General features: G+C 35.2%; 58 protein-coding genes and 1 tRNA gene (2 of these 59 only partly in view). 56 read left to right on the top strand and 3 right to left on the bottom strand.

Annotated features, from left to right (window positions below; all coding sequences use genetic code 11):
* From HHT355_RS06645 to HHT355_RS06535, 23 genes are all read left to right on the top strand, one after another.
* Window positions 1–66, top strand: partial view of a chemotaxis protein CheC gene (locus tag HHT355_RS06645; RefSeq protein ID WP_242967569.1) — the end only. Its footprint begins 564 nt before the window's first position; the window shows 66 of its 630 coding nt (coding positions 565–630); the start codon falls outside the window, past its left edge; the stop codon is at window positions 64–66.
* Window positions 67–75: 9 nt separating this feature from the next.
* The gene (locus HHT355_RS06640) at window positions 76–561 is read left to right on the top strand and encodes a chemotaxis protein CheD (RefSeq protein WP_103202639.1); all 486 of its coding nucleotides are present in this window, start codon (window positions 76–78) and stop codon (window positions 559–561) included.
* Window positions 562–601: 40 nt separating this feature from the next.
* Window positions 602–889: a hypothetical protein gene (locus tag HHT355_RS06635; RefSeq protein WP_103202638.1), complete on the top strand. Its 288-nt coding sequence runs from the start codon at window positions 602–604 to the stop codon at window positions 887–889.
* Window positions 890–1,016: 127 nt separating this feature from the next.
* Window positions 1,017–1,784, top strand: coding sequence for a FliA/WhiG family RNA polymerase sigma factor (locus HHT355_RS06630; protein ID WP_103202637.1), 768 nt, complete (start codon window positions 1,017–1,019; stop codon window positions 1,782–1,784).
* Between the two features lie 81 nt (window positions 1,785–1,865).
* Complete coding sequence (locus HHT355_RS06625; protein WP_103202636.1) at window positions 1,866–3,470, top strand: DUF342 domain-containing protein; 1,605 nt, start codon at window positions 1,866–1,868, stop codon at window positions 3,468–3,470.
* Window positions 3,471–3,536: 66 nt separating this feature from the next.
* Window positions 3,537–3,842 (top strand): hypothetical protein, encoded by a 306-nt coding sequence (locus HHT355_RS06620; protein WP_103202635.1) that lies wholly within the window; start codon window positions 3,537–3,539, stop codon window positions 3,840–3,842.
* Between the two features lie 35 nt (window positions 3,843–3,877).
* Entirely contained in the window at window positions 3,878–4,480 is a 603-nt protein-coding gene (locus tag HHT355_RS06615) for a DUF6115 domain-containing protein (RefSeq protein WP_103202634.1), read from the top strand.
* Window positions 4,481–4,500: 20 nt separating this feature from the next.
* Window positions 4,501–5,193, top strand: coding sequence for an endolytic transglycosylase MltG (locus HHT355_RS06610; RefSeq protein ID WP_103202633.1), 693 nt, complete (start codon window positions 4,501–4,503; stop codon window positions 5,191–5,193).
* 120 nt (window positions 5,194–5,313) lie between these two features.
* A complete protein-coding gene (gene rpsB / locus HHT355_RS06605) occupies window positions 5,314–6,096 on the top strand; it encodes a 30S ribosomal protein S2 (RefSeq protein WP_103202632.1) in 783 nt (260 codons plus the stop codon).
* A gap of 80 nt (window positions 6,097–6,176) precedes the next feature.
* Window positions 6,177–7,109 carry a translation elongation factor Ts gene (tsf, locus tag HHT355_RS06600; RefSeq protein WP_103202631.1) on the top strand — a complete coding sequence of 311 codons (933 nt, stop codon included), beginning with the start codon at window positions 6,177–6,179 and terminating at the stop codon, window positions 7,107–7,109.
* Between the two features lie 178 nt (window positions 7,110–7,287).
* On the top strand, window positions 7,288–7,773 hold the full coding sequence (locus HHT355_RS06595) for a DUF2726 domain-containing protein (protein ID WP_103202630.1): 486 nt from the start codon (window positions 7,288–7,290) through the stop codon (window positions 7,771–7,773).
* Between the two features lie 271 nt (window positions 7,774–8,044).
* Window positions 8,045–8,365: a divalent-cation tolerance protein CutA gene (gene cutA, locus HHT355_RS06590; protein WP_103202629.1), complete on the top strand. Its 321-nt coding sequence runs from the start codon at window positions 8,045–8,047 to the stop codon at window positions 8,363–8,365.
* Window positions 8,366–8,633: 268 nt separating this feature from the next.
* Window positions 8,634–10,034 carry a polysaccharide deacetylase family protein gene (locus HHT355_RS06585; protein ID WP_103202628.1) on the top strand — a complete coding sequence of 467 codons (1,401 nt, stop codon included), beginning with the start codon at window positions 8,634–8,636 and terminating at the stop codon, window positions 10,032–10,034.
* A gap of 22 nt (window positions 10,035–10,056) precedes the next feature.
* Window positions 10,057–10,929: a bactofilin family protein gene (locus HHT355_RS06580; protein ID WP_103202627.1), complete on the top strand. Its 873-nt coding sequence runs from the start codon at window positions 10,057–10,059 to the stop codon at window positions 10,927–10,929.
* 92 nt (window positions 10,930–11,021) lie between these two features.
* Entirely contained in the window at window positions 11,022–11,726 is a 705-nt protein-coding gene (gene pyrH, locus HHT355_RS06575) for a UMP kinase (protein ID WP_103202626.1), read from the top strand.
* 54 nt (window positions 11,727–11,780) lie between these two features.
* Window positions 11,781–12,335: a ribosome recycling factor gene (gene frr / locus HHT355_RS06570; RefSeq protein ID WP_103202625.1), complete on the top strand. Its 555-nt coding sequence runs from the start codon at window positions 11,781–11,783 to the stop codon at window positions 12,333–12,335.
* 369 nt (window positions 12,336–12,704) lie between these two features.
* Complete coding sequence (locus tag HHT355_RS06565) at window positions 12,705–13,409, top strand: isoprenyl transferase (RefSeq protein WP_103202750.1); 705 nt, start codon at window positions 12,705–12,707, stop codon at window positions 13,407–13,409.
* A gap of 14 nt (window positions 13,410–13,423) precedes the next feature.
* Window positions 13,424–14,236 carry a phosphatidate cytidylyltransferase gene (locus tag HHT355_RS06560; RefSeq protein ID WP_103202624.1) on the top strand — a complete coding sequence of 271 codons (813 nt, stop codon included), beginning with the start codon at window positions 13,424–13,426 and terminating at the stop codon, window positions 14,234–14,236.
* A 75-nt stretch (window positions 14,237–14,311) separates the two neighbouring features.
* Entirely contained in the window at window positions 14,312–15,478 is a 1,167-nt protein-coding gene (locus HHT355_RS06555) for a 1-deoxy-D-xylulose-5-phosphate reductoisomerase (protein ID WP_103202623.1), read from the top strand.
* A 29-nt stretch (window positions 15,479–15,507) separates the two neighbouring features.
* Window positions 15,508–16,803: an RIP metalloprotease RseP gene (gene rseP / locus HHT355_RS06550; protein WP_158245909.1), complete on the top strand. Its 1,296-nt coding sequence runs from the start codon at window positions 15,508–15,510 to the stop codon at window positions 16,801–16,803.
* Between the two features lie 42 nt (window positions 16,804–16,845).
* Window positions 16,846–17,904 (top strand): flavodoxin-dependent (E)-4-hydroxy-3-methylbut-2-enyl-diphosphate synthase, encoded by a 1,059-nt coding sequence (gene ispG / locus HHT355_RS06545; RefSeq protein WP_103202621.1) that lies wholly within the window; start codon window positions 16,846–16,848, stop codon window positions 17,902–17,904.
* Window positions 17,905–17,998: 94 nt separating this feature from the next.
* Window positions 17,999–22,702: a PolC-type DNA polymerase III gene (locus HHT355_RS06540; RefSeq protein ID WP_103202620.1), complete on the top strand. Its 4,704-nt coding sequence runs from the start codon at window positions 17,999–18,001 to the stop codon at window positions 22,700–22,702.
* A 280-nt stretch (window positions 22,703–22,982) separates the two neighbouring features.
* Window positions 22,983–23,054, top strand: a tRNA-Glu gene (locus tag HHT355_RS06535).
* A gap of 150 nt (window positions 23,055–23,204) precedes the next feature.
* On the opposite strand, the gene HHT355_RS06530 is transcribed toward HHT355_RS06535, so the two are convergent.
* The gene (locus tag HHT355_RS06530; protein ID WP_103202619.1) at window positions 23,205–23,828 is read right to left on the bottom strand and encodes a glycerol-3-phosphate acyltransferase; all 624 of its coding nucleotides are present in this window, start codon (window positions 23,826–23,828) and stop codon (window positions 23,205–23,207) included.
* On the bottom strand, window positions 23,825–24,970 hold the full coding sequence (locus tag HHT355_RS06525) for an MGDG synthase family glycosyltransferase (RefSeq protein ID WP_103202618.1): 1,146 nt from the start codon (window positions 24,968–24,970) through the stop codon (window positions 23,825–23,827). The genes HHT355_RS06530 and HHT355_RS06525 overlap by 4 nt, the downstream gene beginning before the upstream one ends.
* 238 nt (window positions 24,971–25,208) lie before the next feature.
* Here HHT355_RS06525 and HHT355_RS06520 point away from each other — a divergent pair, with 238 nt between their 5' ends.
* The 20 genes from HHT355_RS06520 to HHT355_RS06425 all read left to right on the top strand — a co-directional run bounded on the left by HHT355_RS06520 (window position 25,209) and on the right by HHT355_RS06425 (window position 44,391).
* Entirely contained in the window at window positions 25,209–25,892 is a 684-nt protein-coding gene (locus HHT355_RS06520) for a phosphoribosylaminoimidazolesuccinocarboxamide synthase (protein ID WP_103202617.1), read from the top strand.
* A gap of 272 nt (window positions 25,893–26,164) precedes the next feature.
* A complete protein-coding gene (locus tag HHT355_RS06515; RefSeq protein ID WP_242967566.1) occupies window positions 26,165–26,716 on the top strand; it encodes a transposase in 552 nt (183 codons plus the stop codon).
* Between the two features lie 177 nt (window positions 26,717–26,893).
* Window positions 26,894–27,595: a response regulator transcription factor gene (locus tag HHT355_RS06510; protein ID WP_103202616.1), complete on the top strand. Its 702-nt coding sequence runs from the start codon at window positions 26,894–26,896 to the stop codon at window positions 27,593–27,595.
* Window positions 27,570–29,369, top strand: a complete 1,800-nt coding sequence (locus tag HHT355_RS06505) for a sensor histidine kinase (protein WP_103202615.1) — start codon at window positions 27,570–27,572, stop codon at window positions 29,367–29,369. The genes HHT355_RS06510 and HHT355_RS06505 overlap by 26 nt, the downstream gene beginning before the upstream one ends.
* 107 nt (window positions 29,370–29,476) lie before the next feature.
* The gene (locus HHT355_RS06500; protein WP_103202614.1) at window positions 29,477–30,244 is read left to right on the top strand and encodes an NADPH-dependent oxidoreductase; all 768 of its coding nucleotides are present in this window, start codon (window positions 29,477–29,479) and stop codon (window positions 30,242–30,244) included.
* Window positions 30,245–30,338: 94 nt separating this feature from the next.
* Window positions 30,339–31,217, top strand: coding sequence for a glucose-1-phosphate thymidylyltransferase RfbA (rfbA, locus tag HHT355_RS06495; protein WP_103202613.1), 879 nt, complete (start codon window positions 30,339–30,341; stop codon window positions 31,215–31,217).
* Window positions 31,218–31,256: 39 nt separating this feature from the next.
* Complete coding sequence (gene rfbC, locus HHT355_RS06490; protein ID WP_103202612.1) at window positions 31,257–31,808, top strand: dTDP-4-dehydrorhamnose 3,5-epimerase; 552 nt, start codon at window positions 31,257–31,259, stop codon at window positions 31,806–31,808.
* 241 nt (window positions 31,809–32,049) lie between these two features.
* A complete protein-coding gene (gene rfbB / locus HHT355_RS06485; RefSeq protein ID WP_103202611.1) occupies window positions 32,050–33,078 on the top strand; it encodes a dTDP-glucose 4,6-dehydratase in 1,029 nt (342 codons plus the stop codon).
* Between the two features lie 156 nt (window positions 33,079–33,234).
* Window positions 33,235–33,984 (top strand): CpsB/CapC family capsule biosynthesis tyrosine phosphatase, encoded by a 750-nt coding sequence (locus HHT355_RS06480; RefSeq protein ID WP_103202610.1) that lies wholly within the window; start codon window positions 33,235–33,237, stop codon window positions 33,982–33,984.
* Window positions 33,985–34,222: 238 nt separating this feature from the next.
* A complete protein-coding gene (locus HHT355_RS06475; protein WP_103202609.1) occupies window positions 34,223–34,459 on the top strand; it encodes a hypothetical protein in 237 nt (78 codons plus the stop codon).
* A 9-nt stretch (window positions 34,460–34,468) separates the two neighbouring features.
* Window positions 34,469–36,328 carry a polysaccharide biosynthesis protein gene (locus HHT355_RS06470; RefSeq protein WP_103202608.1) on the top strand — a complete coding sequence of 620 codons (1,860 nt, stop codon included), beginning with the start codon at window positions 34,469–34,471 and terminating at the stop codon, window positions 36,326–36,328.
* Window positions 36,329–36,381: 53 nt separating this feature from the next.
* A complete protein-coding gene (locus HHT355_RS06465) occupies window positions 36,382–37,020 on the top strand; it encodes a sugar transferase (RefSeq protein ID WP_103202607.1) in 639 nt (212 codons plus the stop codon).
* Entirely contained in the window at window positions 37,017–37,904 is an 888-nt protein-coding gene (locus HHT355_RS06460; protein WP_103202606.1) for an NAD-dependent epimerase/dehydratase family protein, read from the top strand. Before HHT355_RS06465 ends, HHT355_RS06460 begins: the two co-directional genes overlap by 4 nt.
* Window positions 37,880–38,449, top strand: coding sequence for a glycosyltransferase (locus HHT355_RS06455; RefSeq protein WP_103202605.1), 570 nt, complete (start codon window positions 37,880–37,882; stop codon window positions 38,447–38,449). Before HHT355_RS06460 ends, HHT355_RS06455 begins: the two co-directional genes overlap by 25 nt.
* 9 nt (window positions 38,450–38,458) lie before the next feature.
* Window positions 38,459–39,611, top strand: a protein-coding gene (locus HHT355_RS06450) for an IS3 family transposase (RefSeq protein ID WP_456298587.1) whose coding sequence is annotated in 2 segments (ribosomal slippage) — window positions 38,459–38,730 and window positions 38,729–39,611 — 1,155 coding nt in all. Because the reading frame shifts where the segments join, the coding sequence is not laid out codon by codon here.
* A gap of 252 nt (window positions 39,612–39,863) precedes the next feature.
* Window positions 39,864–40,163 (top strand): hypothetical protein, encoded by a 300-nt coding sequence (locus tag HHT355_RS06445; protein ID WP_103202604.1) that lies wholly within the window; start codon window positions 39,864–39,866, stop codon window positions 40,161–40,163.
* 15 nt (window positions 40,164–40,178) lie between these two features.
* Entirely contained in the window at window positions 40,179–41,468 is a 1,290-nt protein-coding gene (locus HHT355_RS06440) for a TolB-like translocation protein (RefSeq protein ID WP_103202603.1), read from the top strand.
* Window positions 41,437–42,399 (top strand): glycosyltransferase family 2 protein, encoded by a 963-nt coding sequence (locus HHT355_RS06435; protein WP_158245908.1) that lies wholly within the window; start codon window positions 41,437–41,439, stop codon window positions 42,397–42,399. The genes HHT355_RS06440 and HHT355_RS06435 overlap by 32 nt, the downstream gene beginning before the upstream one ends.
* Before the next feature lie 20 nt (window positions 42,400–42,419).
* Entirely contained in the window at window positions 42,420–43,646 is a 1,227-nt protein-coding gene (locus HHT355_RS06430) for a glycosyltransferase (protein ID WP_103202601.1), read from the top strand.
* Between the two features lie 13 nt (window positions 43,647–43,659).
* Window positions 43,660–44,391, top strand: coding sequence for a hypothetical protein (locus HHT355_RS06425; RefSeq protein WP_103202600.1), 732 nt, complete (start codon window positions 43,660–43,662; stop codon window positions 44,389–44,391).
* A gap of 188 nt (window positions 44,392–44,579) precedes the next feature.
* Here the strand turns inward: HHT355_RS06425 and HHT355_RS06420 are convergent.
* Window positions 44,580–45,732 (bottom strand): IS3 family transposase gene (locus HHT355_RS06420; RefSeq protein ID WP_456298587.1). Its coding sequence is split into 2 segments (ribosomal slippage): window positions 44,580–45,462 and window positions 45,461–45,732, totalling 1,155 coding nucleotides; the frame shifts between segments, so codons are not numbered across the junction.
* 73 nt (window positions 45,733–45,805) lie between these two features.
* On the opposite strand from HHT355_RS06420, the gene HHT355_RS06415 reads away from it, so the two are divergent.
* The 13 genes from HHT355_RS06415 to HHT355_RS06350 form a co-directional block, all read left to right on the top strand.
* Window positions 45,806–46,405, top strand: a complete 600-nt coding sequence (locus HHT355_RS06415; RefSeq protein ID WP_103202599.1) for a hypothetical protein — start codon at window positions 45,806–45,808, stop codon at window positions 46,403–46,405.
* On the top strand, window positions 46,398–47,438 hold the full coding sequence (locus tag HHT355_RS06410) for a nucleoside-diphosphate sugar epimerase/dehydratase (RefSeq protein WP_103202598.1): 1,041 nt from the start codon (window positions 46,398–46,400) through the stop codon (window positions 47,436–47,438). Before HHT355_RS06415 ends, HHT355_RS06410 begins: the two co-directional genes overlap by 8 nt.
* A 23-nt stretch (window positions 47,439–47,461) precedes the next feature.
* The gene (locus tag HHT355_RS06405; protein WP_103202748.1) at window positions 47,462–48,571 is read left to right on the top strand and encodes a capsular polysaccharide biosynthesis protein CapF; all 1,110 of its coding nucleotides are present in this window, start codon (window positions 47,462–47,464) and stop codon (window positions 48,569–48,571) included.
* A gap of 3 nt (window positions 48,572–48,574) precedes the next feature.
* A complete protein-coding gene (gene wecB / locus HHT355_RS06400) occupies window positions 48,575–49,702 on the top strand; it encodes a non-hydrolyzing UDP-N-acetylglucosamine 2-epimerase (protein ID WP_103202597.1) in 1,128 nt (375 codons plus the stop codon).
* A gap of 39 nt (window positions 49,703–49,741) precedes the next feature.
* Window positions 49,742–50,953: a glycosyltransferase family 4 protein gene (locus tag HHT355_RS06395; RefSeq protein ID WP_103202596.1), complete on the top strand. Its 1,212-nt coding sequence runs from the start codon at window positions 49,742–49,744 to the stop codon at window positions 50,951–50,953.
* Window positions 50,954–50,971: 18 nt separating this feature from the next.
* Window positions 50,972–51,994, top strand: coding sequence for a lipopolysaccharide biosynthesis protein (locus HHT355_RS06390; protein WP_103202595.1), 1,023 nt, complete (start codon window positions 50,972–50,974; stop codon window positions 51,992–51,994).
* A gap of 37 nt (window positions 51,995–52,031) precedes the next feature.
* A protein-coding gene (locus HHT355_RS06385) for an IS3 family transposase (RefSeq protein ID WP_456298587.1) occupies window positions 52,032–53,184 on the top strand; the annotation gives its coding sequence in 2 pieces (ribosomal slippage) (window positions 52,032–52,303 and window positions 52,302–53,184; 1,155 coding nt in all).
* Between the two features lie 613 nt (window positions 53,185–53,797).
* Window positions 53,798–54,016 carry a hypothetical protein gene (locus HHT355_RS06375; protein ID WP_103202593.1) on the top strand — a complete coding sequence of 73 codons (219 nt, stop codon included), beginning with the start codon at window positions 53,798–53,800 and terminating at the stop codon, window positions 54,014–54,016.
* Between the two features lie 5 nt (window positions 54,017–54,021).
* Complete coding sequence (locus HHT355_RS06370) at window positions 54,022–54,666, top strand: nucleotidyltransferase family protein (RefSeq protein ID WP_103202592.1); 645 nt, start codon at window positions 54,022–54,024, stop codon at window positions 54,664–54,666.
* Window positions 54,667–54,684: 18 nt separating this feature from the next.
* Window positions 54,685–55,452 (top strand): hypothetical protein, encoded by a 768-nt coding sequence (locus HHT355_RS06365; protein ID WP_103202591.1) that lies wholly within the window; start codon window positions 54,685–54,687, stop codon window positions 55,450–55,452.
* A gap of 31 nt (window positions 55,453–55,483) precedes the next feature.
* Complete coding sequence (locus HHT355_RS06360) at window positions 55,484–56,479, top strand: hypothetical protein (protein ID WP_103202590.1); 996 nt, start codon at window positions 55,484–55,486, stop codon at window positions 56,477–56,479.
* Between the two features lie 73 nt (window positions 56,480–56,552).
* A complete protein-coding gene (locus HHT355_RS06355) occupies window positions 56,553–57,572 on the top strand; it encodes a GDP-mannose 4,6-dehydratase (RefSeq protein WP_103202589.1) in 1,020 nt (339 codons plus the stop codon).
* 88 nt (window positions 57,573–57,660) lie between these two features.
* A protein-coding gene (locus tag HHT355_RS06350) for a nucleotide sugar dehydrogenase (protein ID WP_103202588.1) crosses the window boundary here: on the top strand, window positions 57,661–57,671 show its start. It continues 1,156 nt past the right edge of the window; 11 of the gene's 1,167 nt are visible here — the first part of the coding sequence; it begins with the start codon at window positions 57,661–57,663; its stop codon lies beyond the right edge, outside the window.

The following is a 57,671-nucleotide window of genomic DNA, read 5'->3' as shown; positions in this document are numbered from 1 at the left end:
GGTTATTTTATCCTTATACCGACATTAAACTCATACAAGGCCATTTTAAATTCGTTGGGATTATAGGGTGAATAAATGAGCAAAATTATAAAAGTAGGCATGGCTGATGCCAATGTATGCGCCGCGCCGGACGTAATTACGACATTGGGTCTGGGCTCCTGTGTAGGGATTGTTTTATATGATCCGGTAAGTAAAATTGCAGGCTTGGCACATATAATGCTTCCGGACAGCACAAAAATACTTAACAATTCAAATAAATACAAGTTTGCAGACACGGCTATAGATATTCTAATCAAGGATATGATGCGTATCGGGGCAAACAGAAATAATTTGGTTGCGAAAATTGCAGGCGGAGCGCAAATGTTCAATTTCGGAAACAGCTCCGAAATGATGCGTATCGGTGACCGCAATGTGGAGGCAACAAAAGAAAAGCTGGCCCAGTTGGGTATCCGTATCTTGGCTGAAGATACAGGGGCCAATTACGGAAGGACCATAGAGTTTTATCCTGAAACAGGCTTGTTACATATTAAAGCTGTCGGAAGAGAATTAAAAATTATCTGATCTTTGACTTCTACGACAGCTGGAAACGGAAGGTGAAAAAATGCGAGAAAGATATTTGCCGCCTTTGATTATGCTTATTGCCGGTGCCATAACCTGCATACTGGATATTATTAACAAAACTGATTTGCTGACCAGTTTAAAGCGGCTTCTTATAGTCCTGATTGTGTTTTATATTTTAGGATTGATAGCTAAAGTGATTATCGTAAATACACTGATAGCAAAACGATCAAAAGACGACCAAACGGATACCGTAAACGGGGATAATTCTGACAACAAATTACAAGATGAAAAAGAAAATAATAACGAAAATATAGAAAATAATAAATAGGAAAATAATTAGCAATCAAAGAGAAAGACCGGTCCCGAAAAAGACTAGTCCCGTTAACGAACGGATAATATTTTGTTGCTGCATAAGACTATAATGGGGATAGGCTTTAATACACTTAGGAGGCAGTATGAATACTGATAACAGGCAAAAGCTCTGGGAGGAATATGCAAGGAAAAAAACTCCTGAACTTCGCGAGAAAATAATAATTGAATATGCCGGACTTGTAAAGCTTGTTGCAGGACGCCTCAGTATGTATTTGGGGTATAATGTGGAATATGACGATCTTGTCGGATACGGTATATTTGGTTTAATTGATGCAATTGACAAATATGACTATACAAAAGGATATAAGTTTGAAACATATGCTTCATTAAGAATAAGGGGAGCCATTCTGGACCAGATAAGGAAAATGGACTGGATTCCAAGAAGTATACGTCAAAAACAAAGAAAGCTTGAAAATGCGTACAGAAGCCTTGAGGCCAGATATGGCAAGGATGTTAATGATGAAGAAATAGCACAGGAATTGGATATCAGTGTTGAGGAACTGGAAAATTGGCAAAATCAAACAAAGTTAACGAATATAATATCCTTAGACGAATTTCTGGAACAAGGCTCCGAATCAAAAAATGAGCAATATCTTACGGCAACCTTTGATCAGCCTGATAAAATTGTGGAAAGGCAGGAGCTGAAAGAAATTTTGACTAAGGTTTTAGATACATTGACAGAAAAAGAAAAGAAAGTCATTATTCTTTACTATTATGAGGAGTTGACTTTGAAGGAAATCAGCAAAATACTTGAGGTTTCCGAGTCCAGAATCTCGCAGCTGCATACAAAGGCATTGCAAAAAATGAGAAAAATGTTGGGTGTTAATATCGACGTTCTGACCAGTTTTTAGCTGATTATATGAAAAAGTTAGGGAACTTGTGATATAGAAAAACTGTCAGGGTTGATACTAAAGAAATGGAAGGAGGTAAAGATGGGGCCATTAAATGCTTATTTTCAATTAGTCATTAAAGATGACGGAACTTATTTGAAACTTTTTGGAGAGGAACCCGGGGGAAGAGGCCTTATATATGATGAAATCAGCAGTTATTTAGCTGATAAAAGAATTTATGAGTTTGACAAATCTTCTTTAGGATGGGCTATGGCTAATCTTAAGAAGGAGGCGGAGGTAAAACTTACATCAGCGGTACTAATTCCCCAGGATGAATATATGAAAATAACCATAGACGAACACAGAATGTATGCATTGTGCAGGTTTTATCCTCCCAGTAACGGCGGTAACCTGCTTACAAAAGAAGACATAATTGCAGGCCTTAATCAGGCAGGAGTAAAACACGGAATAGATGAGGTTAAAATCTTACAGTTTCTTAATGACCGGAGATATTGTACCGATTACATTTTTGCCAAAGCAACACCGCCTGTAGAAGGACGGGACGCAGAAATAATTTATCATTTTAACACTGACCTTACTATGAAACCGAAGACAAACGAGGACGGGTCTGTAGATTTCCATAAACTGGATATAATCTGCCATTGTAAAAAAGGTGATCTATTGGCCACCTTGAATCCGGTAGACTACGGCAAACCCGGGGTGGATGTTTTCGGACAAATAATTCACCCCAGAAAAGTTAACAATAAAATCCTTAAATACGGACCAAAAGTAGTAAAATCCGAAGACGGTCTGCGGCTTTATGCAGAGGTGGACGGACATGTTTCGCTTAGAGACGGTAAAGTACTTGTGTCGGATGTTTTTGAAATCCCTGCGGATTTGGATTCGTCAACGGGAGATATTGAATATGACGGAAACGTAGTTGTCAGAGGAAACGTAATTACCGGATTTTCAATTAAGGCCAAAGGAGATATTGAGGTTCACGGTGTAGTGGAAGGAGCTTATATAGAGGCCGGAGGCCACATAATCTTAAGACGGGGCATGCAGGGAATGAACAAAGGAATCCTAAAGGCAAACGGCAATATTATTACTAAATTTATTGAAAATGCGGAGGTAATTGCCGGAGGATATATTAATACGGATTCCATTATGCACAGCAAAGTATCTGCTCGAAAAGAGATAATTGTTGGAGGAAGAAGAGGTTTTGTAACCGGTGGTGTAATCCGTTCCGGAACAATGATTTCCGTCAAAACTGCTGGCTCCACAATGGGAACCAGTACATTGCTGGAAGTGGGCATAGATCCGCAGGTCTTGGACGAATTTCGGGAAACAGAGAAAAAAATCGTGGCCATAAAGGCGGAGAAAGAAAAGATTGCTCAGGCTATATCTTTAATCCGCAAGAAACTTCAATCCGGCGGAAATATAGACTATAACAAGCTGCAAACACTTAAGCAGTTAACCAATGCCGGCATTCAGCTAAATACGCAGCTTGCCGAAGTCCAGGAAAGATATGAAAAGCTTAAAGTTGAAGTGGAGTACAATGAAGCAGGCTCGATTAAAGTATCTGATACTGTATATCCCGGGACTAAAATTATAATTTCCAATATTATATACTATGTCAGGGATCCCATACAACACAGCAAGTTTATTCGTGACAGGGCCGATATAAAAGTTGTACCTTTAACATGACTTACATATGGCATAAGGATATAGACTCCCCGGTTATTAAAATTTAAAAGTAAAGGGGGAATGGCAATGCCTATTAGGCCGATTGATATTGTAAAATCTCATGATGCTTCTCAGTACATGAATTTACAGAAGCAAAAAATACAACATGAACAGGTACAGATCAGCAAAAATTTTCAGAACGTTATACAAGCCGAGGCATCCAGACCTGTAGAAACAAACAAGAGTGAAAACAATGAGTTTCGCTATGACGCCAAGGAAGAAGGCCGGAACAAATATAAAGGGCCCAAATATAAAAAGAAGCAAAAAGAGGACAAAATTAAAAAGCCGGCAAATACAGGCGGACGGCCGGGCGGAATAGATATTTTAATCTGAAAATATGGCTATATATGCGGAAAAGGTGGTAGACGGTGGACTTATTGGAAATAATAATGCTTGTCATAGGAGCGGCTATAGCAATTGTCGGAGGTTTATTATTAAAAAGCCCGCAAGCAAACAGTGAAGCCGATCCTTATGAAAGCGGTTTTTTTAAGCAATACGGTGAAAGCTTATCTTCGTTAAGTGAAGAAATTATAAACAAGACCGAGGATTATTTAAGCAAGCTATCCAATGAAAAAATCATGGCAGTAAGTGAATACTCGGATCAAATATTAGAAAAAATAAATCGTAACCATGAGGAAGTCGTTTTTCTCTATAATATGCTTACCGGCAAAGAAAAAGAACTCAAAGAAACGCTTAAGGAATTAAATGATGTGAAGCGCAATGCCAGAGAAGTTCTTTTAAGTAATAATGAAGTTATTAATCCTGAAAACGAACAAAAAGAAATTAATCATCAAAAAAACACGGAGAGTTTCGATAAAGATTCGATTGACAGCCAACCGGCTTCAATAAATAATGAAGAAATACTTAATCTGCATTCCCAGGGTATGTCAATTCTGGAAATATCAAAGAAACTGGGAATCGGACAAGGAGAAGTTAAGCTTATAATCGATCTTTTCAGTAAGGGACAATAAGAATAGGATGTGTAATAAAAATGAAGCTTAAATATTATCTGATGGGACTTGGAATTGGGATTTTTGTTACTACACTTGTCCTTTCAATTGGCGATAAAAAAGAGAAACTGTCAGACGAAGAAATAATTGCAAGGGCCAGAGAACTAGGTATGGTAATGGAAGATGAAAGCAAGGACGATTGGGAAAGCATTATCGGTAAATCTCTGGACAAAGACGATACAAACAAGGAAATTGCAGATAAATCAAAGGATGACAGTACAAACGGACAAGCATCAAATGAATCTTTATCTTCGGAAACTTCTGAAACTGAAAATACCACGGTTAATGAGAATACGAATGAAGTTATAAATTCGTCTGAAGATAATAATGCAGAAAATCAAACAACTGATGCAGAAGACGGGGCAGATGATGTAAGAATGCCGGAAGATACGGATAATGACAACAAGTCAGCAGATAGCGAAGATAATGATAATGAAAATATATCGGAAACAGACGATGAAATTACATTTACCATTATCGAAGGTATGACATCCAATCAGGTGGCTGAGCTATTAAATGAAATCGGCCTTATAGAGGATGCAAAAGACTTCGACAATTATGTAATAAGAATGGGTAAATCAACTGTTATCCGAACAGGAACATTTACTTTACACAAAAATGCAAGTTATGATGAAATACTTAAAGCTATTACAAAATCTTCTTTACACAATTAACCGAATATGGTATAATCAACAACGTTGAAAAAACACGTATATGGATTTCATGTATGGTGCCGATTAGGTCTACATGAAATGTGAAGTATACGGAAGAAACTAACCAAATGGAGGTAATTTATGAGCGTTATTTCAATGAAACAATTATTGGAAGCCGGTGTTCATTTCGGACATCAAACCAGAAGATGGAACCCTAAGATGGCGCAGTACATCTACACAGAGAGAAACGGCATCTATATCATTGACCTGCAAAAGACAGTGGTAAAGATTGACGAAGCCTATGCCGCAATTAAAAGAATCGTAGCAGACGGCGGTACTATTCTCTTTGTAGGAACAAAGAAGCAGGCACAGGATGCCATTAAGGCAGAAGCTGAGCGTTGCGGAATGTACTATGTAAATGAGAGATGGCTTGGCGGAATGCTTACCAACTTCAAGACAATCAAGAGCAGAATTGACAGATTAAGAGAAATTGAGAAAATGTCCGAAGACGGAATATTTGAGGTTCTTCCTAAGAAAGAAGTAATCAAAATTAAGAAAGAATGGGAAAAGCTTGAGAAGAATCTGGGCGGTATCAAAAATATGAAGAAGCTTCCCGATGCTATATTTGTTGTAGATCCCAAGAAAGAAAGAATCTGTGTTCAGGAAGCTCATATACTTGGAATTCCGCTGATCGGTATAGCTGATACTAACTGTGACCCTGAAGAACTGGATTATGTAATTCCCGGTAACGATGATGCAATTCGTGCGGTTAAATTAATCGTTTCCAAGATGGCCGATGCGGTTATTGAAGCAAATCAGGGCGTACAGTTGACAGATACAACTGAAGATACAGATGTATCGGAAGAAGAAACATCCGCTGAATTAGATGTTAATACCGAAGATTTAGAGGAAGTTGCCGAATAATATGTGGATGGGTCTGTTGCAGATGTATATGCATTACAACAGTCCCATTTTTAAAATATAAATATTTTGGAGGTAAAATAATGAATATAACAGCTAATATGGTAAAAGAGTTAAGAGATATGACCGGTGCCGGTATGATGGAATGCAAAAAGGCTCTGACAGAGACTGGCGGTGACATGGACAAGGCTGTTGAATACCTGAGAGAAAGAGGCCTTGCTGCTGCAGAAAAGAAAGCTGGAAGAATTGCTGCAGAAGGTATTGTAGATACAAATGTAAGCGAAGACGGTAAGGTTGCTTCTATCGTAGAAGTAAACTGCGAAACCGACTTTGTTGCAAAGAACGAGAAATTTAAAGAATATGTTGCGGCTGTTGCAGCTCAGGCTGCTAAGACCAATGCTGCCAATATCGATGATTTCCTGGCAGAAAAATGGGAGCTTGATCCTACTAAGACCGTTAAAGAACAGCTTGCTTCAATGATTGCTGTTATCGGTGAGAACATGAATATCAGAAGATTTGAGAAACTTACAACCGATAACGGATTTATCACTTCCTACATCCATGGCGGCGGAAGAATCGGTATCCTGGTAGATGTTGAAACTACCGCAGTAAATGATGAAGCAAAAGAGGCTGCAAAGAACGTGGCTATGCAGATCGCGGCTATGAATCCCAAGTATGTTAAGAGAGAAGACGTTCCTGAGGATTTCATTGCTCATGAGAAGAATATCATCAAGGCTCAGATTATGAACGATCCTGCAAACTCCAAGAAGCCTGAAAATATTATTGAGAAGATGATCGAAGGCAGATTGAATAAAGAATTAAAAGAGATGTGCCTGGTTGATCAGTTATACGTTAAAGACAGTGATATGACTGTCGGTCAGTATCTTGAATCCGTATCAAAACAGGTTGGTGCACCTATCACCATTAAGCGTTTTGTACGTTTTGAGACCGGTGAAGGCCTTGAGAAAAAATCCGAGGACTTTGCAGCTGAAGTAGCAAAGCAGATGGGTATGTAATATCGGTGCCAGGTACTGTTAATAAATTATGAACAAATTGTAAATAAGGCTCTAAAAGCCTGTAACACGATTACGGGATTTTAGGGCCTGCTTTTTTCTGCCTTATAGCAGTTAAAACCATGTTGCCGGACGTAATCTGTACTTTGCACAAACTTAAAGATTGAGAGGACTGATATAAATAGACCGGAATACTATTATACTGGCATCTTCAGGACTGATCCTTTTAATTTTAGTTATTAAATATTACCGAAAGAAAGCATTTCCTTACAAATTAACATATTTACTTTCAAAAAGTGAAACTGTTTTTTACAATTCGCTTAAACCTGTGTGTGACAAGTACGGATATGTTATTTGCCCAAAAGTGGGCTTAAAAGATTTTATTACAGTTACCGGCAAAAAAGATTATCTTAAATGGTTTCGCAAGATATCCCAGAAGCATGTTGATTTTCTTATATGCGATAAAAATTTACGACCGATTATGGCAATTGAACTTGATGACAGCAGCCATGAACTGAAAAAAGCAAAGAAAAACGATGAATTTAAAAACAAATTGTATAAGCATATCGGTTTTCCCCTTATAAGAGTTAAAGCGGCAAGATACTATAGGCATCAGGATATTGATTTAATAGTGTCAGGCACCGTAAAAAATTTTGGCAATAAGTAAACGGCGTAAGGTATTAAATCACCTTTACGCCGTAGTGCCAACTTCGGCTGAACTTGACAGATTAGAACTGCAAGAAATAAAGGTTCAGGATATTTATAATATTTTTTTGAATTAATTAAAGCGTTGATATAATACATTTTTAGGGACCGGTTGTTAAAGAAACCGGTCTTTTATTTATGTCATGCTTTATATGGTATTTTAATGTATAATATATACAGTATGATCATAAAAAGCAAAGAGTTATTGAAAAGAATCAATTGGAGGCATATTTATGAGCAAATACGGAATAGTTTTAACGACTTTTGAAAATGAAAAGCAGGCAGAACCTGTAATAAATGAAATTATAAAAAATAAACTGGCTGCATGCATACAGGAAATAAAAATAAAAAGTCATTATATCTGGAAGGATGAACTTTGCCATGATGATGAGATTCTGGTTTTAATAAAGACAAGAAAGGAAGTATATCCCGAACTTGAGAAAAAACTTTTGGAACTTCATCCATATGAAACCCCGGAAATCTTAATGGTGGATGCGGAAAAAGGAAGTAAAGCATATCTGGCATGGATAGATGAACAGACAGGCAAGGGCTGATTTGCCATTGTAAATGTTTTAGTTCATTAAAGCAAAAAGTTTTCATAATATCCTGCAGAATGGCATTTTTTGCCTGTCTGAATAAGAAAAAGGCGGCATATTCTTTTTCACAATTAATCTCGTAGGCGTCAGGTAAATATAAAGTAAACTTATATAAAAAGCTTTAATTCCCTTATGAAAATAGTGTTATTTTAATTCGATTTATGCTACAATAAATAGAAGAAAGTCGATAAAACACGACACTTTTTATGACTAATGAGGTGAAATTTTGCAGAAAATAAATTTTTCTTTAGAGGATGTGAGTAACAAAAGCACAGGTATACAGAAAAAAAAGAGGATTAACAGAATTAAGACAGCAATTATTATAATTATATTTATTCTTTTTCTTATACCGACCATATTGTGCATTTTGTTAAGCATACAGGTTAATAAACTGGAAAAAAAGATTAACAGTCTTATGACCCAAAATATTGAATCGGGATATAAAAATCAGGACGGTACGGGAAATTATGCTTATGCGTCAGAAATACCCGATTATGAAGATGAAAAATCAGAAGCAAACGGATCTGAAAACATGACTGATGAAAACAAAAACGGGTCAACATCGCAAAAATCCGGTATACATAATGCAAGCCAAGGTAAAATCGGCGGTTTAGATACATCTGATCTAAATAAGTCAAGTTCAGATAGAACCGATTTAGACAGTTTTGAAAATGTTAAAACCGATAAAACTGATTTAAGTAATTCCGCTTCAAAGCAATCCGGTTCCTCAGAAAAGACATATAATTCTGATAATGCAAGCGCTAATACAAAAGAAGAAAACGCATCCGGTATTACTAATAAAGACGCAGGCACGACTGCCACAGGTGAGAATGCCAAAGATTCATCAAATCGGAATGATTCAAAGGATGCAAGGAAGAAAGATAAAAAGTCTGATGAACCGGAAAACACATCTGATAAGGATAACAAAGAAAAAGACTTTAAAGATATCAGGCAGGATGTAGATACATCAAAAGAGTCACGGGGCATATATCATGAAAAAAAGGTATACCTGACCTTTGATGACGGCCCCAGTGATAATACGGATAAAATTTTGGATATCCTTGCCGATTATAATGTAAAAGCCACTTTTTTTGTTATAGGCAGTACGGATGAAGAGGATTTAAAGCGATATAAACGAATTGTGGACGAAGGCCATACTTTAGGTATGCATTCCTATTCTCATAACTATAAAGAAATATATAAATCTTTAGAAGATTTTGATAAAGACTTTACAAAACTATGGAAATTGTTATATGATACTACTGGATATATGCCTACTTTATACCGGTTTCCGGGAGGCAGTTTAAATCAGGTATGTAAAGAGGATATCAGGGAATTTATTGGCTATCTTAACAAAAAAGGTATTACATATTATGACTGGAACGTAGTTAACGGAGATGCGGAAGGAAAAGATTACACTGAAGGGCAAATGATTGAAAATGTACTGAACGGAGTGGCCAAAAAAGAGGTATCGATAGTACTGATGCATGACGGTACTGGAAAGGATAAAACCGTGGATACATTACCGAAGATACTGGATGCACTGATATCCGGAGGGGCCCAGGTGCTGCCTTTGGATGAAAATGTTCCATTAATTCAACAGGTCAAGGCTTCAAGTGTAAAATAATACATAGGGATGTTTATAATTTATGGGATTTTTTAAAGATTTCAAGGATGATCTGTCAAAGGCAGTTGATGAGCTGCTTCCGGACAGCAACGAAAATTCGGATGACTTGTCTGAAATGGTAAACACCTTGGATTCGGATGAACCAACCAATGATGAATCAAATGACGATATGCAGGCATTGTTAGATGAGATCGAAAATGATGCAAATGACAAATCAGATTACGATCCCAATTCCGATACTGAAAATGAACATAAAATTACGGGGGTAAATGAAACTAATAAAAATGAAAATAAAGATGTGCTGGAGGTTGGAGAAGGGGATATGGAAGAAAACATTGATTTAGAGCTTCTTGATGCTTTGAATTCGGAAGAAGACAAAAAGGACGATGCAAGTCTTAAGGAAAATACGGCAGAAGAAAAAGTACACGCCGCTTCCGTAGACGACGCAAAAGAAGATGAAGTAACCGTTATCAGTAAAGGGACCGTTATAAGCGGTAATATATCATCAAAAGGTTCTCTTGATATTATGGGTAATGTCACCGGCGATGTGGAATGTCTCGGAAAACTTACTATAACCGGTAAGGTGATAGGTAATGCCACCGCAGCAGAAATATATGTAAATACCGAGCGGATGGAAGGTTCTATAAACAGTGAAGGCAGTGTAAAAATAGGACTTGGTACGGTTGTAATAGGTGATATTTTGGGAACTAGCGCTGTTATAGCCGGAGCTGTTAAAGGGGATATAGACGTAAACGGACCTGTAGTAATCGATTCCACAGCAATTATAAAGGGAAATATCAAGGCTAAATCTTTACAGATCAACAACGGTGCGGTTGTCGACGGTTTCTGTTCATTAACATACTCAGACGTCAACCTGGACAATATATTTGAATAGCTTGATAAATCCGGCCTGTTGTGATAGAGTATTATAGGTATGGTTTCGCATAATCATATCAAAAAGATTTTTGATATGGAGGCTTTCGTTTTATGAAAAAATACAGCCGGGTATTACTTAAACTTTCCGGGGAAGCATTGGCCGGAGACAAGCAAATGGGTTTCGATGAAGAAACTTGCCTGAATGTGGCAAGACAAGTCAAAACTCTGGCAGAAGACGGTTATGAAGTAAGTATAGTTATCGGTGGAGGAAACTTCTGGAGAGGCAGAAGCAGCAAGACAATCGACAGGACAAAAGCAGACCAGATCGGTATGCTTGCTACTGTCATGAATTGTATTTATGTATCTGAAATTTTCCGCTATGTAGGACTTGACACGAAAATTTTCACTCCGTTTTCCTGTGGAAGCATGACACAGCTGTTTTCTAAGGACGAAGTTGTTAATTTCATGAAAAAGGGCGGAGTGGCATTTTTGGCTGGAGGAACCGGACATCCTTATTTTTCAACGGATACCGCGACGGTACTTCGGGCCATTGAGCTTGATTGCGATATTATTTTAATGGCAAGAAACGTAGACGGTGTTTACGACAGTGATCCAAAGATTAATCCGAATGCAAAAAAATACGATGTTATTTCATTACAGGAAGTTTTGGATAAGAAGCTTGGGGTTATTGACCTTACGGCGGCTGTTTTGAGCATCGATAATAAGATGCCGATGCTTTTGTTTGGCCTTTCGGAAGAAAACAGCATTGTAAAAGCCGCCTGCGGTCAATCAAACGGTACTACACTTACGGTATAGTGTTTTAAATTTTAGAGAGCGAAGAGGAATTTATAATACGAGGAGGGAGAAATAATGGATGAAAGACTGAAACCTTATGAGGAAAAAATGAATAAAACTTTGGATAATCTTAAAGAAGAGTTCACAGCAATTCGTGCAGGCAGAGCTAATCCTCGTTTATTGGATAAAATAAGGGTGGATTATTACGGACAACCTTCTCCGTTACAAGCGGTAGCAAACGTATCCGTACCTGAAGCCAGAATAATTCAGATTCAACCTTGGGAAAGCAGAATGATTAAAGAAATTGAAAAGGCTATACTGGCTTCAGATCTTGGCATAACGCCCAGCAATGACGGTAAGGTAATTCGCCTGGTATTCCCTGAACTTACGGAAGAAAGAAGAAAAGAACTGGTTAAAGACGTCAAAAAGAGGGCTGAAAATGCCAAAGTGGCTATCAGAAACATCCGCAGAGATGCCAATGATGCTTTCAAGAAAATGAGTAAGTCCAGTGAGATATCTGAGGATGAATGGAAGTATCTTGAAGAGGAATGCCAAAAGTTAACGGATTCCTATATTGAAGAAATTGATGAAATAACCGAAGCTAAGTCCAAAGAAATCCTTACCGTATAATACAAATCCTGTGTAAAATAGAAATTGCGTATTTATGTGATATTTTACTACCTTTTGTTGTATGCATTAGGGGAAAGTAGATTAAAATTAAGTCAGGCAGTAAAAATATCAGGCATATGTAATGATTACATTTGTATTACAAATGCATTTGCTTGGTTAAACAGATGTAATAATTACATATGTTTCTTATATACACATGTATTAATTTCTGCCGGCAAGGACTGATAGAATATGAATTTAAGAGTTGCCATAATATTTATATAACGTTTAATTAGGGGGTGTCCGCAAAAGTTTTTAAAAAACCCTTTTGGGACACCCTTGTTTAATGATATACTATGAAATGGGTGTTATTGTATGAATGAAAACAATCTGAAAATACCGAATCATGTTGCAATTATATTGGACGGCAACGGCAGATGGGCAAAAAAAAGAATGATGCCCAGAAATTACGGCCACGCTCAGGGAAGCAAAGTCGTAGAAAAAATATGCGAAGATGCTTACCGTATGGGAATAAAATATCTTACGGTATATGCTTTTTCAACAGAGAACTGGAAAAGGCCGAAAGAAGAAGTGGATGCCTTAATGAAGCTTCTTCGAAACTATCTTGAAACCAGTATAAGTACCAGTAAGAAAAATAATATGAGAGTAAGAATTATCGGTGATATTTCCGGACTTTCGCAGGATATACAGGAAAAAATCCGGGAACTGGAAGAAGCCTCAAAGATGAATACAGGCCTGAATTTTCAGGTTGCAATAAATTACGGAAGCAGAGATGAGATAATTCGTGCGGTTAAAGCCTTGTCAAAGGATGTATTGGAAAATAAGGTAGCCCCGGATAATATAAACGAAGAACTGTTTTCACAATATCTGGATACCAGGGGGATACCGGAACCGGATCTTTTAATCCGTACCAGCGGTGAACAAAGGTTGTCCAATTTCCTTTTATGGCAAATGGCTTATACGGAATTTTATTTTACCGATGTGCTTTGGCCTGATTTTAATAAGGATGAATTATTAAAAGCCGTCGAGTATTATTCAAGCAGAACAAGAAAATTCGGCGGTATAATTGAGTAGGAAAGAGGTAAACCATGTTTAAGACAAGATTAATCAGCGGTATTATTCTTTTGGCAATAGCCATAACGGTTGTAGTAACGGGAGATAAAGTGCTTTTTGGGACTCTGCTTTTAATTTCTTTAATAGGTATGTCAGAGCTTTATAAGATATTAAAGATTGAAAAATCGCCGGTCGGAATCGTAGGGTACCTGGCGGCACTTATTTATTATTGCTTGATTTATTTCGAAAAAACAGAATATCTTATGCCATTGTTTATAATTTTTCTCTTGCTGATTATGATAATATATGTGGTCTCATACCCAAAATATCGGATTGAACAGGTTATGACAAGTTTTTTTAGCCTGTTTTATGTGGCTGTAATGTTATCTTATATATACAGGGTACGAATTTTTGAAGACGGGGCTATTTTGGTGTGGCTTATTTTTATAGGAGCCTGGGGCTCCGATACCTGTGCCTATGCTGTGGGTATGGTTTTGGGAAAACACAAGGCCTTTCCCAGGCTTAGCCCGAAAAAATCCGTTGAAGGCTGCATAGGAGGAATTTTGGGGTCAGGATTAATTGGATTTTTATATGCGCTTGCTTTGGGAAGCAAAATTACGGAAGTAAATAATCCCAAGCTTTTATTTGCCATTATCGGCGCAGCAAGCAGTGTGATTTCCCAGACCGGAGATTTGGCTGCTTCGGCAATTAAAAGAAATTTTGAAATAAAAGACTATGGAAAATTAATTCCTGGCCATGGCGGGATATTGGACAGATTTGACAGCATAATTTTTACCGCCCCTATAGTGTATTATCTGGCGGTATTGTTTCAGAATATAACACAATAATAGATGAAAAGCTACATAAGATATCAAGACACAAAAAGGACATAATTCTTTGATAGGATTTTATACGGAGGAAATATGAAAGAAATTGCGATATTGGGTTCTACCGGTTCTATCGGTGTCCAGACCCTGGAGGTTGTAAGACAGCACAGGGATGAAATAAAAGTAAGGGCCCTGGCAGCCCATTCGAATATTGACCTTTTGGAAGTTCAGATTAGGGAGTTTTGCCCTGATCTTGTCTGCGTCTTTGATGAGAATAAGGCAAAGGACCTTAAGGAAAAAATAAAGGACCTTCCGGTCCGTGTTGAAACCGGAATGGACGGGTTAATTGCCTGTGCAACTTTTAATTCAGCCGATACGGTTGTTGCGGCTATGGTAGGCATGATAGGGATTATACCAACCGTAGAAGCTATAAAAGCAGGAAAAAACATAGCCCTGGCCAACAAAGAAACCTTGGTGACTGCAGGGCATATTATTATACCTTTATGCAAGGAGAAAAAAATTAATCTTTTGCCTGTAGACAGCGAACATTCTGCCATATTTCAGGCCCTTAACGGTGAAGACAGAAAAAATATTCATAAAATCCTGCTTACGGCATCAGGCGGCCCGTTTCGGGGGATGAAAAAAGAAGACCTGAAAGATGTTACCGCAAAGGATGCCTTAAAACATCCGAACTGGAAGATGGGCCCAAAGATAACGATAGATTCAGCGACATTGGTAAACAAAGCGCTGGAAGTTATGGAAGCCGCATGGCTTTTTGATATTTCCATAGAAAAAATCCAAATTCTTGTCCATCCCCAGAGTATAATTCACTCAATGGTGGAATACTTAGACGGAAGCATAATTGCTCAGATGGGGCTGCCGGATATGAGGCTTCCCATTCAATATGCCCTTTTTTATCCCGAACGAAAGGAATTGAAACCGGGAGAAAGGCTTGATTTTATAAAGTTAAAGCAGCTTACTTTTGAAGAACCCGATACGGAAACATTTTACGGGCTGAAACTGGGCATAAAAGCCGGAGAAACCGGCGGGAGTATGCCTACGGTCTTTAACGCAGCCAATGAAAGGGCGGTAGCAAGATTTTTGGAGGGGAAAATAAGATTTTTGGATATTCCTAAGCTGATAAATTTGGCAATGGAGAATCATACCCTTATTTCTTCTCCTACATTAAATGAAATTCTTAACATAGAACAGCAGACATATGATTTTATAGAAGAAACCATAAAATCCGGCAAGCTTGACTAATTAGCCGGATACCGGAAAGGAAAATGCATATGAACATTTTTATAGCAATACTAATTCTGGGTATTATAATTTTTATCCATGAGCTTGGTCACTTTTTGCTTGCAAAGAAGAACAATATAACGGTAACTGAGTTTTCTTTGGGAATGGGGCCGAGAATCGCAAGTTTTGTAAAAAACGGCACCAGATATTCCATAAAACTTTTACCGATAGGCGGCTCCTGCATGATGCTCGGAGAAGACGAAGAAGTGGAAGATGAAGGAGCCTTTCATAAGAAGGGAGTATGGGCAAGATTTTCAGTTATTTTTGCCGGTGCTTTCTTTAATTTTATCCTGGCTTTGGTATTGGCATTTGTGATAACAAGCTCTGCAGGGGTTGATTATCCCGAAGTCTTAAATGTCAGGGAAGATACGGCAGTATATGAAGCAGGGTTAAGAGACGGGGATATAATAAAGAAAATTGACGGAAAGAGAATAAATTTCGGTAAGGAATTGGATTTATATTTCTTTTTCAATCCGGTAAACGGAAAGCCGATAGATGTTACCTATGAAAGGGACGGAAAAACTTATAACACAACCGTTTATCCCAAACTTTTGCCGCCTCATTACAGACTTGGAATCGAGTACAGCAGTGAAACGGATGAGGCCATTCTTTTGGTGGTTGAGCCGGGCCTGCCTTTTCATGAAGCCGGAATTGTACCGGGGGATGTTATAACCAGCATTAACCAAACCCCGATAAAATCGGGAAAGGATATGGCGGAATATTTTGAGGCCAATCCGTTGACGGGAGACCCCGTAGAAATAACCTATATTCACGGAAAAAGCGAAAAAACCGCAACTGTTACACCAAAATTAGTAACGTCAGGTTACGAATTGGGATTGAGCTATAATTTATACAGGGAAAAAGTTTCACCGCGTAAGGCTATTAAGTACAGCTTTATGGAGCTTAAATATAATATTAACTATACCATAAGCAGTTTAAAATATCTTATATCCGGCAAGGCAAGCCTCAATGAAATCAGCGGGCCTGTTGGAATTGTTACTATTGTAGACAACATAGTGGAACAGACTGAGGATGAAGGAGTAGGCTTTGTATTTCTTAACCTGGTGAATTTCGCTATGTATTTAAGTGCTAACCTGGGTGTTATAAATCTTCTTCCTTTGCCTGCCCTGGACGGGGGAAGGCTTGTATTTCTTATAATAGAAGCAATAAGAAGAAAGCCGATACCCAAAGAAAAGGAAGCAATGGTGCATTTTGTTGGCCTTGCACTCCTGATGATTTTAATGATTATTGTAGTATTTAATGACTTCAGAAAAATATTCGGATAAAAGCCAGGACTTAAGGCTTCGGTATCGGAAAGGCGTGATAAAATGTATAGAGAACATACGAAAGTAATTCGGATCGGAAACAGGGTAATAGGAGGCGGTAACCCCATTCTGATCCAATCTATGACAAATACAAAAACCGAAGATGTAAAAAGTACTGTCGAACAGATAAACAGGCTTGCCAAGGCGGGTTGCGACATAATCCGCTGTGCGGTGCCAAATATGGAAGCCGCAAAAGCCTTAAAGGAAATAAAGAAGCAAATTAGCATACCTTTAGTTGCGGATATCCATTTTGACTATAGGCTTGCTATAGCCGCCATTGAAAATGGGGCCGATAAGATCCGTATAAACCCTGGCAACATCGGAAGCGATGAAAAGCTAAAAGCGGTTGTTGATGCAGCAAAGGAAAGAAACATCCCGATTCGGGTGGGAGTAAACAGCGGGTCTTTGGAAAAAGACATACTGGCAAAGCATGGCCATGTAAATGCCGAGGGACTTGTAGAGAGTGCTTTAAATAATGTTAAAAGAATTGAGGATATGGGTTATGATAATCTTGTTATAAGTATAAAATCCTCCGATGTACTGATGTGCATAAAAGCCCATGAACTTATTGCAAAAAAATCCGATTATCCTCTCCATGTAGGCATAACCGAAGCCGGCACCATAAATGCAGGAAATATAAAATCCTCGGTTGGCCTTGGTATAATACTTTATCAGGGAATCGGGGATACGATCCGTGTATCCCTGACCGGGGACCCGGTAGAGGAAGTCAAAACCGCAAAGCTTATACTAAAGACTTTAGGATTCAGAAGCGGTGGCATAGATATTGTATCTTGCCCTACCTGCGGCAGGACACAGATTGATTTGATCAAGCTTGCCGGTCAGGTGGAAGAGATGGTGGCAGATTTTGATCTTAATATCAAGATTGCCGTTATGGGCTGTGTTGTAAACGGGCCGGGTGAATCAAGTGAAGCCGATATAGGAATTGCCGGCGGCAACGGGGTCGGTATTTTAATAAAAAAGGGTGAAGTTATTCGTAAAGTCCCGGAAAATGAGCTTCTTGACGCCCTTCGTCATGAACTGGAAAACTGGAAATATGAATAATTATTTACATAACATGTTTACGTAAATAATTAACCGATGTATTAAAGAATCAAATTAAAGAACGATTACCGGATAAAGAATGGGTGGATGCTCCATGCTGTTTTTTGAAGCTTTTGAGAATTTGAAATGTGACAGTGAATTATGGGATGTATTCAGTTCTGTTGAGGTTGTGAAGGCTGTTGCTTCAAGACAAAATAAAACCATAAGTATTCATATAAAAAGCAACAAGCTTATACACAGGGCAGAAATCAGAAAAATGGAAGAGCTGCTTTATCGGCAGCTCTTTAAAAGAACCGGCAATAAGGCCTTTATAGAACCTTATTTTGAACTTGAGGACAATTACAGCTTCGAAAAGCTGTTTTCTATATATTTTGACAGCCTCTTGGAGGAGCTGAAAGAAGAAAGTATTTTAACTTACCATATTTTGACCCAGGCAGATATAAAAGCCGAGGATAACCGCATTGTTGTGAAATTAAGGGAAAACTGCGTTGTTGTCGATAAATGCGAAAAACTTAAAGTATATTTTACTGATGTATTTAAGAAAAGATTCGGTTATGACATATCAGTGTCTTTCGAATACATAAAAAGCGAGGAGAACAGAAAAATTAGGCTACCGGCATTCTTAAGGGAAAACGGGGACGACGATGATGATGACGGGACATACGTTGATCCTTATTATGAGTTTGTAAAAGCCGATGAACTTAATAAAACAAACGGTAATAATGCGGCTGAAAGCAATGAAAATGACATGTGGGATCCGGCCAATTACGGTTTTGACAAGGACAATGATAACAACAATATAATAACTGATGACAATTATATTTACAGTGCTGCCGAAAATTTTGGTTATGTCCAAAACTCAGGCGGTAACGGTAATAATTTTGATAATGTAAACGGTAAAAACAGCAGTAACAATGACGGTAAAACAGGCGGGAACGGCAGCAATGACAACAACGGTAAAACGGGAGCTAACGGAAAGGCAGAAACTTTCAGTCCCGATAACAGTTCAACCTTTAAGAAGAGCAAATACCGCAAGCTTCCTGCCGACCCGTCGGTTATATACGGCAGAAATTTTGAGGGCAGCATCATACCTATAAGTGATATTATCGGGGAAATAGGCGAAGTAGTTATCCGAGGCATGATAAGAAAGCTGGAAACAAGGCCTATCGGAAACGACAGATGTTTAATTATGTTTGTCCTGACCGATTTTACGGATTCCATAAAAGTAAAGATATATGCAAAAAACGAACAGCTTGAGGAGATACTTGCAAATCTTAAGGAAAAATCTTTTTATATGCTTAAAGGCATAGCCATGACGGATACTTTTGAACGGGATATTACCGTAGGCAGCGTTGTTGGCATCAAAAAGATTGATGATTTCAGAATAAAACGGATGGACAGGGCTTCTCAAAAGAGAGTGGAACTTCATGCCCATACCATGATGAGCGATATGGATGCGGTTGTGGATGTAAAAAAATTGGTTAAGCGGGCCTTTGAGTGGGGGCATCCGGCTGTAGCCATAACGGATCATGGCGTGGTACAGGCTTTCCCTGAAGCAAATCACGCTTTAAATCCCAAGGATTATTCCGACCCGGAAGAACAGGCCAGAGCAAAGGCATTTAAGGTAATATACGGTATGGAAGCTTATCTGGTGGATGATATTAAGGAGGTCGTAACCAACGGACGGGGACAGAGCCTTTCGCAGGATGATTTTGTCGTTTTTGATATTGAAACCACTGGCCTAAGCAAGAACAAGGACAAAATCATAGAAATAGGTGCGGTTAAAGTATCAAAGGGCCAAATTACCGACAGGTACAGCACATTTGTTAATCCCAATATGCCCATACCTTACGAAATTGAGCAGTTAACCGGCATAAACGACAGTATGGTTGCCGATGCTCCTTTGATTGAACAAGCCCTTCCGGAATTTTTGGAATTTTGTAAAGGATGTGTACTTGTAGCCCATAATGCTTCGTTTGATACGGGCTTTATTATAAAGAATGCCAAGGACCTAGGGCTTACATCGGATTTTACATATATCGATACCGTAGGCTTATCCAGGATTTTGCTTCCTAACCTAAACAAACACAGACTGAATATTGTGGCAAAGACACTGGGTGTTTCTTTGGAAAATCACCACAGGGCGGTGGATGATGCGGGAGCAACAGCCGAGATATTTGTTAAATTTATTGAGATGCTAAAGGAAAAAGGCATCGACAATATAAATGATATAGATAAACTAGGAAAGATGTCTGCTGAAGCCATAAGGAAGCTTCCCAGTTATCATGCCATACTGCTTGCAAGAAACGATGTAGGCCGAGTAAACCTTTATAAGATGGTATCACTGTCCCATATAGAATATTTTAATAAAAGACCCAAGATTCCTAAAAGCCTTTTGATGGAGTGCAGGGAAGGAATTTTGGTCGGTTCTGCCTGTGAAGCGGGAGAAGTATTTAGGGCAGTTTTGGAAAACGAATCTGATGAGTATATCGAAAGAATCGTTAATTTCTACGATTATCTGGAGATACAGCCTCTTTCCAATAACGAATTCTTAATCCGAAGTGACAGAGGGGACGAAAGAAACATTAACTCCATAGAAGATTTAAAAAGGATAAATAAAAGAATCGTGGAGTTAGGTGAAGAGTATAATAAACCGGTAGTGGCAACTTGTGACGTGCATTTTCTAGATCCGGAGGATGAAGTATACAGAAGGATACTTTTAGCCGGCCAGGGTTACAAGGATGCCGATACGCAGCCTGCCCTGTATTTCAGGACAACCGAAGAGATGCTTAATGAGTTTTCTTACCTTGGCAGGGAAAAAGCCGAAGAAGTGGTCATAACCAATACCAACCTGATAGCCGATATGATAGAAAAAATATCTCCGGTTCGGCCGGATAAATGCCCGCCGGTACTTCCCAATTCCGATGAGGAGTTAAGAAGGATATGTTACGAAAGAGCCCATGCCATATACGGAGAAGAACTTCCAAAGCCCGTAAAGGACAGGCTGGAACATGAGCTAAACTCCATTATATCAAACGGATTTGCGGTTATGTATATAATTGCTCAGAAACTGGTTTGGAAGTCCAACGAGGACGGATATCTGGTAGGTTCCCGCGGCTCTGTAGGATCTTCCTTTGTTGCTACCATGGCGGGAATAACCGAGGTTAACCCCTTGCCGCCTCATTATTACTGCAGCAATTGCCATTACAGTGACTTTGACTCCGAAGAAGTTAAAAAGTATGCGGGAAGTTCAGGATGTGACATGCCGGATAAAACCTGCCCCGTATGCGGAAACCTGCTTAATAAAGACGGACACGATATTCCATTTGAAACATTCCTGGGCTTTGACGGGGATAAAGAGCCTGATATTGACTTAAACTTCTCCGGTGAATACCAAAGCAGGGCTCATGAATATACCGAGGAAATATTCGGCGAAGGTCATACTTTCCGAGCAGGGACCATAGGTACCCTGGCGGACAAGACCGCTTACGGCTTTGTAAAAAATTATTTTGAAGAACGGGGCATACATAAACGGAGTGTGGAAATAGAGAGGTTATTGGAAGGCCTGGTCGGTGTAAGACGGACCACAGGCCAACATCCGGGAGGAATTGTTGTTTTACCCCACGGGGAAAATATTTATTCCTTTACACCGGTACAGCGGCCTGCCAATGATATGAATTCCAAGACTATTACCACCCATTTTGACTACCACTCCATTGATCATAACCTGTTAAAACTGGATATACTGGGCCACGATGACCCTACCATGATTCGTATGCTGGAAGACCTGACGGGAGTGGACGCAAAGAAAATCAAACTTGATGACCAAAAAGTTTTATCCCTGTTTAGTGATACAAGTGCTCTGGGGATTAAGCCTGAGGATATCGGCGGATGTGAACTGGGGTGCCTTGGCATACCGGAATTCGGAACGGATTTTGTTATGCAGATGGTCAAGGAAGCAAAGCCTAAGTCATTTTCGGATTTGGTCCGTATTTCCGGCTTAAGCCACGGTACTGACGTATGGCTTAACAATGCCCAGGACCTTATCAGAGACGGAATTTGTACTTTGTCCACCTGTATCTGTACCCGTGACGATATCATGACTTTCCTGATTAATTCCGGAATGGAGCCAAGCCTTTCCTTTAAGATAATGGAAAGCGTAAGAAAGGGAAAAGGCCTTACTCCCGAGATGGAATCGGCTATGCTTGCGGCAGGGATACCGGAATGGTACATCAAATCCTGTAAGACCATTAAGTATATGTTCCCTAAGGCCCATGCGGCAGCGTATGTTATGATGGCATTCCGTATAGCCTACTTTAAAGTATATTATCCGCTGGCTTACTACTGTGCCTATTTTACGATTCGTGCATCGGCATTCAACTATGAGCTGATGTGCCAGGGCAGAGAACATCTGGAAGCTGTTATGGCCGACTATAAGCGCAGGTTTAATACCCTGTCTAAAAAAGAACAAGATACCTATAAGGATATGCGTATCGTTCAGGAAATGTATGCAAGAGGCTTTTCCTTTGTTCCCATAGATATATACAAGGCAAAAGCCACCAAGTTCCAGATTGTCGGAGATAAGCTGATGCCGTCACTGAATTCCATAGACGGAATGGGAGAAACGGCGGCAAATGCGGTGGAAGAAGCCGCTAAGCAAGGAAAGTTCTTATCAAGAGACGAATTTAAGACCCGCTGCAAAGTAAGCTCCACCCTGGTAGATACCATGGTAAGGCTGGGAATATTGGATGATCTGCCTCAATCAAACCAGATGTCGCTGCTGGATTTTCTTCAGTGAGTGTCAGGTACCTGGTACGATTGTGTTAATTGATGAAACAATTTGAAAAATTTGCACAGTAATAGACACCATAATCTGGTTGTATATTGCATATTGATAAAATAATTTAAAATAAACGAACATATTATACAATATATCTCACGACAACTAATGTAGCAAAATGAAAGATATTGGAATAAAATGACAAGAACAGTTGTATTAATTGGCGAAAAAATTTAAAAAATTAAAAAAAAGTACTTGCATTTTATAACGGAATAGTATAATATAAATATTGTTCCGTGGCTCGTTGGTCAAGCGGTCAAGACGCCGCCCTCTCACGGCGGAAACAGGGGTTCGATTCCCCTACGAGCTGTACTTAAAGGTGTCAGGCATCGCAAGTATTACGGTGTTTGGCACTTTTGATGTAAGAAGGCTCTGTGCCAGGTATTTCGGTAAGTTTTTGGGCTTACCGATTTACTTGACACAGAGCCATTTTCAATTTATATATGTAATTTCATATCGATTAGATAATCTTTTTAAGCTGTTCCCAGGGGCCGAACTGAAGTGTAACTTTTGTGTTTTCATAACCTTTGAGATGTTTTATTATTACAATAATTGAAATGAGTATACCACCGTAACGGATGCCGGGAATAGGACAGTAACGGAGACAATACATTGAAAATAAGGCATAAGATACGATGCAGCGAAGGCTGTTCGGACGGATAATGACGAAGAAAGTAAAGAAAAAAAGCAGCATAGCAAGTACCAATACAATATAGCTATTTGGCATAAGCCCCAATAAGCATCCGAAGGAAGATGCTATGGCTTTACCTCCGTGCCAATTAAATAACGGAGCGGTAGCATGCCCTAAAACAGGTGCGGCAAGAACAGGTATAAAATACAGGCTTTCTATATCCAGATGCTTAGAAGCCAGATAAATAGGTATAAATCCCTTCAACACATCAAGAATAATGGCAGGGATACCGTATTTTACTCCCGCATGTTTAATGACATTGGCGGCACCGGGATTTTTGTCGTCACTTACCTCGGTAATATCTATACGGCAAAAATATTTTGCAATCATATAACTGTAAAGGATACTTCCGGATAAGAAGCCTGCCACAGTAAAAAGCAGATATTGAATCAAACTATCATTCCTTCCTTTCTTTTCAGATCAGTAAGAAACATATAAATCTTGTCTAAGGTATTGCGGGATATATTTCTGCTTTGGGCCTCAATTATTTGGTTTCTGTATGAATCGTCACCGCACATTTTTAATGCAGCTATTAACTGATTTTGAATATTTTTGCTTGAATATGACATATTCCTTTTATTGAAAAACCGGGCGTTTTTGGTTTCGCAGCCGGGAATAGGAGCGGTATGAATTATAGGTATATTTTTTACGGCCGCTTCCGTGCTGCTTAGACCTCCCGGTTTTGTAAACAAGACATCACAGGCATCCATTATAAGAGGTACATTCTTACAATAGCCACAGATAGCTACATTGTCAAAATCACCGTAATCAGCTTCTAATTTACTTTTAAGCTTTTGATTAGTTCCGCATATAACGACTATATTTACACCGGTATAGTGCATATTAATTATGGCATTTACCAGTTGATGAACTTTACCGTATCCCATGCTACCCGACATTATCATGTACCAAGGTTTGGAAGGGTCAAATTTAACATTGTAAATTTCACAAAATTTCCTTCTGGCTTCTTGTTTGGGAAGCTTCGCATAAAAATCGGGATTGACAGGAATACCGAAAGGGAGGAGTTTCTCTTTCGGAATACCACGACGTATAAACTCATCCATGAGATCTTCATGAGGAATGATGTAATAATCAAGTTCGGTTTCTTCCCAGAAAGGAATGCAGGTGTAGTCTGTATTTACTGCTATGGTTTTGGCATTTATGGATTTTTCTCTCTTTAAAGCCGTAAGGGCTTCGGCAGGAAAAAGGTGCGTAGTGATTACCGTATCAAATCCGTTGGTATTTATATAATCTTGCAACTGTTTGCGATAGCTTCTGTTCAAATAATAAACCGGCGACTTTACTTTTGGATTGCTTAAGAGACTTCCGGCACTGTATATAATTCCGAAAAGAAACGGAATATTAATCACACTAATATATGCAGAGGCAGCCCTTTTTGAAGTTTGCCTGCTTTTTAGGGTTAAAGCATCAAGCATTTGACATTCAACATTAACTTTTTTGAGATATTCGTATATTGCAATGGCTGCCGAATTATGCCCTCCCCCTGTATCACAGGAGAGAATCAGCACCTTCATATGACATCGTCCCTTTCTGGTTATATGATATAATATTGGGTGTCAGGCACTGTTAACAAATTATGAATAAAATTTGAACATTTTGTAACTTGTATCAAATCATTTATCAGTTTTATTAATAACAATGATAAGAAAAAAATGGGTATGGCAGTATTGACAACAGTTTATAAATAATATAATTTAACCATATCTAAAGCAATTAAAGTATTTGCTGATTACAGGGAAAGAGGGATATCGTATGAAACTCATCTATCAGGGAAAAACCAAAGATGTATACCAATTGGAAGACGGAAATTATTTGCTCAAATTTAAAGATGATATGACCGGTGAAAATGGGGTATTTGATCCCGGTGCCAATACTGTAGGATTAACGGTAGAAGGAGCCGGCAAGGCAGGGTTAAAGCTTACAAAGATGTTTTTTGAAAAGCTTAGGGACGAAGGAATACCTACACATTATATTGATTGCAATATAGAAGAGGCGACCATGAAGGTAAAGCCGGCTACTTTATTCGGAAACGGCCTTGAAGTTATATGCAGGTTCAGAGCAGTAGGAAGCTTCATTCGCCGTTACGGAATGTATGCAAAAGAAGGCCAGCCGCTTGATTCATTTGTTGAGGTAACATTAAAAGATGATGCCAGACAGGATCCTCCTATAAGCGAAGATGCTCTGCATATGCTTGGAATTCTTACAAGAGAGGAATATAAAATACTTAAAGACCTTACTATAAAAATATCAAACATAATAAAAGATGAGCTGGCAAAAAAAGGCATTGAACTTTATGATATCAAACTGGAATTTGGCCGTATCGGTGAAGACAAGCATATAGCATTAATAGATGAAATATCCGGCGGAAATATGAGAGCATATAAAGACGGAAAATACATAGAACCCCTTGAGCTTGAGAAACTTTTGGTGAATTAACCTGGGTGTCAGGTACTGTTAATAAATAATGAACAAGACAAGATGTCTTGTTTACAATTTATTTACAGTACCTGACACCTTTTACAATACCTCATTCAAAAAATTATGATATTGCCCAATATACTTTATTTGTAAATCATGTTAGAATATAACAAGTACCGTTTCTAATATTCTTTAATCATTTCTATTTATTTTTATGTTCCAAAAAATTTCCCATGCCGCTAAATTTTAAATTTTATCGGTGATTACTTGCATCAAATAATTTAGAATAGATGAAGGGAGGAAAGCCTATAGCACGTCAACCAAGAATATGGTATCCTGGTGCTGTATACCATGTGGTTGCCAGAGGCAATCGCAAAGAAGATATATTCAGGCAAATAGAAGATTATAAGGTCTATATGAAATTCTTAAAGAAAGTAAATGAAAAATATCCGTTTAAATTATACAGCTATTGTTTGATGGGAAATCATGTTCATTTGCAGATAGCAACTATTGACAGTGAGATATGGAAGATCATGAAGGGTATTCATTGGATGTATTCAATGTATTTCAATGAGAAATATGATCTTACCGGTCATCTTTTTCAGGGCAGATATTATTCGGAATTAATTGATACCGAATCATATCTTTTACAGACCAGTAAATACATACATCTAAATCCGGTAAAGGCAGGTATTGTAGAAAAACCAATTCAATATCCTTGGAGCAGCTACGGGGTTTTTATGGGCTTGTATAAGAATGATTTGGTAGATGAGAATGCTATTTTATGTTTGTTCCAAAACGGCAGCAGGGACCTGTATAGAGAATATGTGGAAGGTGTCTGAAGGTGTCAGGTACTGTTAATAAATTATGAATACAGAGGAGGTTGTTGGTAATATTTTGTTTACAGTTTGTTTACGGTGCCTGACACTCTTAAGAAATCTTTAAGATTTTTATCTGTTTGTATTTAAGAAACCACCGTTACAATAAATACGACGGTGATGATAGGAGGTAAGCCTGATATGGAAACAGCAAGAATTTTAGTTGTTGATGATGACAAAACCATAGCCGGGGCAATAGAAAAGTTGTTGGTTATGGAAGGTTATGAGGTAATTAAAGCCTACAACGGTATGGAGGCTTTGGATGCACTTGTATCCAATGATGTGCAGCTTATTATTCTTGATATTATGATGCCAAAGCTTGACGGTTTGTCTACTATGATGAAGGTAAGAGACGGCAAAAATATTCCGATTATTTTACTGTCTGCAAAATCCGAAGACTCCGATAAGATTTTGGGGCTTTCTATGGGCGCGGATGATTATGTTACAAAACCCTTCAATCCGCAGGAGCTTGTTGCCAGGGTAAAAAGTCAGCTAAGAAGGTACCTGCACCTTGGGGCAAAAGACAGTGCAAACGGAACATCAAAAATTGTTGTTGGTGGTCTTTGCATGGATGTGGAAAAGGCGGAATTTACGGTGGACGGAGAACCGGTTAAGTTAACGGCAAAGGAATTTAAAATCCTGGAGTTTCTTATGAAAAATGCCGGCCGGGTTTTCTCTGCCGAGCAAATCTATGAAAAGGTATGGCAGGAGCCTGCGTATTCGGTTGAAAATACGGTAATGGTCCATATCAGGCGGATTCGAGAAAAAATCGAAATTAATCCGAAGGAACCGAAATATCTAAAGGTGGTGTGGGGAATTGGTTACAAGATTGAGAAAGTTTAACAGAAGCAAAGGTTTAAAAGCCACGGCTTTTTTACTGGCGGTAGTATTTATAACAGCTATCGTATTGCATGTGGTTTATATCTATTACCGTAATTATGATTTGGAACCTTTATTTGAGGAGGAATATACGAAAAGTAAAGAATTTTTAAATGATGAGCTTACACCGATTATTGATGAAATGCACGACTATTTGGCTACCAGTATTAAGCCGGACAAGGAATTTCATTATTATTACTTTTTTACCGACGAAGTTAACACCTACAATAATATTTCATTGGATGAACTTCAAAAACTTAAATATAAATATGAAGTTTTGATTCAGCCCTGGTTGTATAAGGAATTTAAAACTGTCCAGGATAAATCAAAAGAATATACTTTATATCTGGCATTTCCGGATGATTATATTCAAAAAAGGCAAGCGGTATGGAACGATATAAGATCAGAGCTGATCCCGATAACGGTATCGTTTTTACAATCGGTTATAGCTGCCCTTATATGCCTGGGATATTTGATTGTTGTTGCGGGCAGGAAAGCGGAAGATGACAAGGTCCATCTGTCACCTTATACTGACAGGATTTATAGTGATATTCAAGCAGGGGGAATACTGTTTACTCTATTTATATGGTTTTATATATGTGGCAACACATTAATGGATAATAACTATCAAAACAGTAACCTTACCGCTGATCAAACAATTTCGATGATTGCCATCGGAATTATTACCGCTATTGCAGCAAGTATCTGCGTGATGTTTCTTCTTAGCCTTGTAAGAAAATTAAAAGCGGGGAAACTTATTAAACATACTTTAATTTTTGCCATATTATCCGGTATCAGTAACTTTGTAAGAAGCTTTTTTAACGACAGCAGATTTGAACATTATCCGCTTACAAAGTCCTTAAACCGCAGGCAGGTAATTTTCACAGTATCCAGCGGATTTATGGTTTTCATTTTCTTTATTTCAATGTTTATTAATCCATTTTTCGGGATATTTGCAATTTTTTTAGAAGGTTTAATTATATATTGGTACTTTAACGAGAACAAAAAGACTTTTGAAGAGATCAATCTGGGATTTCAGGAAAGTTATAAAGAAATGATGAAATCCGAAAAAATGAAAGTCGATTTGATAACAAATGTTTCACATGATCTTAAAACGCCCCTTACTTCTATAATAAGTTATGTGGAACTCTTGTCCAAGGAAGACCTGCCGGAAACTGCCAGGGATTATGTAAAAATACTGGCCGAAAAATCCGAAAGGTTAAAAAATATTGTATCGGACCTCTTTGAACTTGCAAAAAGTACCAGCGGCAACCTTCCGTTAAATCTTGAAAATTTGGATTTAAAAAAGCTTATAGAACAGACTTTGGCTGATATGGAAGATGATATAAAAAAGACAAATTTGCGGATTAAGACAAATCTTACGGAAAATCCGGTATACATTTACTCGGACGGTAAGAAACTTTACAGGGTATTTCAAAATATCATCGGTAATGCATTAAAATATTCGCTTTCGGGAACCAGAGTATTTATTGATATGGAAACCGCCAATAATTATGTAAATGTAACCGTAAAAAATACGGCATCATATGATATGGATTTTACCGCTGAGGAGATTCTTCAAAGATTCAACAGAGGTGATAAGTCAAGATCAACCGAAGGCAGCGGACTTGGTTTATCTATAGCTGAAAGTTTTACTCAGGCATGCGGTGGGACTTTCAAAGTAGAAATAGACGGTGACCAGTTTAAAGTGAAAATGGGATTTCCGATTTCGAGATAGGTGTCAGGCACTGTGAATAAAATGTTAACTTCTGTTAACAATTTATTTACAGTGCCTGACACCATTAACATTATGTGGTATAATAATTCCTTGAAGGAGGACTAGATATGAATGATACCATAAGAACTCAATTGGAACATCGGACTATACGAGAGTATGAAAATAGACCTGTACCTGAAGAAATTATAAAGCAATTAATTCAGGTGGCATGCCGTACGGCTACATCCAACGGGCTTCAGGCTTGTTCTATAATCAGGATAACAGACCAGGCCATAAAAGACGAGCTTGCCGATATCTGCAAACAGGAATATGTGGCCAGGATGCCTGAACTTTGGATATTTATTGTGGATCAGTACCGTAACGGCCAAATCGCAAAGGAAAAAGACTGCCATGAGGAAAGCATAAGGGATATGGACCGGTTTTTCCAGGCCTTTACCGATGCTGTCCTGATGGCTCAGAATGTGGTAAATGCCGCCGAAAGCATTGGGCTTGGGACCGTTTATTTCGGAAGCATATTAAATGATGCGGATAGGGTTATAAAGCTTCTTGACCTTCCGAAACTGACTTTTCCTGCCCTGGGACTGGGATTTGGATACCCGAATCAAAACCCGCAGCTTAAACCCAGGATGGACATGGAATTGAGAATGTTTGAGAACAAATACAAATGTTTTGACAGTTATCTTGATATGATTAAAGAATATGACGAAATCATGCAGACATATTATGATTTGAGGCAGTCCAACCAAAGGGTGGACAGCTTCAGCAATCAGGTTGTAACCAAGCTAAAAAATATTAATCCTATAAGGCAAAGAATAATGAATGTTATTGTAAACCAAGGTTTTGATCTGATGCTTGATAAGGCGGACCAAAAATGATAATCTAACTTGATAAACCATCATTTAACTAAAATTAATATAAAAACAGTAAATTAGCCACAAGAGAGTAATTTTAAAGGAGATATTATATTTTATGAAAGGAATTATACTGGCCGGGGGATCCGGCACCAGACTATATCCCCTTACGATGGTGACATCCAAGCAGCTTTTGCCTGTTTATGATAAGCCTATGATTTATTATCCTCTTTCTACCCTTATGCTGGCAGGTATACGGGATATTTTGATTATTTCGACACCTACAGACCTTCCAAATTTCGAAAGGCTGCTGGGTGACGGTTCAAACTACGGTATTAATCTTAGTTATGCAGTGCAGCCTTCGCCTGACGGACTGGCACAGGCTTTTATAATAGGTGAAAAATTTATAGACGGAGATGCTTGCGCCATGATTCTGGGAGATAATATCTTCCATGGCAGCGGGCTTAAAAAGCATCTTAGGGAAGCCGCAGAAAGAACATATGGGGCAACCATATTCGGTTATTATGTCGATGATCCCGAAAGATTTGGCATAATAGAATTTGATGAAAACGGAAAAGCTATATCCATAGAGGAAAAGCCGGCAAATCCGAAATCAAACTATTGTGTTACGGGCCTGTATTTTTACGATAACCGGGTCTGTGAGTTTGCAAAGAAGGTTAAACCGTCTAAAAGGGGAGAACTTGAGATAACAGACCTTAACAGAATGTATCTTGAGGACGGCTCATTAAATGTTGTCACTTTAGGAAGGGGCTATGCCTGGTTGGATGCGGGGACTATAGATTCTTTAAGCGATGCATCCGAATTTGTCAGGGTAATAGAAACCAGGCAGGGCATCCAGATAGCCGCCCTTGAAGAAATTGCATATATAAACGGTTGGATTACAAGGGAAAAACTTTTGGAGGCGGCAAAAACATACGGAAAATCCAATTACGGAATCCATCTGATGAAGGTGGCAGAAGGTAAAATACTTTATTAGGACAACTTGAAAAATGCGACAATTAGGAGAGCTTAGACTATGAACATAAGAGAAACTAAAGTAAAAGATTTGTATATTTTGGAACCTATTGTACATGGCGACAACAGGGGCTGGACCATGGAAAGCTGGTCCAAAAAGACTTTAGAAGAGGCAGGCTTATATTATAACTTTGTACAGGATAATCATTCTTATTCTGCCCATAAAGGGATATTAAGAGGACTGCATTTTCAACTAGGTGACGCCGCACAGGCTAAACTTGTCCGTTGCATACGGGGGGCGGTTTTGGATGTGGCAGTGGACATGAGAAAAGGTTCCCCCACCTATATGAAATGGGAAGCAGTGGAATTGACCGAAGATAATTTTAGACAGCTTCTTATACCCAGAGGATTTTTGCATGGGTTTCTTACATTGACAGACAAGGTGGAAATTGTATATAAACTTGACAACTATTATAACAGGGAAGCGGACAGAAGCATACGCTGGGATGACCCGGATTTAAATATAGACTGGGGTATTGATAATCCCATACTGTCGGATAAAGACAGAAACGCCCCTTACCTTAAGGACAGTGACATAGATTTCTACTATTAATAAATCAAAATTTGAATTTCTAAAACATATGATAAATTAAAAAGGGACCATCTCTTGTCAGATATAATAACTCATAGCGCTTTTTGATTTTCTAAATCTGACAGGAGATCGGTTCCGTTTTTACAGGTTTTACATGAACTTATATCATTAAACCGATATATAAAATTTATCTATCATTGTTAAGCATTTATATGATATTATTAAAAAAACGATAACTTTTGAAATAAAGGTGGTAATCCGTATGAAAATGCTTATAACCGGCGGTGCCGGATTTATCGGTGGGAACTTTATTCATTATATGATAGAAAATCATCCTAAGGATTATATTATTTGCCTGGACAAGCTTACATATGCAGGAAATCTTGAAACACTGGAGCCTGTGATGAATAAGGAAAATTTTAAGTTCATCAAAGGCGACATAGCGGATAGAAGTTTTATCTACAAGCTGTTTGAAGAAGAAAAGCCCGATGTGGTTGTAAATTTTGCGGCTGAAAGCCATGTCGACAGGTCCATAAGCGATCCCGGTGTATTTTTGCAGACAAATATTATCGGAACGGGCGTACTTTTAGATGCCTGCAGAATATACGGAATAGAAAGGTTTCACCAGGTTTCTACGGATGAGGTATATGGGGATCTTCCCCTTGACAGGCCGGACTTGATGTTTACGGAAGAAACGCCCATACATGCTTCAAGCCCGTATTCCGCATCCAAAGCCTCGGCTGATCTATTAGTACTAGCATATCATAGAACATACGGACTTCCGGTGACTGTATCCAGATGTTCCAATAATTACGGCCCATACCAATTTCCAGAAAAGTTAATTCCTCTGATGATAGCTAATGCCCTCAACGACAAACCCCTTCCCGTATACGGTAAAGGTGAAAATGTAAGAGACTGGCTTTATGTTATCGATCACTGCAGGGCCATTGATATGATAATCAGAAAAGGGAAAGCAGGAGAGATATATAATATCGGAGGACATAACGAAAAGACAAATCTTGAGGTAGTAAAGACCATATTAAGGGAACTTGGAAAAAGCGAAGATCTTATAAAGTTTGTCGCAGACAGGCCGGGACATGATAAAAGATATGCCATTGATCCTTCAAAGATCAGAAAAGAACTTGGTTGGGAACCTACCACCCTGTTTGATGAAGGTATAAAACTTACAATCAGATGGTACCTTGATAACAGAAAGTGGTGGGAGAATATTATAAGCGGTGAATATCAGGATTATTATAAAAAAATGTACGGTAACCGTATTTCTCATTAATTTTAATTCCTAAACATCATGCTAAACTTTAGGGCAATAACGGCAAATGTTTTTTCTGTACTTCATCTATAGGGGGATTCGATTTTCGAAAAGAATAATTGTCACTGAGCTAGCCGGTACAATGAATAATTTTCAGTACAAAATGAGGGGGTTTAAATGGCAAACGATGACAGCTATATTGAGTTTAAAAACTATTTTGACATACATGCTCACATACTTCCCGAAGTAGATGATGGGGCAACAGATTTAACCGAAACGGTAAATATGCTTAAATTAGCGGCATCGGAAAATATTACTACTATTATTGCGACACCTCATTATGTATGCGGAAGAAATAATCCTGAGCCGGATTATCTTGAAAAATTAAGGTTGCGGGTTCAAAAAGAGGCTTACGATATAAATAAGGACATGAGAATACTTCTTGGCAACGAAATATTTTACAGTGAGTCTGTTATTGAAGACTTAAAGCGGGGAAAGGCTCTTACCTTAGCGGGGAGCAGGTATGTACTAGTGGAATTTTCAATTAGTGAAAGCTATAATACTATATATAATGCGGTGACAAAATTAATCAATAACGGGTACTGGCCTGTCCTTGCTCATGCCGAACGATATATTTGCCTACATAAAAGAACAGACTTAATCAAGGAACTTATAAAGGCAGGTTGTTATATACAGGTGAATGCTTCCGGTATTGTAGGAAATATATTAAATTCCAAGGCAGTCTATCTACGAAAACTTATTAGCAGCGGACTGGTACATTTTCTGGGAAGCGACTGCCACGACTGCAATATAAGGCCTCCTATTATGGAAACAGCCGTAAGGTATATGATTAAAAAATGCGATATTAATTTATCAGAAATACTATATGAAAACCCTTTTAAAATACTTGAGAATAATTACATATAATAGAAAGCCTCAGAGTAAAACGACTATCAAAAAAGAGGCTTAAGAAAACTTGAGTACCAGAAAAGTTTTGCTGATAAAACGGATACTACGAAATGTTAGGGTTAACAGTAGAGTAAATATTTTTATCGGGAATACATCCTAAATTGGTAAAATATTATAAAATTAAACATATGGGTTTACATACTAATAATTAAATAGTATAATAAATACTACCCACAGAAAGGGAGGGAGTATTTATATGCTAAGAATCTTTATATGTCCAAAGTGTTTTAATTACAGGATTGTATCAAGAAAACCTGATGCAACTTGCTTCCATTGTGGTGCCAGATTATATAAAAGTGATCTGGATTATGTCGATTACATAGAAATGAGTATGGCGGAACGCTTAAAATATAAAGAAAAATTTATCGAAAGAATGAAATTGATAAAAGATAACATGGACAATTATTATACCGAACAAGAAATGAAAAAGTAGGAAAATACGATGGCGAGAAAAATAATAGATAGTAAACTGGCTGTAAGAAGATTGAGTTTAATATTATGTGACATGGCAGTAATCATTGCATCAAGTGCATTGGGATTACTGCTTCGTTTTGATTTGGCATTTTCGAAGGTAGATACGCGATTTGTAGAATCACTGTGGCGTTATCTACCTATTAATATGATATGCACTTTGATAATTTTTTACATACTTAGGCTCTATCACAGTATATGGCAGTTTGCCGGAATAGTGGAGATGCAGAATGTAACTGCCGCATGTGTGATGTCGACACTCATGCAATTTGCAGGTTTACAAATAATGGGCCTTCCGGTTCCAAGAAGCTATCATTTTCTGTACGGCGGTGTGTTATTTTTTCTTACTTTAGGTAACCGATTTGCATACCGTTTTTTCAGATATTTAAAGCGATTAGTAAAAAACAGTAACGCAGTGAAAAATGTAATGATAATAGGCGGTGGAAATGCTGCCAATGCTATAATAAGAGAGATACGGACCAGTGACCATATCCATAATACCGATGTTAAATGTATAATAGACGATGAACCGTCAAAACAGGGTACTTACATCCAGGGCGTAAAAGTAGTAGGAACCAGAAACGATATAGTTGAAACGGCAAATTTGTATCATATAGATGAAATAATTATAGCCATGCCGTCGGTTTCAAAGAGAACAATCCGCGAAATAGTGGAGATATGCCAGCAGACCAGTTGTTCCTTAAAAATCTTACCCGGTATGTATCAACTTATGAACGGTGAAGTAAGCGTAAGCCAGTTAAGGGACGTTGAAGTGGAGGATTTGCTTGGCAGGGACAGCATCAAAGTTGATTTGGATTCAATAATGGATTATGTCAAGGATAAGGTTATACTGGTAACCGGAGGAGGCGGATCCATAGGAAGCGAGCTTTGCAGGCAGTTGGCATCTCATAAGCCGAAACAGCTTATAATAGTTGACATCTATGAGAACAATGCCTATGAAATACAGCAGGAATTGAAGGCTCACCATCCTGAACTGGATTTGGTTGTATTAATAGCTTCCGTAAGAAGTGCTACAAGAATGAATTACATATTCAAAACATACAAGCCGCAGATAGTATTTCATGCGGCTGCCCATAAACATGTGCCTTTGATGGAAGACAGCCCGGGTGAAGCCATAAAAAATAATGTACTGGGTACTCTTAATGTTGTTCAGGCAGCGGACCTTTACGGAACTGAGAGATTTGTACTTATTTCTACAGATAAAGCCGTAAATCCGACTAACATAATGGGGGCATCCAAACGAATCTGTGAAATGATAATACAAACATATAACAAGAGATCCAAGACCGAGTTCGTTGCTGTAAGATTCGGAAACGTACTGGGCTCAAACGGAAGCGTAATTCCGCTGTTTAAAAAGCAGATAAAAGAAGGTGGCCCCGTAACAGTAACCCATCCTGATATAATCAGATATTTTATGACCATACCGGAAGCCGTATCCTTAGTTCTTCAGGCAGGTGCTTTTGCCAAGGGCGGGGAAATATTTGTGCTTGATATGGGCGAGCCGGTAAGGATACTTGCTCTTGCAGAAAATTTGATAAGGTTATCAGGATTTAAGCCTTATGAGGATATAATGATAGAATTTACTGGACTTCGTCCCGGTGAGAAGCTGTATGAAGAACTTCTGATGGACGAAGAAGGCTTGCAGTCGACAGCGAATAATCTTATATTTATAGGAAAACCCATAGATATAGACGAAGAGAAATTCTTAAGGCAGCTTGAAGAATTAAAAGAAATCAATTTTATGGAGCCGGATGTTATAAGGAAGAAAGTAAAAGAGATTGTGCCGACGTATAAATATGATAAAAAGTAGAAGTTGTATATTTGATTTTTCAGTTATATCAAGCATGATAGATGAGGGATAGTATGGTTTATATAAAGATTAAAAGGATTCTTGATATAGTTCTTTCATTATTGGCATGTGTGTTGCTGCTACCGTTGTTTCTGATAATTATTGCTGCTATAAAGCTTGATTCAAAAGGTCCTATCTTTTTCAAACAGAAACGGGTAGGCATAAATAAAAGTCATTTTTATATTTTAAAATTCAGAACCATGAGGATTGATACGCCTAAAGATGTACCTACTCATTTGCTTGAAAATCCCGAGCAATGGATTACCAGAGTAGGAAAATTCTTAAGAAAGACAAGTCTTGATGAACTTCCTCAGATTTTCAATATATTGGCAGGTCATATGAGTATTATAGGGCCCAGGCCTGCTTTATGGAATCAATTTGATTTAATTGAGGAAAGAGATAAATATGGTGCCAACAATATCAGACCCGGGCTTACAGGCTGGGCACAAATTCATGGCAGAGATGAACTGTCCATTGAGGAAAAGTCAAGGCTTGACGGAGAATATGTAAAAAATATAGGTTTTAAAATGGACATTAAATGTTTCTTCGGGACCATTATATCGGTACTTAGGAGTGACGGTGTGGTAGAAGGCGGTACCGGTACTTTAGAGAAGCAAAAGAATGTTATAAATAGGGAGAGAACAGCGGAATGAAAAAAGTTCTTATAACGGGAGCTAACAGTTATATTGGGACAAGTTTTGAACGGTGGGTATCACAATATCCGGACCGTTATAAAGTTGATACAGTGGATATGAAAGACGGCTCCTGGCGTGATAAGGACTTTTCTTATTATGATGTTGTATTTCATGTAGCCGGTATAGCTCATGTATCATCTGATCCGAAATTAAAAGATTTATATTACCGTGTAAACAGAGATTTAACTATAGAAACAGCTAAAAAAGCCAAAGCTGAAGGTGTAAAACAGTTCATTTTCATGAGTAGTATAATTGTTTATGGTGACAGCAGCAAGGGAAAAAGAGTAATTGACAGAAACACTATCCCTTCTCCCAGTAATTTTTATGGGGATAGCAAGCTTCAGGCAGAAATAGGATTAAAAGCTTTGGAGGATGAAAATTTTAAAATAGTTATACTTAGGCCACCGATGATTTATGGCAAAGGGTCTAAAGGTAATTATCCAAAGTTATCAAAAGCAGCACAGATACTTCCTATATTTCCTGATATCGAAAATGAACGGAGTATGCTTCATATAGACAATCTGTGTGAGTTTATCAGATTGATGATAGATAATGAAGAAAGAGGATTGTTCTTTCCTCAAAATGCTGAATATGTAAAAACCAGCGAGATGGTTAGGTTGATAGCGGAGGTTCATGGAAAGAAGATAAGATTAACGAAAGTATTTAATCCGATTATAAAAATGATGTACGGAATAAATGTAGTTAATAAGGTGTTTGGTAATTTGGTATATGATATGAATTTGAGTGAATATAATAAAGGTAATTATCGGATTAGAGGTTTTAGAGAATCTATTGTTTTTGCGGAGTGTGAAAATGAATGCAACTTAAATATAGTGTATTAATGTCAATATATAAAAAAGAAAAACCAGAATATTTTATTCAAAGTATAGAAAGTATGATTAATCAGACACTTAGACCAGATGAAATTGTCATTGTAAAAGATGGTGAATTAACAAAAGATTTAGAAAATATAATTGAACATTACATATACAAGTATCCTGGCTTATTTAATATAGTACCTCTTAAAGAAAACGTAGGGTTGGGAAAAGCTCTAGATGAAGGGTTAAAATATTGTAAAAATGAACTAGTTGCTAGGATGGATACAGATGATATTTCGTTGCCAGAACGGTGTGAAATACAAGTTAAAGAGTTTATTAAAAACCCTAAGTTAAGTATTGTAGGAACTATGATTGATGAATTTTATGATGATCCTAAAAATGTAATATCTTCTAGGATAGTACCGACTTCAAATTATGAGATTCACAAATTTATTAAGCGTAGAAGCCCATTTAATCATCCGACAGTAATGTTTAAAAAATCGGATGTTATTCGTTGTGGTATAATGATACCAGAAATTAAGACAGACAAAACGGCCAAAATAAGTTAGAATGGAACTATGGAAAAGAGAAGAAATTTTACACCGGAAGAAAAAGCAAAAATAGTGATTGAGGTCTTAAGGGAAGAAAGAACGCTGAATGAGATTGCTGCCGAATATGAAATACATCCGAACCAGCTAAGTCGCTGGAAGGCAGAATTCATAAGCAATGCAGGCAGAGTTTTCAGCAAGGAAACTGATGAAGTAGAGAAGGTCAAACAGTCGTATGAAAAGGAGAAGGACGAACTGTTTAAGCAAATTGGACAACTTTCATATGAGGTTGCCTGGCTTAAAAAAAAATCTGGCCGACTCTAAGTCCCGTGAAGACCGCATGAAGATGATTGACAGAGAAGAAAAGAAACTGAGCATCACAAAGCAAGCCGAACTGTTGGGAATTAACCGTACAAGCCTTTACTACAAGCCGGTTCCAGTAAATGATGAGGAATACCTGATTAAGCGTATTATTGATGAGATTTACACGGCTCATCCGGAGTATGGCTACCGCAGGATGACGAATATCCTGAACCGGGATTATCACATTCATATCAATCGAAAGCGAACCCGGCGTTACATGAGGGAAATGGGGATCCATGGTTTCTGTCCTGGACCTAATCTTAGCAAACGTCTGCATGGCAAGTATTTGTATCCGTATTTGCTGAGAGGCTTGAATATTGATCATCCAAACCAGGTATGGTCTATAGACATAACATACTGCCGGATGAAACGTGGTTTTATGTACATGGTAGCCATTATAGACTGGTATTCCCGGTATATTGTTGGATTTGAGTTATCAAATACTTTGGAAAGGACATTTGTATTAGAGGCAATAAAAAAGGCGATCAAACGGTACGGGAAACCTGAAATTATGAACAGTGACCAAGGTTCACAGTTTACCAGTGATGATTACATAAACTTACTAAAAAGTAACAATATAAAAATTTCAATGGATGGGAAAGGAAGAGCACTGGATAACCAAAGGATAGAGCGCTTCTTTCGATCTTACAAGTGGGAAAAGCTTTATCTTGAGGATTGCGAAACAGGGCACCAACTCCGGCAGATTACCAGGGATTATGTTGAATATTATAACAACCGGAGACCTCATCAGTCGTTAGACTACAAAACGCCAGCAGAGTATTATTTCGGGGTTTACAAACAGTTTCAGGCAGTCGTATAAAACCTTGGGGCTCTGCCCCAAACCCCGTCCTCGCCGGAAGGCAGCCGGTCTGTCATGACAGACCGGAAAGAAAAATGATGTATGTGTATTGGATGTCAAGGGTCAAGATGAACTCGCTTACGCTCGCCCTTGACATCCTCAGACATAGTAAATAAATGTAAAATATAGAAATTTAAAGAAAGGAGAATCTAACTTAGAAAAGCTGAAAAATTGTCTTGACAATGGGGGGCATTATATGGTGGTTATGGGAAAATGAAAAGAAAACAAGATTTAGATCTTTTTTCACGAATGTTGAATAATGGATGCTATGCTCTCAATATTGATAAATCTTTGGTGTTGTTTAGGTCAAATGAAGATAATATCAAACGAAGAAAAAGTTGGACATACTGTAAAAGTTATATTTATGTTCAGTATAAAATATGGAGAAGAGGACACTGTAACTTATTAGATTTAGCCTATGTAGTTATAGGTCAACTTGTTTTATTTTTAGCACCAAAATCTTTAGTTAAATTAATTTCTTATAAATATTTACGAAAAAAGTATAAGACATAATTTAGAGGTATCATTATGGTAAAAAATATTGAAAACTATATTAGTACAGCTTTATCAAAATATCCTTTTATAAAAAAAGTGGTAAAACGTGTTTATCAAAGGTCTTTGTATTTACTATCTCCTAAGATAAAGTATGAAGGTGAAATTATTAGTGTTACACCGAGTGATGGATATGAATATTTTTTTGGTTATTATGATAAGTCACCTTGGGATGCATCTGACAGATATATGCTTTGTTTAAGAGTTAAGGACACAACAAAATCTGTTGCACCAAATGATCCTGCAGAAATAATATTAATTGATACTTTTAATAATAATGAAATAAAAGTAATTGGTACAACAAGAACTTGGAATGTTCAACAAGGGTGTATGTTACAATGGTTAGGTCCAGATTTTACAGAAAATATAATATTTAATGATTTTCGTGATGGTAATTATTGCTCTGTCATAATAAACATAAAGTCAGGAGAAGAAAAGGTATTATCAATGCCTGTCTATAGTGTTTCAATGAACGGTAAATTTGCTCTTACACTAGATTTTTCGAGATTACATAGACTAAGAAAGGGATATGGGTATTCAAATTTACCCGATATAACAGCAAATGAAAAGATACCTGATAAACCATGTATTTGGAAAATAGACATAGATACAAATGAATCTACTCCTATATTAAAATACACTGATTTGGTAAATTTTGAAACATCAAATAATATGATCGGAGCTGAACATAAAGTAAATCATATAATGTTAAATCCATCTGGAAATCGCTTTTTGGTATTACATAGATGGATAAAAAATAATAAGAAATATACTAGATTAATAGTTGCCAATATTGATGGAAATGATTTATTTAACTTAAGTGACGATAAGATGGTTTCCCATTGCTATTGGAAGTCAAATATCGAAATTTTAGCTTTTGCTTATAAGAAAAATATAGGTTATGGATATTTTCTAATGAAGGATAAATCTACAGAATTCCAGCATTTATGGCCAGAACTAATAACCGATGGGCATCCTAGTTATTCGCCGGATGGTAGTATGGTGGTCACAGATACTTATCCTGATAGATCTAGATTATCATCTATTTATCTTATTAAAGAGAATAATATTAAAAGAATAGCAAGAGTTTTTGTACCTTTTAAATATGATAATGAGGTACGATGTGATTTACATCCTAGATGGAATAGAGCTGGAAATAAAATATGTTTTGATGCAGTTTTTGAAGGAAAACGAGGTTTATATACAATATCATTAGACTCGTATGGAGGTAAAAATGAAATTTTCAATTATAACACCAGTCTTTAATTCATTCCATTTGATGAAATCTTATTTTTTTAACTTAGAAAATCAAATTTTTAAGGACTTTGAGGTTATAATTATTGATGATAGCTCTACAGATAAGTCTTATGAAAATATTATAAAATATAAAGAATCAAGTAATTTAAATATTAAAGTATTAAGATCTAGAAATAATATGGGACCCGGAATAGCTAGAAATATAGGCTTATCAGAAGCAGTAGGTCAATATATTATCTTTTTAGATAGTGATGACTATATAGATTTGAATTGCCTATTTGATATAAATTTAATCATTGAAAAAAATAAATGCGATTGTGTAATTTTTGACTATTATCATCAAAAAGGTAGTAATAAGAAATATGGGGTATCAATACCTAAACAACCTGAAGGATTTGTAGATATTAAAACTGCTATAGCAAATTCTACAGGGAGTGTATGTTGTAAAGTATATAAAAGAGAAAATATCGAACAAAATGGAATTAGGTTTCCTCAGTTACAGAGATTCGAAGATATGGTATTTAATAAATTGGCTTTATCTTCAAGCAAAGAAATATTTTATTTGAAAAAACCTCTTTATTATTATGTAAAACATGAGGAATCTATTGTACATAATATAAATTATCAAAATACCATTTATGCTGTTTCAGCATTTAACATTGTTGAAGAAAAACTGAAATTTCAATATCCTAATGAAGTTGAGGCTATTTTTATAAAAGAAGTGTTATATTCTACTATAATGCTTTTGATATCCCTAGAAAAAAAACGCCATGATATATTATACCAAATTAATAAATATAACGGAAAATATCCTAATTGGTCAAAGAATAATTATATTAAATATTTCGCATTTCATCAAAAAGTTGTGTTATTTATGATAAAACATAAATTTTTTATAGGATTAAAATTTATGTCTTATTTAAAATCTAAATTAAAATAGTTAATAGAGGTGTTATTAATTTGAGAATTATTTTATATTCAAATACTTGTTCTGATAAAATGTATAATGAATTAAATAAGATAAAGAAAAGGGATTTATTAAATCCATCTCAAAAATATTTTGGTCTATTAGTTAAAGGGTTATTACAAAACAAAAATATAAATGAACTAATACAAGTTACATCAATGCCAGTTGCTCAAGTAAATTGTGAAAAAAAATTATTTAAGAAGATTAAAGAAAAAATTACTGATAAACATACAATTTTATACCCGGGATTTGTTAATTTTACAGCTATTAAAAATATTTTGGTCATGATTAATTCTTTTATATTATCTTTTAAAATATTAAAAGATAAAAATAAAAGAAAAGATACATATATAATATGTGATCCATTAGTTTATGATGTTGCATTATCTGGTTTATTAATTTCAAGGTTATTAAAAATTAGAGCTATTGGAATATTAACAGATATACCAAAGTATATGGCTACAATAGAGAAAAAAGAAAGTACGAATTTTTTTAAAATTAAAAATTGTATTAAGAGAAAATTAATTGATCTTATAATATCAGGATTTGATGGATATGTTTTTTTAACAGAGTATATGAATTCGATATGTAATATTAAAAATAAGCCTTATATTATTATAGAGGGTTTAGTAGAAGCACATAATATAGAAAAAAATGATTTGTTAAGTAAGAGGGAAAAAACAAAAAAAGTAGTTGTATATGCAGGTGGACTACATAAAAAATTTGGTATCGAATCATTAATTAAATCTGCTATTTATTTAGCTGAAAAAAATATTGAAATTCATTTATACGGTGAAGGTGAATATGTTGAAAAACTTATGCAAAGGGGTGAATTACCTAAGAATGTAAAATACTATGGTCTTGTTAGTTTAGAAACAATAATTCAAAAAGAAACAGAAGCTGATTTATTGATTAATCCAAGACCTTCAAATGAAGAATATACAAAATACTCTTTTCCTTCTAAGACGATTGAATACATGAGTACGGGTACGCCAGTATTAACTACAAAATTAGCGGGTATACCTAAAGATTATTATCCATTTTTAAATTTTATAGATATAGAAACACCTGAGGGTATAGCAAATGCTATAATTAGCATTTTAAGTAAACCCGAAACTTATTTAGAAAAGCAGGGTAATGATGCAAAAAAATTTGTTATAGATAAAAAGAATAATATAGTTCAAGGCAGTAAACTATACGATTTATTACGCAAATTATGATGGGTGAAGAACTGTGGAATCAGTTAATTTTAATGTAAAAAATAAATTAAAAGATTATATTGATTTATTAATTGTTTTAATTACTATAGTAATATCAGATGATACTATTTTATTTGGTACAAATAAAAACACTCAATTTATAAAAATTAAGTACTGTATAATTATTTTATTATTTTTTTATCTTATATTAAACTATTTGATAAAAAAGAAAAAAGTAAATACTAATTTATTTTTTATCACAATAACTTTATCAATTTTAATAATGTTTACAAGTTTGATTAATAATGATTTCAGATTTGGCTATTTTTATAGATGTGGTATTTTAGTTATTGGTATGTTTTTATCATTAAAAATACCATTACATAGATTTGCTATATTATATGATAAAATAATGGAAGTACTTGCTGTATTTTCATTAATTGGTTATTTTATATCTATTAGTTTTAGTCAAATATTAAAGTATTTGCCTATTATATATAATAGCGCCAATAATGCTTTTTACACTTTACTATTAACTAATATTAGTGTAAATCATGGAGGATTTCATAGAAATTACGGTTTATTTAGGGAACCGGGAGTATTTCAATTATACTTAATTGTTGCTCTTTTATTTCAAATGTTTATTATTCATAATCCTAAATTAAAAACACAAATTATTTATTTAATAGCATTATTAACAACATTTTCGACAACTGGATATAATGCCCCCCATTGTCAAGACAATTTTTCAGCTTTTCTAAGTTAGATTCTCCTTTCTTTAAATTTCTATATTTTACATTTATTTACTATGTCTGAGGATGTCAAGGGCGAGCGTAAGCGAGTTCATCTTGACCCTTGACATCCAATACACATACATCATTTTTCTTTCCGGTCTGTCATGACAGACCGGCTGCCTTCCGGCGAGGACGGGGTTTGGGGCAGAGCCCCAAGGTTTTATACGACTGCCTGAAACTGTTTGTAAACCCCGAAATAATACTCTGCTGGCGTTTTGTAGTCTAACGACTGATGAGGTCTCCGGTTGTTATAATATTCAACATAATCCCTGGTAATCTGCCGGAGTTGGTGCCCTGTTTCGCAATCCTCAAGATAAAGCTTTTCCCACTTGTAAGATCGAAAGAAGCGCTCTATCCTTTGGTTATCCAGTGCTCTTCCTTTCCCATCCATTGAAATTTTTATATTGTTACTTTTTAGTAAGTTTATGTAATCATCACTGGTAAACTGTGAACCTTGGTCACTGTTCATAATTTCAGGTTTCCCGTACCGTTTGATCGCCTTTTTTATTGCCTCTAATACAAATGTCCTTTCCAAAGTATTTGATAACTCAAATCCAACAATATACCGGGAATACCAGTCTATAATGGCTACCATGTACATAAAACCACGTTTCATCCGGCAGTATGTTATGTCTATAGACCATACCTGGTTTGGATGATCAATATTCAAGCCTCTCAGCAAATACGGATACAAATACTTGCCATGCAGACGTTTGCTAAGATTAGGTCCAGGACAGAAACCATGGATCCCCATTTCCCTCATGTAACGCCGGGTTCGCTTTCGATTGATATGAATGTGATAATCCCGGTTCAGGATATTCGTCATCCTGCGGTAGCCATACTCCGGATGAGCCGTGTAAATCTCATCAATAATACGCTTAATCAGGTATTCCTCATCATTTACTGGAACCGGCTTGTAGTAAAGGCTTGTACGGTTAATTCCCAACAGTTCGGCTTGCTTTGTGATGCTCAGTTTCTTTTCTTCTCTGTCAATCATCTTCATGCGGTCTTCACGGGACTTAGAGTCGGCCAGATTTTTTTTTAAGCCAGGCAACCTCATATGAAAGTTGTCCAATTTGCTTAAACAGTTCGTCCTTCTCCTTTTCATACGACTGTTTGACCTTCTCTACTTCATCAGTTTCCTTGCTGAAAACTCTGCCTGCATTGCTTATGAATTCTGCCTTCCAGCGACTTAGCTGGTTCGGATGTATTTCATATTCGGCAGCAATCTCATTCAGCGTTCTTTCTTCCCTTAAGACCTCAATCACTATTTTTGCTTTTTCTTCCGGTGTAAAATTTCTTCTCTTTTCCATAGTTCCATTCTAACTTATTTTGGCCGTTTTGTCTGTCTTAATTTCTGGTATCATTATAGGATATATAGCTTTAATGTTTATTATTTTTTTATATGCAAATAAGAAAAGTAATTTTAGAAGTGATAGGAATATAAAGATTGCTTTTATAATGATATTTATTCTTTCATTTACTTATTTAAGCCTTTTTACAGACTTATTATTTAAAGAAGGGTACGGTTCTGTTTTTGGCAAATTGTTTGATAGTACAAGAAATTCAACTAGTGCTAGAATAGCTTCTATTCTGGTTAATTTAAGACTTTTTATGGAATCACCTATTTGGGGAGTTGGTTTATCAAATGTTGAATATAATTTTGCTCCTTTAGCATACCAAATACTTGGATTTTATACTGAACATAATACTAATACACTATTAATTCAATTAGCACAATATGGTTTGATATTTATAATTTTATGGATGATAGGAATATGTAAACTTTGTAAGTTAATAGGACGAAATTTATTTAATTCATTTATAATATTTATATTATATAATGTATTATTTATTGGATCAAATCTTTCATTTAGTCTTATAACAAATGTATTATTTGCTTATGGATTTAGCAATTATAAGCAATATTTAAGTATAAATAAAAATCAATATAATTTATTATATAATGGAGGAAAAAATGTTTGATAATAAAGTTTTATTAATAACCGGAGGTACTGGTTCATTTGGTAATGCTGTAACTAAAAGATTTTTAAGTACGCATATAAAAGAAATTCGTATATTTTCTCGTGATGAGAAAAAACAGGATGACATGAGAAGATTTTATAAAAATGATAAGCTAAAGTTTTATATAGGGGATGTAAGAGATATTCAGTCGGTAAAAAATGCCATGCACGGAGTTGATTATATATTTCATGCTGCAGCTCTTAAACAGGTCCCTTCATGTGAGTTTTTCCCGTTAGAAGCAGTTAAAACCAATATTATAGGTACAGATAATGTGTTAACTGCAGCTATTGAGTACGGTGTAAGGAAAGTTGTATGTCTTTCTACGGATAAGGCTGCTTATCCCATAAATGCCATGGGAATTTCAAAAGCAATGATGGAAAAAGTGTTTATAGCTAAGTCAAAAACTGTTGATCCGGATAAAACTCTTATTTGCGGAACAAGATATGGTAATGTCATGGCCTCAAGAGGGTCTGTTATTCCATTATTTATAGAGCAAATAAAGAATGGACAACCATTAACCGTGACCAATCCGAATATGACACGGTTTTTAATGAGTTTAGAAGAAGCAGTGGAACTTGTAGTATATGCGTTTGAAAACGCTGAAACAGGTGATATTATTGTTCAAAAGGCACCTGCTTCAACAATAGGAGATCTTGCACAAGCAATAAAAGAACTGTTTAATGCTGATAATGAAATAAAAATTATAGGTACCCGTCACGGGGAAAAGAGATACGAAACACTTCTTACAAAAGAAGAATATATTAAGGCTGTGGATATGGGTAATTTCTTCAGAGTACCCGCAGATAAAAGAGACTTAAATTACGATAAGTATTTTGTTGAAGGATCTGAAAAATTATCAATAGATGTGGAATATAATTCTGATAATACCGAAAGGTTAAACGTTGAGCAGATTAAAGAAAAACTTTTATCACTTGAATATGTAAGAAATGAACTAGAAGCATATAACTCAAAAAATAACTTCTACATTAAATGAACTATGAAAGGCAGACATGGGATATGAAAATACTTGTAACAGGAGCAAAAGGGTTTATAGGCAAAAATCTTGTAGCTGAACTAAAAAACAGAAAGTATACGGATATATATGAATACGATATTGATTCGGATATTTATGAATTAGAGGAATACTGCAGGGAAGCTGATTTTATCTTTCATCTTGCTGGGATAAACCGGCCTAAGGATCAGGATGATTATATGAAAGGGAATGCCGGTTTTATATCAACTCTTCTGGATATTCTAAAAAATCATAAAAACAACTGTCCGATAATGATATCTTCATCCATTCAGGCAGAACTGGATAACCTGTATGGGAAAAGTAAGAAAGCAGGTGAAGATATACTTATAAATTATAGCAAGGAGACAGGGGCTAAAATATTAATATATAGATTTCCTAATGTATTCGGTAAATGGTGCAGACCCAACTATAACAGTGCAATTGCTACGTTTTGCTACAATATCGCCCGTGATCTGCCTATTACAGTAAATGATCCCAATGTTGTACTTAGTTTAGTATATATAGATGATGTTGTGAATGAATTAATAAATGCTCTCGAAGGGAAAGAAAACAGAAAAGGTTATTTTTGTGAAGTTCCGATAGTATATAGAGTTTCGCTGGGAGAAATCGTACGATTATTATATTCTTTTAAAAAAAGCAGGGAAGAATTGTCAATACCTGATATGTCTGATGATTTTACAAAAAAACTATATAGTACTTATCTGAGTTATTTGCCGGAAGATAAATTCGGTTATGAACTGAAAATGAATATTGATAACAGAGGGTCATTTACTGAGTTTATCAGAACACCTGACAGAGGACAGGTTTCGGTTAATATATCTAAACCCGGTATAACAAAAGGTAATCACTGGCATCATACTAAAATTGAGAAGTTCCTTGTAGTAAGCGGTAAAGGAGTTATACGTTTCAGAAAAATTGATTCAGATGAAGTAATAGAATATTATGTAAGTGGAGATAAGCTGCAAATTATTGATATACCGACAGGATACACTCATAATATTGAAAATTTAGGTGATACGGATATGGTTACAATTATGTGGGCCAATGAACCATTTGATCCGGAAAAGCCGGATACTTACTATATGGAGGTTTAACTTATGAAAAAATTAAAGGTAATGACTGTTGTGGGAACAAGACCGGAAATTATAAGACTTTCTGCTGTAATTAACAAATTGGATGAGTCAGAAGCAGTTGAACATATACTTGTTCATACAGGACAGAATTATGATTATGAATTAAATGAAATATTTTTTAAAGATTTAAAGCTTAGAAAACCTGATTATTTCCTTAACGCTGCTACGGGTACGGCAGTTGAAACCATAGGAAATATTCTGATAAAAATCGATCCAATAATGGATGAAGTAAAACCGGATGCATTTCTTGTGTTGGGAGACACAAATAGTTGTTTGTGTGCCATTGCTGCAAAGAGAAGACATATTCCTATCTTTCATATGGAAGCAGGCAACAGATGCTTTGATCAGAGAGTCCCTGAGGAGACTAACAGAAAAATAGTTGATCATATTGCTGACATTAACCTTACATATAGTGATATTGCAAGAGATTATTTAATTAGTGAAGGAATTCCGGCAGACAGGATAATTAAGACCGGAAGTCCTATGTATGAGGTACTAAATTCAAGAAGAGAAGACATAGAAAAATCAGATGTTCTCGAAAGATTAGGTCTTGAAGTAGGTAAATATTTTGTAGTTTCAGCACATCGAGAAGAAAATATTAACTCTGAAGTTAATTTTAATGATTTAATTGATAGCCTTAATACGGTAGCAGAGATATATCAATTACCTTTAATATTCAGTACTCACCCGAGGACAAGAAAAATGATTGAAGCTAAAGGAGTCCAATTAAATCCTCTTATAAAAACTTTAAAACCTCTTGGTTTTAATGATTATGTCAAGCTGCAGATTAATGCAAAAGCTGTTTTAAGTGATAGTGGAACAATAAGTGAAGAAGCATCTATACTTGGACTTAAAGCATTAAATATAAGACAGGCCCATGAAAGACCAGAAGCTATGGAAGAAGCCATTGTAATGATGGTTGGGCTTAAAAAAGAAAGAATTCTTCAAGGATTGAAAGTATTGGAAACTCAAGAGAAAGGAACTATAAGACTTGTTAAGGATTATAACATTCCTAATGTATCAGATAAAGTTTTAAGAATTATAATATCTTATACTGATTATATAAATCGTTTTGTTTGGGGTAGATTTTAAAAAGATTTAACTCTTGTATTATGAGAGGACGATTTCGATATGAAAAGACTATTAATTATTCATCATTCTGGGATAATAGGAGGAGCTGGTGTTAGTTTATTACATATAATTAAGTCAATTGATAAGCAGAAATATAAAGTAATTGTATTATGTCCAGATAATCCGTGTGAAATGATAGAAATCCTTAAAAATGAGGATTGTGAAGTAATTCCATTAAGAAATTCTCCAAAAATCTTTAATCATTATAATGGTGGTATTGAACACGCATTATCAATAAAAACATTAAAAAATATTATAGAAATACTTAAAGATTATAGAGTTATGGAAAATTATATAAAAAATACTAAACCAGATATAGTCATTATAAATTCAATGACTTTATTTTGGTTAGGCAGAATTATAAAAAAATTAAATCTTAAAAGTATTTGTTTTCATAGAGAAACATACCAAAAAGGCTTAATTGGTTTAAGAAGTAAAATTATTAAGTTAGGATTATCTAAGTGGTTTGATAAAGTTGTATTTATTTCTAAAAACGATTTAAAAGAAACTGGAAAAATATCTGCTATAACTGAAGTGATATATGATAGAGTTGAAGTATCTTCTTTTACTAGTATATCGAAGGATGAAGCTATTAAAAAATTAAATTTAGATACTAATTATAAATATGTATTATATTTAGGCGGAATGTCTAAATTAAAAGGTGCTCATATAATTATGAAAGCAATGAAATATGTTAATGAATCAGCAAAACTTATATTTATAAATGACACTGATAGTCTAATTCATCCAAGATTTAAAGATTATAAAAACATTAAAGATAAAATAAGACTATTATTAAAAAAAGATATAAAGTATGTTGTTTATAAAATATATCAAAAAGATAATCTAAAAGAAAAAGTTATTTTTAAAGAAAGAACTAAAAATCCAGAAGTATATTATAAAGCTTGTGATTTAGTGGTTTTTCCATCAACAAAACCCCATCAATCAAGACCAATATACGAAGCGGGAATATCTAAAATACCAATTTTAATAACTGATTTTATTGAGACTTCTGAATTTGCTAAAAATGGGATTACGGCAATAACTTTTAAAAACAAGGATTATATTGAACTTGCAAATAAAATAAATAAAATAATATTAGGGGAAATAGATACTACAGAAATCGTTAAGCAAAATTACTTGCAATCAATAAAAAATCATGATTTTGCAACATTGAAAAATGACTTGGAAAGAATACTAGATAATATGTAGAAATGGAATGAATAGACTATGAATTTAAAAAAATTATTTAAATCAACTGGAATATATTTTTTAGGGAATACTTTATCAAAAGTGATTTCTCTTGTTTTGGTTCCTTTATACACTAAGTATTTAAATCCAACTGATTATGGGACTTATGATATAATCATAACATACTTAAATATTGGAATTTTAATAATATTTTTGGATATAGGTGGAGCTACTTTAAGATTTATTTATGAGCAGACAGATTATAAAAAAGTTATTGATAATAGCTTGTGTATATTTATTATTTCTTCAACAATATATACAATTGGTTTTTGGTTAATTTCATTAATAGTTAATATAGATAATGCATTTATAGTATTTTTATACGGTTTACTTAGTGCTATAGTTCAATATATGAGCTATATTGCTAGAGGTCTATCAAAGAGTAGATTATTTGCATTAAGTGGAGTAATAGGAACTTTATTTACTGGTTTATTTAATGTAATTTTCATAAAGGTATTAAATTATGGCTATGCTTCACTTTTTTTATCATATATAATTGCGAGTATTATTCAAATTTTGATTTTAGAATTAAATATGAAATTATTTAAGAATTTTAAACTAATTAATATAAATATTTCATTAATAAAAAAAATTTTTGCCTTTGCTCTACCATTAAGTATAAATTATATAGGAGTATGGTTTTTATCAAGTTATAATAAAGTAGCAGTAACAAATATATTAGGATTACATCAGAATGGCTTGTATGCTATTACGAATAAATTTTCTATGATTTTGACATTTGTATCTACAAGTTTTTTATATGCTTGGCAGGAAATGGCATTTTCTATTAAAGGATCAAACATGGAAAAAGGTGTAATATTTGGTAAAGCTATAAGAAATTATATAAAAGTATTAACACCAATTTCTATTGGACTTATAGCATTTATCTGGTTTGCGTTTCCTTATGTTGTAGATGAGAAATATTATCAAGCAATTAATTACATACCATTAAGTATTATAGCTATAACTATTAGTGTATTATATAATGATACCAGAAATTAAGACAGACAAAACGGCCAAAATAAGTTAGAATGGAACTATGGAAAAGAGAAGAAATTTTACACCGGAAGAAAAAGCAAAAATAGTGATTGAGGTCTTAAGGGAAGAAAGAACGCTGAATGAGATTGCTGCCGAATATGAAATACATCCGAACCAGCTAAGTCGCTGGAAGGCAGAATTCATAAGCAATGCAGGCAGAGTTTTCAGCAAGGAAACTGATGAAGTAGAGAAGGTCAAACAGTCGTATGAAAAGGAGAAGGACGAACTGTTTAAGCAAATTGGACAACTTTCATATGAGGTTGCCTGGCTTAAAAAAAAATCTGGCCGACTCTAAGTCCCGTGAAGACCGCATGAAGATGATTGACAGAGAAGAAAAGAAACTGAGCATCACAAAGCAAGCCGAACTGTTGGGAATTAACCGTACAAGCCTTTACTACAAGCCGGTTCCAGTAAATGATGAGGAATACCTGATTAAGCGTATTATTGATGAGATTTACACGGCTCATCCGGAGTATGGCTACCGCAGGATGACGAATATCCTGAACCGGGATTATCACATTCATATCAATCGAAAGCGAACCCGGCGTTACATGAGGGAAATGGGGATCCATGGTTTCTGTCCTGGACCTAATCTTAGCAAACGTCTGCATGGCAAGTATTTGTATCCGTATTTGCTGAGAGGCTTGAATATTGATCATCCAAACCAGGTATGGTCTATAGACATAACATACTGCCGGATGAAACGTGGTTTTATGTACATGGTAGCCATTATAGACTGGTATTCCCGGTATATTGTTGGATTTGAGTTATCAAATACTTTGGAAAGGACATTTGTATTAGAGGCAATAAAAAAGGCGATCAAACGGTACGGGAAACCTGAAATTATGAACAGTGACCAAGGTTCACAGTTTACCAGTGATGATTACATAAACTTACTAAAAAGTAACAATATAAAAATTTCAATGGATGGGAAAGGAAGAGCACTGGATAACCAAAGGATAGAGCGCTTCTTTCGATCTTACAAGTGGGAAAAGCTTTATCTTGAGGATTGCGAAACAGGGCACCAACTCCGGCAGATTACCAGGGATTATGTTGAATATTATAACAACCGGAGACCTCATCAGTCGTTAGACTACAAAACGCCAGCAGAGTATTATTTCGGGGTTTACAAACAGTTTCAGGCAGTCGTATAAAACCTTGGGGCTCTGCCCCAAACCCCGTCCTCGCCGGAAGGCAGCCGGTCTGTCATGACAGACCGGAAAGAAAAATGATGTATGTGTATTGGATGTCAAGGGTCAAGATGAACTCGCTTACGCTCGCCCTTGACATCCTCAGACATAGTAAATAAATGTAAAATATAGAAATTTAAAGAAAGGAGAATCTAACTTAGAAAAGCTGAAAAATTGTCTTGACAATGGGGGGCATTATATTAAATGGTTTTTTGGGTAGTATTTTCGGTAGTATAATGCTAACAAAGCATGTATTTACTTCGACTATGGCTGGTGCTATAGTTAATGTACTGTTATGTCATTTATTAATTAGACCTTATGGAGTAAATGGAGCAAGTTTTTCACTAACTTTAGGGTTTTCAATATCAGTATTAATACGTATTTTATTATTAAAGAAATATATTAATTTAAAAATTAGTTATTTATATTTTATAATACCATTATGCTCTTTTATAATTTATTCAATATTTTATAATAAAATAAATTTATGTGGTAATTTATTGGTATTATTTTTGAATATCGGTATTTTTTGTATTATGTTTAAAAATGAAATTTATTCTTTTTTTAGAGGTGTATTATGGGCGAAAAAATAAAAAATTTACAAGAAATTAAAATTGGAGATTGTAATTTAATAATAGAGTTAAATAAAGCAACATTTAAAAATGGTCCGAGATATATTCATATTCAAAATAATCGTATTAGGTATAATTTTAGTGAAACTGAGTTTATAGAATTTGCAGCACTAATTAATAAAGCTGTAAATAAAATGAAAAGTATGAAGAATATTGAGGAGTGATAAATTTGTATGTAAATTCTAGTGATATTCTTAGAATTTTTGAGATGTTAAATAATAATAAAGTAAAATATGTTTTATTAAGAAATATTAATAATGAGTTACCTAATAATTTTAAAGCAAATAAAGATATTGATATTTTAGTACATCCATCAAGTAAAGAAAAATTACATAATCTTCTTAAAAATAATGGATGGAAAAAAATTAAACATCCTTTGGATAATGGATTAGATTTTATTTTCTTATATAATATGGACAAATTTGAAATGTTCACCAAAAATAATATAAATTTAGATATCTGTTATCAATTATCATGTAGAAGTTTAAATAGAAGAGAATGGATTCCCATTGATCAAAAAATAAATGATAGTGTTTGGATAAATAGAAAAATTAATAATATTTATAATTGGTATGAGATGTCAGATGAAGATCAATTAATACATTTATTAACAAGATGTGTTTTTGATAAGAAAAAATTTGAAGATGGTTACGTAAATGAAATAGATAGATTGTTAGGCTTTACCAAAATTGATAATATTAAACAGAAATTAGAATTAATTTTCTTTAAATTTACTCCATATTTACTTGATTTGTTAAAATCACATAAATATGAATTAATAATTAAAAGTTATATTCAATTTAAAGATTATTAATGTAAAAGGAGATTTAAAATGAGTAATCCAGGGGTTGTGTACCTAGCCGAAAAAAAATTAACTAGTGGAAAAATTATCAGAATTGAAGATAATATTGGAGAAGCAATTCATATACATCTTGATGATTTTAGAGTAGATTTAACTATAGATGAGTTATTAAATTTAAACAAAGTGTTAATTAATGTTTTAAATGAATTAATTAATGTAGAAGGTTTTAATGCATCTAATTTTGACCCTATATTTTTATCAGAAATAAGCCAATTTTTATTGGATTTGGAAAAGATTGAATATTCAAAAATAAAATTAGAAGATATATTAGTTGAAACAAAAAATTTTTTAGGCATGCCAGTAATAAAATCATTAAAATATTCACGTGTTGTAAAAGCATTAAATGGAGATAATAATGAACTTTTAAATTATAAACAAGAAAATATGATTGGAGAAACTAATATTGATCGATTAGAAAAAATAAAATTTTCTATTGATAAATATAATTATCCTTTAAATAATCAATATTTGGTTTTTTTTAATTTTCAAAATACTATAAGAGATGGGCAACATAGAGCATCCTATTTGTATTATAAGTATGGAAATATTGAAATACCTGTTATAAGAATGCATTTTAAAAATGGAAAATATAATACACCTCGTTATCCTGTTATTAATTTACTTTTTAAATGGAATAGTAAGAAGGTAAAAAGAGTTTTAATTTATATATATAAAAAATGTAGAAATATATTTATAAAAGGGAAAAAAATTATAAAAAAATTTTTATATAGAGATTAAATAAATTATTTTATAGGATAAGGAGATATATATGAAAAAATATATTAAATTTACTATTAATAAAATACATACTAGCTTTATTATGCAATTGATTGTATGCATTGTTTTGAGTTTAATAATAATATTTACATTTTATGTATTTAATAAAAAAATTGAGATAAAAAAATTTAGAGAGTATACAATTGAAAATAATATTAATCTTATAAATTCAATAGAAAGTGTAGTTAACGAAAATGATAGAATAATTATACAAGGTTATGCATTTATTTTGGGTAAAAATACTTTACAAAATGAAATTTCTGTATTTCTAAAGAATATAGAAAATAATGAAGAAATTTGGCTTGAAGTAGAGCAGATGAATAGAAATGATGTAAATTCATATTTTGAATGCGAGTATGATTTTACGAATTCAGGTTTTGTTGCAACAACTAAAGAAAAAAAATTAAAAAGGGATAATGTTTATGAAATTTTAATTAATATAGACTATAAAGATGTAAATAATTCATCTGATAATATTAAAGTAAGAAAAACGGTTTCATCGAATCGATTTATATTAAATAATACGTTGTATGCTTATAATCCTAATGATTTTGACTATCCTATTTTAAATATAGAGTCAGAGTTGATAAAAGAAGTTTTTATAAATGGACAATTATGCTTTTATAAGAAAGATATAGGTATGTACGTTTATTTTTATGAAGATAAATTATATTGGATTGCTACTGAAAATTTTGATTTTGACGAGAATGGAAAAACTTATATTTTATATCATGTTTATACATCGCAAACTAATAAATTACCAGAAAAGCGTGTTCAATATAAATTTGATAACTTAGACTTCATATTTGAAGATTATGAATATAAGATAGAATCAGTTTCACCTTATCGAGTAGCAATAAGAAAAATACCAGAAAATTATTCTATAACTTATATAAGAACTGGGGTTAATGATAGAAAGATACAACAAAATATCTGGACTAAAATGTTTCATTTAGATCACTTCAAAAACATTAATAATAACAACTAGTATTACATTAGTTAGTTTTATATCAGCATTATGTATTACAATTTTTATTTTTAATAATATTAGTGAGGTAAAAATGGTTTACAATGATATTATTTTAATAACTGGAGCAGCAGGATTTATCGGGTATTTCCTATCAAAAAGACTTCTAGAACAGGGATGTCGTGTAATAGGTATAGATAATATTAATGATTATTACGATATTAATCTTAAGTATGATCGACTAAAAAATTTACAGTCGTATGATTATTTTACATTTATTAAAGAAGATATTGCAGATAAGGAAAAGATTTTTAACGTTTTTAAAGGGTACAAGCCAAACGTAGTAATAAATCTTGCTGCACAAGCCGGTGTACGATATTCAATAGAGAATCCAGATGTATATATGCATAGTAATATAATAGGTTTCTTTAATATACTTGAAGCTTGCCGTTATTATCCCGTGGAACATCTGATATATGCATCTTCAAGCTCGGTTTACGGTTCAAATAAAAAAGTGCCGTTTGAAGAAACCGATTTTGTTGATAATCCTGTATCTTTATATGCCGCAACAAAAAAATCCAATGAACTGATGGCTCATACGTACAGTCATCTTTACAAAATACCCGCTTCAGGACTTAGATTTTTTACCGTTTACGGACCTATGGGAAGGCCGGATATGGCATATTTCAGTTTTACTGATAAATACTTTAGAGGAGAGCCTATAAAGATATTTAATAACGGAGATTTTGAGCATGACCTTTATCGTGATTTCACATATATAGATGATATTGTGGAAGGCATTATAAGGTTAATTGATAAACCACCTGCAGCAACCGATGACAGCGCCGCCCACAAGATTTATAATATAGGCAATAATTGCCCGATTAAACTTATGTCATTTATTAATGCTTTAGAAAATGCACTTAGTAATTCTTTGGGCAGGAAAGTTGTTTTCGAGAAAATATTTGAGCCTATAAAAGCCGGAGACGTACCTGCAACTTATGCATCTACCGACAGATTACATGTGACGGTAGGATTTAGGCCTAAGACCTCTATTGAGGAAGGATTGCAAAGGTTTACTGATTGGTATGTAAAATATTATAATGTAAAGTAGTATAAGATTATTCCCATGAAAAATTATAAAACTATATACAGCAATATAGCAGATATAAAATTAATCAAGATTTTGGAGGAGTCGTACAATGAAACTCGC

This window comes from Herbinix hemicellulosilytica, assembly GCF_002904165.1.
Taxonomy (GTDB): domain Bacteria; phylum Bacillota; class Clostridia; order Lachnospirales; family Lachnospiraceae; genus Mobilitalea; species Mobilitalea hemicellulosilytica.
This window is presented reverse-complemented; position numbering and strand designations above follow the sequence as displayed.

Excerpts from the sequence above, each read along its gene's own strand:
- HHT355_RS06640 (WP_103202639.1), top strand. The coding sequence starts at position 76 with ATGAGCAAAATTATAAAAGTAGGCATGGCTGATGCCAATGTATGCGCC.
- HHT355_RS06635 (WP_103202638.1), top strand. The coding sequence starts at position 602 with ATGCGAGAAAGATATTTGCCGCCTTTGATTATGCTTATTGCCGGTGCC.
- HHT355_RS06630 (WP_103202637.1), top strand. The coding sequence starts at position 1,017 with ATGAATACTGATAACAGGCAAAAGCTCTGGGAGGAATATGCAAGGAAA.
- HHT355_RS06625 (WP_103202636.1), top strand. The coding sequence starts at position 1,866 with ATGGGGCCATTAAATGCTTATTTTCAATTAGTCATTAAAGATGACGGA.
- HHT355_RS06620 (WP_103202635.1), top strand. The coding sequence starts at position 3,537 with ATGCCTATTAGGCCGATTGATATTGTAAAATCTCATGATGCTTCTCAG.
- HHT355_RS06610 (WP_103202633.1), top strand. The coding sequence starts at position 4,501 with ATGAAGCTTAAATATTATCTGATGGGACTTGGAATTGGGATTTTTGTT.
- rpsB (WP_103202632.1), top strand. The coding sequence starts at position 5,314 with ATGAGCGTTATTTCAATGAAACAATTATTGGAAGCCGGTGTTCATTTC.
- tsf (WP_103202631.1), top strand. The coding sequence starts at position 6,177 with ATGAATATAACAGCTAATATGGTAAAAGAGTTAAGAGATATGACCGGT.
- cutA (WP_103202629.1), top strand. The coding sequence starts at position 8,045 with ATGAGCAAATACGGAATAGTTTTAACGACTTTTGAAAATGAAAAGCAG.
- HHT355_RS06580 (WP_103202627.1), top strand. The coding sequence starts at position 10,057 with ATGGGATTTTTTAAAGATTTCAAGGATGATCTGTCAAAGGCAGTTGAT.
- pyrH (WP_103202626.1), top strand. The coding sequence starts at position 11,022 with ATGAAAAAATACAGCCGGGTATTACTTAAACTTTCCGGGGAAGCATTG.
- frr (WP_103202625.1), top strand. The coding sequence starts at position 11,781 with ATGGATGAAAGACTGAAACCTTATGAGGAAAAAATGAATAAAACTTTG.
- HHT355_RS06560 (WP_103202624.1), top strand. The coding sequence starts at position 13,424 with ATGTTTAAGACAAGATTAATCAGCGGTATTATTCTTTTGGCAATAGCC.
- HHT355_RS06555 (WP_103202623.1), top strand. The coding sequence starts at position 14,312 with ATGAAAGAAATTGCGATATTGGGTTCTACCGGTTCTATCGGTGTCCAG.
- rseP (WP_158245909.1), top strand. The coding sequence starts at position 15,508 with ATGAACATTTTTATAGCAATACTAATTCTGGGTATTATAATTTTTATC.
- ispG (WP_103202621.1), top strand. The coding sequence starts at position 16,846 with ATGTATAGAGAACATACGAAAGTAATTCGGATCGGAAACAGGGTAATA.
- HHT355_RS06540 (WP_103202620.1), top strand. The coding sequence starts at position 17,999 with ATGCTGTTTTTTGAAGCTTTTGAGAATTTGAAATGTGACAGTGAATTA.
- HHT355_RS06525 (WP_103202618.1), bottom strand. The coding sequence starts at position 24,970 with ATGAAGGTGCTGATTCTCTCCTGTGATACAGGGGGAGGGCATAATTCG.
- HHT355_RS06520 (WP_103202617.1), top strand. The coding sequence starts at position 25,209 with ATGAAACTCATCTATCAGGGAAAAACCAAAGATGTATACCAATTGGAA.
- HHT355_RS06515 (WP_242967566.1), top strand. The coding sequence starts at position 26,165 with ATGAAGGGAGGAAAGCCTATAGCACGTCAACCAAGAATATGGTATCCT.
- HHT355_RS06510 (WP_103202616.1), top strand. The coding sequence starts at position 26,894 with ATGGAAACAGCAAGAATTTTAGTTGTTGATGATGACAAAACCATAGCC.
- HHT355_RS06500 (WP_103202614.1), top strand. The coding sequence starts at position 29,477 with ATGAATGATACCATAAGAACTCAATTGGAACATCGGACTATACGAGAG.
- rfbA (WP_103202613.1), top strand. The coding sequence starts at position 30,339 with ATGAAAGGAATTATACTGGCCGGGGGATCCGGCACCAGACTATATCCC.
- rfbC (WP_103202612.1), top strand. The coding sequence starts at position 31,257 with ATGAACATAAGAGAAACTAAAGTAAAAGATTTGTATATTTTGGAACCT.
- rfbB (WP_103202611.1), top strand. The coding sequence starts at position 32,050 with ATGAAAATGCTTATAACCGGCGGTGCCGGATTTATCGGTGGGAACTTT.
- HHT355_RS06480 (WP_103202610.1), top strand. The coding sequence starts at position 33,235 with ATGGCAAACGATGACAGCTATATTGAGTTTAAAAACTATTTTGACATA.
- HHT355_RS06475 (WP_103202609.1), top strand. The coding sequence starts at position 34,223 with ATGCTAAGAATCTTTATATGTCCAAAGTGTTTTAATTACAGGATTGTA.
- HHT355_RS06470 (WP_103202608.1), top strand. The coding sequence starts at position 34,469 with ATGGCGAGAAAAATAATAGATAGTAAACTGGCTGTAAGAAGATTGAGT.
- HHT355_RS06465 (WP_103202607.1), top strand. The coding sequence starts at position 36,382 with ATGGTTTATATAAAGATTAAAAGGATTCTTGATATAGTTCTTTCATTA.
- HHT355_RS06460 (WP_103202606.1), top strand. The coding sequence starts at position 37,017 with ATGAAAAAAGTTCTTATAACGGGAGCTAACAGTTATATTGGGACAAGT.
- HHT355_RS06455 (WP_103202605.1), top strand. The coding sequence starts at position 37,880 with ATGCAACTTAAATATAGTGTATTAATGTCAATATATAAAAAAGAAAAA.
- HHT355_RS06445 (WP_103202604.1), top strand. The coding sequence starts at position 39,864 with ATGAAAAGAAAACAAGATTTAGATCTTTTTTCACGAATGTTGAATAAT.
- HHT355_RS06440 (WP_103202603.1), top strand. The coding sequence starts at position 40,179 with ATGGTAAAAAATATTGAAAACTATATTAGTACAGCTTTATCAAAATAT.
- HHT355_RS06435 (WP_158245908.1), top strand. The coding sequence starts at position 41,437 with ATGAAATTTTCAATTATAACACCAGTCTTTAATTCATTCCATTTGATG.
- HHT355_RS06415 (WP_103202599.1), top strand. The coding sequence starts at position 45,806 with ATGTTTATTATTTTTTTATATGCAAATAAGAAAAGTAATTTTAGAAGT.
- HHT355_RS06410 (WP_103202598.1), top strand. The coding sequence starts at position 46,398 with ATGTTTGATAATAAAGTTTTATTAATAACCGGAGGTACTGGTTCATTT.
- HHT355_RS06405 (WP_103202748.1), top strand. The coding sequence starts at position 47,462 with ATGAAAATACTTGTAACAGGAGCAAAAGGGTTTATAGGCAAAAATCTT.
- wecB (WP_103202597.1), top strand. The coding sequence starts at position 48,575 with ATGAAAAAATTAAAGGTAATGACTGTTGTGGGAACAAGACCGGAAATT.
- HHT355_RS06395 (WP_103202596.1), top strand. The coding sequence starts at position 49,742 with ATGAAAAGACTATTAATTATTCATCATTCTGGGATAATAGGAGGAGCT.
- HHT355_RS06390 (WP_103202595.1), top strand. The coding sequence starts at position 50,972 with ATGAATTTAAAAAAATTATTTAAATCAACTGGAATATATTTTTTAGGG.
- HHT355_RS06375 (WP_103202593.1), top strand. The coding sequence starts at position 53,798 with ATGGGCGAAAAAATAAAAAATTTACAAGAAATTAAAATTGGAGATTGT.
- HHT355_RS06365 (WP_103202591.1), top strand. The coding sequence starts at position 54,685 with ATGAGTAATCCAGGGGTTGTGTACCTAGCCGAAAAAAAATTAACTAGT.
- HHT355_RS06360 (WP_103202590.1), top strand. The coding sequence starts at position 55,484 with ATGAAAAAATATATTAAATTTACTATTAATAAAATACATACTAGCTTT.
- HHT355_RS06355 (WP_103202589.1), top strand. The coding sequence starts at position 56,553 with ATGGTTTACAATGATATTATTTTAATAACTGGAGCAGCAGGATTTATC.